The organism is Winogradskyella pulchriflava, assembly GCF_042434315.1.
Lineage (GTDB): Bacteria > Bacteroidota > Bacteroidia > Flavobacteriales > Flavobacteriaceae > Winogradskyella > Winogradskyella pulchriflava.
The window spans coordinates 57672-115342 of record NZ_JBHLTQ010000004.1 but is presented as its reverse complement, the minus strand read 5'-3'; the positions used below and the strand labels follow the sequence as shown (position 1 = coordinate 115342).

Below are 57671 nucleotides of genomic sequence, written 5' to 3'. Positions count from 1 at the left end.
ACTATAAAATAATCGCAAACTGTGTTTTCTATTTCTCTTAAATCTAAAATTGTAATTTCTTTTCCTTTAACCTCTTCAATACCCTCAATGATTATTGTAATGAGTTGGTCTACACTGGTTTTTTCTTTCGTCATTAAATTGAATTAAATTTATGCAAAGTTATTATTTTTTTAGTTCTTGTAAGCTCTAATTGTCATAAGAAAACTATAAAATAAAATTGCCATTTTAATGTATATAATCAAACTTAATGCCATTGACTCTACAAACACCTATCTTAAGGCGTTGGCATCTGCCAAATTACCTAAAGATTTTACGGTTGTTGTTGCAGAACAACAGACTGAGGGTCGTGGGCAAATGGGTACCTTATGGCAAACTGAAATAGGTAAAAACCTTACTGTAAGTGTGTTTAAGAAGCTTTCGGGCTTTAAGGTTGCCAATCAATTTTACATTAGTATGGTTGTTTCATTAGCCATTATTAATGCGCTTAAAACATTGCAAATTCCGCAATTACGCATTAAATGGCCTAACGACATTTTGTCAGCAGACAAGAAAATATGTGGGATTTTGATTGAAAATGTAATTAAAAACAACGAATTTCAAGGTTCAATTATAGGTTTTGGGCTGAATGTAAATCAGAAATATTTTGATGATTTGCCACAAGCCTCTTCTATGAGTACGTTAACAGGTGTGCTTTACAATAAGGATGAAGTATTATCTAAAATTTTAAAACAGCTTCAATTCTATTTCAAATTATTGGAATCTAAAAAATATGAGGTATTAAAGACAGAATATGAATCGCTACTTTTTAGAAAAGATAAGCCTTCAACATTTAGAACCTCTGATAATGCTGTGTTTTCTGGAATTATTCAAGGAGTTCACAAAAACGGTAAACTCAAAGTCTGGACAGAAGATGAAATTATAAAAAGCTTTGACCTAAAAGAAATAACCTTACTGTATTAAACAGCAGTTTTCATATTAGTAGTTAAGGTCTCAATAAACTTAGAGATTGGGCCTTTTATCATCATTGCCATCATAGCGTTAAACTCGCCTTCAAAGGTTAATTGAACATCAGTCTTGTTAGCTTCAACCTCTGTAATGTTGGCAACTAGCGAAAAATCTAGTTTTCCGCCAGCAGCACCTAGTACAATTTTACTGTTTGGTATTGCTTCTTTCTTTTTTAAGATAATTTCTGGCATGCCTTTTAAAGCAAAAAGAAATTTGTCATCCTCTAATACTTCAAATTTGCTTATGTTTTCTGGCATTAATGCTTCAAAATTCTTAACATCAGATAAGAAATTGAATGTTTCTTCTGCAGATTTATCTAAAGTAACCTCTGGTGATTGTAAATTCATTTTTTATTGTTTTTACGTTAATTTGTTTATTCGTTGAATTGATAAATTGTAAAAATTACAGAAACGATTTAACAAATAAACGATTCAACATTTTTATATCAATTAGCGTTCCATTTGCTTGGATTGGCATTCCATTGTGCTAAAATGTCTTGTTGCTCTTCAGTAATATAATGTGTGTCTAAGGCTTGCTCTAACAGGTTTTCGTAATTACCAAGTGTGTGCAATTCTATATTAGCGTCATTAAAATTCTTCGTGGCTACATCAAAACCATAGGTAAAAATGGCAACCATACCTTTTACATTAACTTCAGCTTCTTTTAGTGCTGCAACTGCATTAAGGCTACTTTTTCCTGTACTAATTAAGTCTTCTACGACAACTACAGTTTGCCCTTTTTCTATGTAACCTTCAATTTGGTTTTGGCGACCATGCTTTTTTGCTTCTGGTCTTACATACACAAACGGAAGGTTTAAGTAATCTGCCACCAAAGCGCCTACACCAATTGCACCTGTAGCAACACCAGCAATAACATCTGGCTTTCCATAGTGCTTTTCAATATGTTTGGCCATAGTTTCTCTAATGTAATTACGAATTAATGGGTAAGACAATACTACTCTGTTGTCACAGTATATTGGTGATTTCCAGCCAGATGCCCAAGTAAACGGATTTTCGGGCTCTAATTTTATTGCATTTATTTGCAACAAAACTTCGGCAGTTTTTTTAGCGGTTTCTTTATTAAAAATCATGATGCAAAAATAATGAATTTTGAAGGTTACGAAATTTAAAACGAAATTAATTTTCATTTCAAATACTTTCTCATAAAAAATAATATTTTTACAAAAGTAAAGTTGTAACAGACCCTATCTATGTATACCATTTATGTAGGCGATAAACCTATAATATTAACTACTGAAACAGAAAAAGAAACAGATTTTAAATCCTACCTTTTAAAGTCTGTTAATATTGGTAAGGTGATTAAGACCCTAAATTCTACAGATTTAAAAGCTGTACATTTAATAGATAAAAACCCAGAGAAACTATTACCGCGATTTCTTAAACTATTACCTAACGTTGTTGCTGGTGGAGGCAAGGCTTACAATGCTAAAGGCGAAGTGCTTTTTATTTACCGAAACGATAAATGGGATTTGCCAAAAGGAAAAGCCGAAGGCAAAGAAACCATAGAGCAGACTGCGATACGAGAGGTAGAAGAGGAGACCTGTGTAAAAGGTCTTAAAATTGTAAGGCCATTACCAACAACTTACCATATTTTTAAGCGTAACGGTAAGCACAAAATAAAAATAACTTACTGGTTTGAAATGAAAACTAATTTTGAGGGAAAACTGCTTCCTCAGGAAAATGAAGGTATTACCAAAGTAGAATGGCTAGATGATAAGGCCTCAAAAAAAGCCTTAGAGAATAGCTATGCTAATATTAGAGTTTTAGTGTAGTATTAAAATTGCATTTAAATGAGCAATTTTTTTTAATTGACTCTTTCGTAAGAAGTTATATAAATCTCTAATTCGTTATCACTATTGTATATTTCTTCAGTGACTGTTAGTGTTTCATTATCTATTATTTCAACAGTTCCATTAACTGCAAATTCTTCTGGGTAAAGTGGATTTCCAATATAACTGATAATATTGTTTTCATAAGTATATGTGGTAGATGTATTGTTGGTTACTATGCACTCACCATTTAACGCACCATGGTTAATTACATGAATATAGCCAGTTTCAAAAAATTCAATAGTATCCATTCTTTCACAAACGTCATCTTCTTCATTGTCTCCATTGGCATTGATATTAGTTAATTGCCATCTTCCTATAATATCATCTATTTTGGTATATGATGTTATAAATATTTCTAGACCAGCACCAGCTCCAAATTTTTCAGTGACAGTAAGATTGTTACCTATAATCTCTACTTTACCATCTACAGTAAATTCTTCTGGATTGCTTGGGTTTCCTATATAACTTAAGTTATTATTGTCTAAAGTGTAAGTAGTTTTAGTTTCATTAGTAATTGCGCAGTTACCAGCAAAAAAACCATGGTTGGCTACATAAACATCTTGTAAAGTAAATTTTAAGATATCCAATCTTTCACACTCATCATCTTCTTCGTTATCTCCATTAGCATTGATATTAGTTAATCGCCAATTACCTAGTAATTGTTCTTTTGTAACAACTTCTACTTCACTTTCATCGCCATTACCACTACAGTTTGTTAATAGTACTGCGACTAGTATAATTATTATTTTTTTCATTTTTTTAGTTGGTTTAGTTTAGCTAATATAGACTAAAGTAGTTATAATCTTACTTTATTGAGTTTTATTTTATTCTGTAAGAGTGACTTATGGTTTGAAATGAAAATTAATTTTTAAGGTAAACTGCTGTTAAAAGAAAATGAAGGCATTGCCAAAGTAGAATGGCTAGATGATAAAGCTTCAAAAAAAGTCTTGGAGAATAGCTATGCTAATATTAGAGTTTTGGTGTAGCGATTCTACTAATGTTAAAGCAATCCTTTGATAACTTTAAATAGAATTTCTTTTATTTCCGTATCCATAGTATTATTTACTACGAATTTTTGATTTACTTCAATCTCAATACCTAGATAAGCATTTGGAAATTGCTTTCGTAAAAAAGTTGTAAAACCGTCTGACTTTCCTAAATAGGGATAGTTAAAACGTACATTTAGGTTAGAATTTTGTTTTAAAATTTCAGTTTTTAATTGTTTACAAAATTCTTGTTCTTTTTTAATACCTGAATCGTACAAAAGACCAATATCACAATGGCGTTTTTTGCCATTTAACTCTGGTGTAAAGCTATGAATGGAGAAATGCACAACAAGGTTATTTGATGAAATTAACTTGGCTATTTCATGTTCTACACTAAACCTATAAGGTAAATAATGCGTATCTATAATTTGTCGCTTTTCTATTTTGGATAACGGTTTAGTGTATTCTGAAAATAACTGCTTGTGAAATATAGATCGGTTTAGCTCCACTAATAATCTTGAAGTTGTACTGTAAAATGAAGCATTTGCCAATGGTTGCAAATGATTGAACAGATTTAATGCGCCTAAATCATAACCACGATGCGTTTTTAAAATGTTTTTATCTGTAAAGAGCGCTTCGTAAGCTTCAGGAATATCCATTCCGCCATGCTCACAGGTTAAAACAAGTCTCAAGGTTGAAATAGTTTGTTGTTAATTAAACAGTTTTTAAGTTGACCATATACGTTGATTATATTGGTTTCGGATGTGTTGCTAACAATGGTTTTCATCAAGCGTGTTGCCAAAGTACCTTCTTCTAAAATAATTTCAATAGTTTGATAATGCGATTCATGAAGTTTTGATTTTACGGATTTGTATAAATGTTTTAAAACCTCATTAGCACTTGCAGTGCCTTTTAGCCCAAATAGTTTTAGGTAATCTAGGTTTTCTATTTTTGATGCTTCAGCATGCTTTATCGTGTTGATTAAGATTTTATAAAGATCTTGGTGAGACCAACTTTTTTGAATTTCGAGTGTGCAAAATTCATTATTAACCAATGCTTTTAAAATTTCGACAATGAATGCGCAAATTGCTATATCTGCTTTAGGACATTCTTGAATATCTATCAAACGAATTTCAATGGCATTTCTATCAAAACGTGCAATTGCACCTCTGGAGTTTAAAAAATGCTTGTCTAAAATCTTTTCTTTGTCATAAGGTTTTATAGCATTCTTTATAGGTTTAAAAATGGTAGAATGGTAAGCTGCTTTTGTAAATACGGCTTCAGGAATAACCAAACCTGTTAATTCAGGGATTTTTTTCTGATTGGTTCTGTAAAACTCTAACCGTGTATCTTTAAATCCGGTAATTTCACCTTCAAGAATTGGAGAGCTAGCACAAAGAGCTGGTATTAAAGGTAAAATAAGACGAATTGCCGCATGTAGTTTTTCAAATTCCTTATCGTCGTAAAACGGTAAGTTAATGTGCGTGCTTTGTACATTACTCCAACCATGTCCTTTACAATCGAAAATGGTGTTATAAAGTGTATAAACCTCGCTATAACTGTGTTTCCAAAGTTGAGTGTCTGTTGTTGGATTCATTAACGGATGTGCGGCAGAACCCAAAAGCTGTAAATTTAGTGGTTTGAGAAGCGCATCAATTTCTAAAATATTGTTATGGAATTTCTCTGCCAAATCATCGGTACTTGTCGTTGGACCATTGGTTTTTAATTCAATAACATGTGCCACCAGTTCGTTGCTCCAAGCAATATCTCCGTTTTCAATGTCTGCTGTTAATTCACCAGCTTTTAGCTTTAAAAGCTCATCTACTTTTGGTGCTATTTTAAAGGTATTGGTGTCAACTAGCATATATTCGAGCTCAATACCATAAACTTCGAATAAGTGATATTTTTTAGCCATGATTAATCCAATCGTTTTTTTAATGCTGAAAGAACTTCTGTGTAAATCGCATCTCCATAATGAGCATCTTCAACACCAAAATCTATATTAGGATTGTCGTTAATTTCAATCACCATTAACTTTCCATTGATTTCTTTAATATCAATACCATAAAGACCTAATCCCATCAATTTAGCTGATTTTAAAGCCATATCAATCACATTTTTTGGGACGTCTTCAATCGGTAAACAATCGGCATCTCCATCTTGTTCTTTTTTGTCCGTGGCTTTCCAGTTGTATATCTGCCAATGGCCTTTTGCCATATAATATCTACAGGCAAAAAATGGTTTGTTATCAATAATGCCAATGCGCCAATCGTAATCTGATGGACAAAATTCTTGTGCAATAATCAAATCCGATTCCTTGAGCATTTCAGCGACCAATGCATCAAATTCCTTTTTGGTTTTAGCTTTTTTTACACCAAATGAAAAGGTGGAATCTGGTGCTTTAAGCACACAAGGTAATCCTGTTTGTTCTAAAACAGAATTTCGGTTATTGGCATGAACAATGACTGTTTTTGGTGTGCTGATATTGGCGTTGTTTAGAGCTTCTGCCATATATACTTTGTTACAGCATTTTAAAATGGCATCTGGATAATCAATAATTGCAATACCCTCTTGCTGTGCTTTTCTGACAAAAGTGTAAGCTTCGTTATTTACTTCTGTGCTTTGTCTTAAAAATAGTGCATCAAACGAAGATAAACGAGAGAGGTCTTTGGGCTCAATAATTTCGGCATAGATGTCCATCTTTTCGGCTATCTCCACAAACTTTTTTAGGGCTTTAGGATTACTTGGTGGAGCAGGATCGTTTGGGTTGACCAATATTGCCAAATCAAAATCGTAATTTACTACTTTGACGGTGTCGTAACGTTTTTTTGCAAAATATTGATTGGCAAATTCATAAACATAAGGGAAATGCTCCAAAGGTATTTCGGATTCTGAAATTGCCTTAATGCCTTGTACATTCCACTTGTTGTTGTAATTGAATTTTACACGCAGAAATGGTACTTGAAAATGTTTGTAAAATTGAGCACTCAGTGCTTTGTACTTTTGAGCGACATTTTGACCAAAATAGATACTAAGCGTAAACTCTCGAGACTTTATGTTTTTTAGGCTTTTCTGAATTTCGTCATCAAACTCATCTGAAACGATTCTTACCAGTTTTAGTGTCTTTAAGTCAACAATGTTCTTGGTGGTTGGTATTGGTAGATGTCCTCTGGCTTCTGCCAAAAGCGAAACGTAATAGCCTTTGGATTGGTATGAGTAATCCCGACACAAATTAAAAATTCGTGCGTTTTTTAAAAGGGCATACTTTGGATTAGTAAGGTAATCTTGTGAGGAAATTACGTTGATAGTACCAGTTGAAAAATTCCAGTTTTCAGGCTGATTTACAACAATGTATTTGTTCATTTAGAGCGCATAACGCTATTAAAATTTTAAACAAAATTATATTATTTTTTGATTGGTTTTACATTGAGATAAAAATAAATATTTTTGAATTTTAGGTGATTCGTTTAACGGTTTTGGCTATGGTTTCGTTACGGAATGGTGCGCGAGTATCATTCCGCCGTAACCATAAATTTAGCAAAAAGGCTTGAAATTCCGATTAGGAATTTCAGCCGTAATGAACTATAGCCGTCGTTAGCCACAGTATTTTTTTACATATTGAATCTTTCAGATAGATATTTTAAACTTTCTCCCTCACCAAAGTGGTAAGACCTTGTCTTTCTGCGTGTCATAAAATCCTTGAGATTAATGTAGTTAAATTCCTCTTTTTCTTTATAATTCAAATATTCTGTTCTAACAGTTTTCCAGCTCAAATCCATAGTAGGGCCGTACTCAATTATTAATACTCCCTCATCATTTCTGAAGGTGCTAAACAAATTGTTTCTTACAGCCCTAATTATTCTGTTTCCAGCTCTTGTCAGTTCAAGGACCAAGTCTTCTGTTAAGTCTACATGATAGTTAAATTCGTTTAAAAGTCTGTAATAAACATGTTGTTCGAAGAATGATGTTTTGTAGAAGCGTTCAGTATCATACCAGTTATCTTCTTTGACTTTATGTTTATCGAATACAATAAAAAAATCATTCAAAACATTATTGAAGTTCCTTAAGGCATGTTCAATTTCTTCTATTTCTCCGCTCCAATGTCTTGTAAAAATAAACTCTTGAAGTTCTCTTAATTTTTCATAGACTTCTTTTCTAATTGATGGTTGTCCTGAACAGAGTAGGTTGGATGCCCAAGTTTTCCATTCACTTACTCGTCCTAATTCTACCCATTTATCAATAATATGTGCATATTCTAATTCAATTTTTTGTTTTTGCTTGTCGATTGATAAATTTTTTGATACCCATTCTTCGTGATTTTTCTTAAATTCAGTAAGCTTAACTACAGTGTAATTATTTGGTTGGTCATCGATGAGCTTGTGATGTATACTGCAAAGTAATATTAGATTATCATATTTGTCCCTATCCTCAATTGGCATTGATGAATTACCTCTTGGACCCTTTATTTTTTTTCCGACGATATGTGCCTCTTGTCCAACTACACTTGGATTGTCACTTTCAGATTCATCCATTACGAGTTCAACTTTGCAATCGGGAAAAGAACATCGGTTTCCTGATTTTCCCCAAAGTATTTTATGTGTCTTAAGACTTATGCTCATGGATTTTTCATATTGTGGCTAACGACTTGATATGAAATCGTTTTAATGTTTTATATCTAATGTTAAACGAAGTTACTTGAAAATTTTCGCAATATCAAGAGTTAATTGAGTCTATAAACAGGATACTGCAAATGTGCCTTTTCGTAGTTGTTACTCTTTTTGTGTATCCAATCTAATTGTGCATACCAGTTATTGGCAAAGTCCTCATCATAACTCACTTTAATATTATATTCTATTTGAAGTTTAGGGTTGGCTCTTAAAAACTGCTTGGCTTTGTCTTCCCAAACATAAGGTGAGAAACCTTCTTTTTGTTGTAAAATGGTATCAAAAAAGTTCCAGTTAAAGAATGAGTCTGGAGCAGTAGGCTCTAATGTTTCCAGTAAATAGCGTATAGCTTTTTGGTCTGTGCTTATCAGATAATCTCCTTTTCTAAACGTTACTTGTTCTTCAGATGATTTTACTTTGGTGTTGTAATGTTGGTAATGGCCTTCGTAAGCATTTTTTCGGGTTTCGTAAAGGTCTATTTTATAAGATTCTACAGTTAAAGTTGTATCATTTTCAATCTGGGTCAATGCAACATTGTTCAGCTCTAACAATTCTACAACATTATGCCATCCTTGTGGAATGATGTATGCTTTTGGTATGGTAACTTCGGTTGTTGGAACAAAGTAATTTTGGTAGGTAACATCTTTGGTAAATGGTTTTGATCTATCGTATTTTAAGCGTTGCGCACCTGTTAGTTCGCTTGGAATCATTTCACCTTCATAGCCCTTAAATTTTAAGGTTGAAGATCGCGTGGTGTCTATGGTCCAGTTTAAAGGATAGCTAGCTCCAGCTTTCCAAGTTTTTTCCTGATACCGTTTAGATTCTGCTATTTTTTCACCATCCTCTTCGGTAATTTCTATCATGCTTTTCATTAATTCATATGTGCCTTCTACACGTTGTTTATAAGGTTTTAACATGTGTGTTTCTACCATCATACCTAGCGTATTAAACAATGTGGTGTAACCTGTAGAGTAGCGTGGCGAGTCCATAAATTGCGAAAAACCAGCATCTGGAGTACGGTTAAACACGTTGACATAAGGTGTAATGTCCCAATTTTTTTCGGTTAGTTTTTGTTCAAGTTTAGGCATCATTTCTAAATGCAAATAAGCACCTAAGTTGCCTCCTAATTTATTGTGCTGCGTAAACAAATGCGTTAATGTATATTGGTAGTCGGCACCATTGCTTACATGGTTGTCTATAAATACATCGGGTTGTACTAAATGAAATATTTGAGCAAATGTTCTGGCATTTTTGGTGTCCGATTTTATAAAATCCCTATTTAAGTCATAATTACGAGCATTACCTCTAAAACCATAAGCTTTTGGTCCGTTTTGGTTGGTTCGTGTTCCGGTATTTCTGTTTAAGCTTCCGCCAACATTATAGATTGGAATGGTAACTAAAACCGTTTGTTTTGGTGCTTCAATCTTACCTTGTACAATATCTCTATAGAGCATCATTGTGGCATCGATACCATCGGATTCTCCTGGATGAATACCGTTGTTTATTAATAAAATTCTATTGTTAGTTCTTAGTTTTTTAAAATCATCACCAGAATCGTTCATGTTTAAGGTTACGATATGCAATGGTCTGCCAGAATCGGTTTCGCCAATTTCTTGGATTGAAATTTCAGAATAGCTTTCAGCTAACTCAGTGTAAAATTGAATAGTTTCATCATAAGTAGCTGTTTCTAAGCCTTTACTTTTTTCAAAAACTGTTGTAAAATCTATATGAGACTTAGAATCATTTTTTTGTTCTGTTTTATTAGAACATGAGGTAATAAATATGAGTAGAATTAAGAGTTTTTTCATGATGCATTAGATTGTACTTCAAACTTAATGATTTTAACTAAATAAAGAGCGTAGAGTTAATTTTCAAATCATAAAAAAGACTAATTTTGCATCACTTTCAAAATTCTATTAATGCAACAAACAACAGATACTATATTAATGATTCGTCCTGTGAATTTTAGGATGAACGAACAAACTGCTGTAAACAATTATTTTCAGGAAGATTTAGATATTAAAAATGCCGAAATTAATGCTAAAGCCCAAAAAGAGTTTGATGCTTTTGTAGAAAAGCTTAGAGCTGTTGGCATTAATGTTATTGTTGAGCAAGATGACCAGTTAATGGATACTCCAGACTCTATATTTCCGAATAACTGGGTGAGTTTTCATAGTAATGGTGATGTGGCTAAATACCCAATGTTTGCAGAAAACAGAAGAAAGGAACGAAGAGATGAGGTTTTTATTCGCTTGGAGGAAGAAGGTTTTAGAATAGAAAATATTGTAGATTATACCTCTGCGGAACATGAAGGTATTTTTTTAGAAGGTACAGGTAGCATCTTAATGGATCGCGTTAATAGAAAGGCATACTGTGCATTGTCTCCACGAGCTGATGAAGATTTGTTTATTGAGTTTTGTGAGGACTTTGAATACACTCCTGTTATTTTTACAGCTAATCAAACGGTTGAAGGCAAACGCTTGGCAATATACCATACTAACGTTATGATGTGTTTGGCTGAGAATTTTGCTGTGATTTGCCTGGATTCTATAGACGATAAAAAGGAGCGCAAAAATGTGGTTAAGCATTTAAAGCAAGATGGTAAGGAAATCATTTCAATTACCGAAGCACAGATGCACCAATTTGCTGGTAATATGTTGCAGCTAAGAGGTAAGAATAATCAGCGTTACTTGGTAATGAGCGAAGCTGCACATAAGAGTTTAACGCCAAACCAGATAAAAAGTATTGAAAAGCATTGTCCTATTCTATCGAGTTCTTTAGAGACCATAGAAACTTGTGGTGGAGGTAGTGCACGTTGTATGATGGCTGAGGTGTTTTTGCCTAAGGTTTAATTATGCTATCGGAGCTGCTTTTGGTAGCTCAATAAAGAATTTACTACCAACATTTTCGGTACTTTCTACCCAAATTCTACCATCGTTTAGTTCTACTAAATCCTTGGCGATTGTTAACCCAAGTCCAGTCCCTTTTTCGTTTTTGGTACCAACAGTTGTAAAGTTTTTATTGGCATTAAAAAGCTTGTCAATGTTCTCTCTAGAAATACCAACACCTGTATCTTCAACACAGATTAAAGCTTTACCGTTAATATCCTGGTTAGAAACCGTAATAACATCACCTGTTCTACTAAACTTAACAGCGTTAGTAATTAAATTCTGAATTACAATTTCTACCATACTTCTATCGGCATAAATAAAGTCGCGTTGAGATTCGTCAATTAGTACTATACGCTTGTCTTCAACTTTTTGCTCTACCAATGCCATTTTGGTGTGGAAAACATCTTGGATGTTAAACAGCTCAGGTTTTGGTTCTAAACTTTGCATTTGCGATTTAGACCAGTTTAATAAATTGAATAAAAGTGAAGACGCATTATTAGCATTTTCACTTAACTCAGGAATTAAATCATTAAACTCTTCTTTAGAAATACTGTCTTCTTTCAATAAATCTAAAAATGCTTTTATGGATGAAATGGAATCTTTTAAATCATGCGAAACAATGGAGAAGAGTTTGTCTTTTACTTGATTGACCTCTTCAAGATGATGGGTTTGCTCTAATATGGCTTCGTTTCTTACCTTCTCTTGGGCTAATTTTTCTTCCTGTTCGGCCAGTAATTTTTTGTACTTATTGCGTTTTAAAAAGCTAAACAATAAAAGTGTTATTAGGATTGCTAAAGCTGCAAGTAATCCGTATTTAACTAAAGGATTATCTAGCCATGATGTTGTTGTAGCTTTATTATCATTGTCTTCAAAATTATCTAACTGGTCTTCTATAGAATTTGAGTCGTCTAAGTCTAAAGGTTCAACGTCTGTTGGAAATACAGGTTGATTAACTTTAGAAAGCTCCTCTTTTAAATCGTAATATTTGTTTTGCCAAAAGAATGCATTTTGATAATAGCCACGCGTAGAGTCTAATGCAATATGAAGCTTATAGTTTTCTAAAAGCTCCGTTTTATTATCAATTTTTTGGGCAATAGCATAAGCTTCATTAAGTTGAAGCTCTGCCAATTTTACTTTTCGTTTTTGAAGATTTAAGTTCCCAATGGCATTCAAAGCTCTAAGGATACCTTCATCATTTCCTTGTTTGCGGTTATACCTCAAGCCTTCAACTAAATACTCTGAAGCTTTTGTGTATTCTTTAAATTCCAAATACTGACTACCTAGTTTTGGAAGTATTTCTCCACGTAAATCCTGATCGGTTGTAGGATTTAACATCTCTAGCACATCTTCGTAGTATTCAATAGCTTTACGATGTTCTTTTCTAGTAGCATAGAGATCAGCAATATTTTTTGTGGATGCTATAATGCCTTTTCGGTCATTAATTTGCTTTCTAACATCAAGAGCTTTTATGTTAAAGTCAATAGCCTTATCAATTTGATTGGTCTTAAAGTAAGCTTCAGCTAGATTGTTATAGGCAGAACTAAGTTCGTCTTTTAAATCTTGCTTTTCAAAAATTTCAATTGCAGATAAGGAATTTTTGAGTCCAACGGCATAATTACCGCGTTTTATTTCAACGAGCCCAATACTGTTGCTGACTTTAGCAATACCTAAAGTATCGCTAATAGTTAGATAATACTTTCGTGATTTATCGTAATTATCTATGGCATTGTAATAATCGTTACGTTCGGTATAGATTAAAGCTCTGTAAAATGTGCTTTCGGCTAAACCTTTGGTGTAATTTAATTTCTCAGCAAGCAGAGCCGTTTGGTTAATGTAGGGAAGTGCTTTTTTGTAATCTTTAATTGCGTAGAGTTCTTCTATGAGCATTAGCGATAAGTCTACCTTGGTAGAGTCTGCATTCTGATATGCTAACTTTACCGCAAGGTCGTCTATTCTTTCATTTTGAGAAAAAAGAAAGAAAGAACCAAGACAAGCAACTAATGTCAATAACTGCTTCATCCTCGTATCCTGATAAAACGAAGTGCAATGTTTTGGTGTATGAAACTTTTATAGAGGGACGTCAAAAGTAAGTCAACACTAAACAATAACAACGTGGTTAATGTTTGATAATTAAGCCTCATTAATGTTTGGGACATTGATTAATAGCCTACCAAAAATGCCATAATGTGCTCAAATACACTAATTATTAGGATTTAATACCAATAAATTAGATGAAGTGACAGATGAAATTCAATAAAAAAATGACATATCGATTAACGGCACAAATCATAGAAAAACTACCATTTTATCGACGAACGGCACGTTTTGTGTAGTATCTTGTTAGTCAGTTGTTTAGGTTGAAGTGCTGATAAGAATAAATATGATTTTTTGAAAAATTTAGCTGCTAAGTTCTTGACCAAATTTTATCAAATTTCCGTCCTCATCATTTTTAATGTTTAAAGAATCCAAAACTATGGTACCTCATAGCAGATGTTCTTGTCTTTTTATTTTTGATAGATGAATTTATGCTTCTTTAAAAAGAGGTAATTAAGATGAATCAAAACCTTAATAAAACAATAAAACTGCTATCTTTGCAAGCGTTTTATAAAGGCTAAAAAAAGCAATAATGACTCTTCAAGAAACTTTAGAATTACATGTAAAGGCAGCACTAAAAGCGTTGTTTCAAGCAGAATTAGAATCGGTAGAATTTCAAGCGACTCGCAAGGAGTTTGCAGGCGATATTACAGTTGTTGTTTTTCCTATGTTGCGTGTGGTAAAAGGTAATCCTGCTGTGATAGGCGAACAAGTTGGTCAGTATTTGTTAGACAATGTAGATTTGGTAAAAGGTTTCAATGTAGTAAAAGGGTTTTTGAATATTGAAATGGATGATTCTTACTACATTAATTTCTTCAACGCTATAAAAGCTAATGCAGACTATGGTTTTGTAAACAAAACGGATGATAAAGCTGTAATGGTTGAGTATTCCTCACCAAATACAAATAAGCCTTTGCATTTAGGACATGTTAGAAATGTGCTTTTAGGTTATAGTGTTTCTGAAATTTTAAAAGCATCAGGCAAGAAAGTTTACAAAACACAGATTATAAACGATAGAGGTATTCATATTTGTAAGAGTATGTTGGCTTGGCAACGTTTTGGAAATGGTGAAACACCTGAATCTACGGAATTAAAAGGTGACAAACTTGTCGGAAATTACTATGTAGAGTTTGATAAAGCTTACAAAAAAGAAATTTCAGAATTGGTAGTCAATGGACAATCTGAAGATGATGCAAAAAAGAATGCGCCAATTTTATTGGAAGCCCAAGAAATGCTAAGAAAATGGGAAGCAGGCGACAAAGAGGTTGTGGCACTTTGGGAAAAAATGAATGGTTGGGTATATGATGGTTTTGAAGAAACCTATAAAGCTATTGGTGTAGATTTTGACAAATACTATTACGAAAGTCAAACCTACCTTTTAGGAAAAGAATTTGTTGCTGAAGGATTAAAAACTGGTGTTTTTGAAAAAGATCCTGATGGTTCCGTTTGGTGTGATCTAACAGAAGACGGATTAGATAGAAAAATAGTGTTACGTAGTGATGGTACAGCGGTTTATATGACCCAAGATATTGGTACTGCCATACAACGTATTAAGGATTTTCCTGATGTTGGTGGTATGGTTTATACCGTAGGTAACGAGCAAGACTACCATTTTAAAGTATTGTTCTTAATCTTAAAGAAGCTTGGTTTTGATTGGGCTAAAAACTTATACCATTTAAGTTATGGTATGGTAGATTTACCAAGCGGAAAAATGAAGAGTAGAGAAGGAACTGTTGTCGATGCTGACGATTTAATCCAAGAAATGGCTGATACTGCAGAAGAGATTTCTAAAGAACTAGGTAAGCTTGAAGATTACTCAGAAGAAGAGAAAAAATCACTTTATAAGACGATTGGTTTAGGCGCTTTAAAGTATTACATCTTAAAGGTAGATCCTAAAAAAAGAATTCTGTTCGACCCAAAAGAGTCTATAGATTTTCAAGGAAATACAGGGCCGTTTATTCAATATACTTATGCCAGAATTCAGTCTATATTAAGAAAAGCAAATATTGACAATGCTGTTACAGTAAGCGCTTCGGAAGTGTCACTACACGAAAAGGAAAAGCAACTTATCAAGCAGTTAGAGCAATTCCCAGAGGTAATTCAAAATGCAGCAGAGCAACATAGTCCTGCGTTAATTGCTAATTATACGTACGATTTAGTAAAGGATTTTAATTCATTCTACCAAAACGTATCGATACTTGGTGCAGATACCAATGCAGAAAAATCATTTAGAGTGGAGCTGTCTAAAACTGTTGGGCAAACCATTAAAAATGCCTTTAGTGTGTTAGGCATAGGTGTGCCAGAACGTATGTAGGGTTTTATTAAGCAAAAAATAAGTATTACATTGTGTTAACTCAAATAACACAATGTGGATATCATTAGATATATATTATTCGCTCAGGTATTTATAGCTTTTTTTGTAGCTGGTGGGATTTTTTTTAAAAACCTAAACCTAAGGAATATCACTTTGGCCTTGTTGATAGCACTGGTTGGGTTTCATATTTTGTTATTCTTATATGGTTCTGGTGAAATAGGGATATTGTATCCTCAGTTTAGAAGTTGGTTTTATTATGAGGTTGCCATGCTTTTTGGACCTTTATTGTTTATTCATCTTCAGTCTTTAACTCAAGATAAAAAAACATTAAAAACTATAGACATACTGCATTTACTTCCAATCGTTATATTTTGGATTGGTTATGGTGATGTTTTATTTATGGACAGCCAAATCCGTAATCAATATATTATGGACAATTTTATAAATAGGACTATGGTGTGGAATTATTTATTGGCTTTTCAAATGTTGGTTTATGCCATTGGTAGCTCGGTTTTACTTTATTTAAAGCGTTCTGTTTTGTCCTCACAGCGCTTACAATATGCAATGTTTTTGGTTGTAGCTTATTTATCTTCTGCAATCCTTATTTCTTATTTAACGCATTACGCAAATGGCTGGAGAGATTTTACGCTATACTATCTTACCCTTACCTTATTAATTTTTGGTATAGGTTATTTATTATTCAAAAACCCAGATTTTTTAAAACAGATTCGCAAAAAATATTTTGGCTCACCACTTTCCGAAACAGATATGACGCGCATAAAAACTAAAATAGAAAATGCGTTTGAGAATGATCAAATATTTCTAAACAGTAATTTAAGTATCTTAGAATTGGGTAAGTATTTAAATGAAAAAACGCATCATCTGTCGCAGACGCTTTCAGTAAACATGTCTGAGAGTTTTAATGATTATGTCAACAGACATAGAATAGAGGTTGCAAAGCAATATTTGCATGATAGTAAGTACGATAACTATAAAATAGAGGCCATTGCTTTAGAATGTGGTTTTAATAATAAGGTTACATTTTACAAGGCTTTTACAAAATTTACCAATCAAACTCCTTCAGCTTTTCGCAAGCAAAAAAAGCAGTAAATAATTCTAATAGTTAACTAATTAACATTTTGGTTTATAGGTGTTTCGGTGCTTTTTTTGTATCTTAGTAAGGATGAATTTTTAAAATTACTGCTATGAAAACAACTTATTTTATTAAAATTTTAGCGAGTACATGTTTTTCACTATTAGTGGTCACTTTTTCTATTGATGCACAGGTAAGTCTTACTGAGTTTAGCGGAAAAGTAGTTGATGGCAAATCTAAGAAAGTTCTTGAGGCTGCAAGCCTTAATATTAATGAAACCAATATTGGTACAATTACAAATTCTGAGGGTAAATTTGCGCTTAAAGTACCGAGTAAACATTTGGACTCAAAAGTAGTGATTAGCCTATTAGGTTATAATACAAGGGTAGTCCCATTGTCCAAGTTGTCAAAAGAAGACAATATTATTATGCTTTATGAAGCAGTAACAGAACTATCAACGGTTAGTATTTCGGCATACAAAGATGCGGAAAGTTTGGTGAGGAAAGTGTTTAAAAACAAGAAGGATAACCACCAAGATGAGTCTGTATATATGACGGCATTTTACAGAGAGACCATAAAACGTCGTAGTAGAAATGTGTCGTTAACTGAGGCTGTTGTCAATATCTTAAAACAACCTAACAGCTCTTCTCAACAAGATGCTATTAAATTAAACAAAGCTAGAAAAAGCACAGATTACAAGCGTTTAGATACAGTGTCGGTTAAGCTTCAAGGAGGACCTTTCTCAACTATATATTTAGATATTATGAAATATCCAGAATATATCTTCACCGACGAAACCATAAGCAGTTACCGTTTTACCTTTAATGAGCCTTCAACTATAAACAATCGAAATGTTTACGTAGTAGATTTTAAGCCTAAGAATAATGGTTTAAACATTAACTATAATGGAAAACTTTATATTGATGTTCAATCGCTTGCCTTAGTAAGTGCTAATTATACTTTGGATGTAAGCAATAAATCTAAGAGTAAAAATCTTTTAGTAAAAAAGAAGCCAAGTGATGTTGTTGTTTATCCTTTAGAGGCAAATTATAAAGTAGATTACAAGGCTAAAGGCAATAAGTGGTATTACAGCTACTCTAACTTAAGCTTAAAATTTAAAGTGAATAAAAAACGAGAAATCTTTAATAAGGTTTACACATTGTCTAGTGAGATGGCCGTAACAGATTGGGAAATTAATACTACGGAAAGAAAGATAAAAGGTAAGGATAGATTAAGACCAACGGTTATTATTACGGACGCGATTTCAGGTTTCTCAGACCCAAATTTTTGGGGTGAGTATAATTTAATTGAGCCAGATAAATCTATAGAATCTGCAATTGAAAAAATAAAGAAGAGTATAGAAAAGCAAAAAGAAGAAGAAAGAAAACAAACCGCAAATGGTTAACCTTAAGTAATTCATTTGTGATGATAGAGGCTATTTGAAAAATTAATGATACGGTTATTTTCAGACAGCCTCTATTATTTTGTAAAACAATAGAGTTTTATTAATATTTCCCTTTAGCAGAAAGTGCCTGTTCTATATGTGCAAAGTGATGGTCGCTATGCCAGGCATAAGTACCAATGGTTTCTTCTAATGAAAATAATTTACCGTGTTCAGGATGCGTGAATTTGCGCTTTAATTCTTCTTCAGTGAGACTTCTCAGTAAAACACCAAGTTTTTTGTGTACACCTTTTAATATGGAAATAGAGGAGTCAATAGGTTCGGAATAATCTATAAGCTTGGCAAATCGGTCTTCCAAATAGGGCTTTATGGTTGGGTTGTCTTCCGTTAGAGTTAGTTTAAATCGTATAATGCTATTAATATGGCTGTCAGCACAATGGTGTACAACTTGTCTTATTGTCCAGCCATTAGGTCTATACTTATAATTTAGTTCATCGTCGTTGAGATTTTTTGTTATAGATACAATGCGTTCAGGTAGTGTCTCAATAGAACTAATCCATTTACTTAAGTGTTGTTGTGTAATTGTTTCTGGTTTTTCAAATTCACCAATAGGGAATTTTAACTTATATAATTCCTGTTCTATCATTACTTATGATTTTTTGAGAACTTAAAGTTAAGAATTTCAAGTTCAAATTTAGAAGCTAACTCTAAAACTTAAGTTTGGTGTAAACTGTAAAGATTGATTGTCAATTTCAACAATATCGTTATCAGAGTTTAAAGTGTAATAACGATTAATGATATTTGTTTGGTTAAAAATATTCCATACAGAAGCACCTACTTCTGCTTTTATGTTTTTGGTGAATTTAAAATTATAAACTGCAGAGATATCTGTTCTAAAATAGTCCGCTAATCTAGAGCTGTTAGGTGAACTGTATTCAATAACAGAATTAGCATTGTTTTGAGTTTCAGAAGGTTTGGTGTATGGTCTTCCAGAATGCCAATTGATACCTAGGCCAATTTTAAAATCATGTAAATTGTAGGTAATTGAAGCATTTGCAACATGTCTTAAATCTAAACTATTCGGAAAAGGATCTTCATTATTTATGGTGTCAAACTTATAATCGTTTTTACTCAATGTATAACCCATCCAAGTGCTAAAATTGTTGAAGCGTTTATTGATAAGGAAATCGAGGCCAGTAACCGTATAAGAACCAATATCATTAACAAATTGAAATTGATTTTGAAACCCTTGACTACGCGCTGTAATGTCATCAACATTTTTGTAGTAACCTTCTAAGGAAACAAGTAAATTATTTTGATTATAACTAATGCCAAGCGATATCTGCTGACTTCGTATTAGTGGAACATTATCAGTGTTAGATAATTGCCAACGACGTTTTTCAATGCCAAAAAAGTCTTGCTGTAAATCTATTACTTGTGATATAGATTGGCTTTTCAATTCACCTAAAATCTCTAGTCTAAAGTAATCTGAAATTTTCTGATTAAAAGCAAAACGAGGTTCAATAACAAGTTCCTTGGGTTTTTCAAAATAACTAATTCTTGCTCCTAATCTAATGTATGTGTTTCTCGATTTTGAGTAGCGTTCAGTTTCTCCAAAAAAAGCATGTGTTCTGTTAATCTCTTTTACAAAACTGGTAAAATTTGGATTGGTAACATCTTCAAAATTTGTGACACCTACTTCGTTAAATTGGTAACCACCTCTAAGTTCTGTGTTATTGTCTATGGTTTTAGAAATGTCTAACCTAAGTCCATAATCTTCAACTTTATTTTCTTGCGTTAGTAGTTGCTGATTAGTGATGTCGTTATTCTGCGCATCCAAATCATAATTAGAATATGAGATTTGAGCCGAAGCAAATAAGCCATCTCTAAATAGTTTTGAATACGTGGCATTGGCTCCATAACTAACTTGGTTTAATGAGCTTTTGGCTTCTTGAAAGTTGTTGTCCGAATCTGTAAATACTTGATTATAATCTAGATTGTTGTAAATGTTTAAAAAATTAATGCGAAGTTTTGAAGTTTTATCAATATCATATAAAAACTTAAGGTTAAAATCATAAAACAAAAAACGTTCATTTAATGCCAGTAATGTGTTGATGTCGTTTGAAGCATTGAGCTCAGAATCCTTAAAAATTCTATCAAAATAAGCATCGTAAGTTGTTGAAGCTAAAACATCAGTAAAGGAACGTCTTGCCGAAAACTGTAACTCTGTTTTTTTACTCAATGGAATTTTTGCATAACCATCCACACTCAAGAGATTGGCGCCTATTCCCGAGCTGTATTTATCACTTATTTTGTTTGAGTTTTTAATGGAAATAGTACTAGAAACTCCATTGCCATATAAAGCACTTGTACCGTTTTTTGAAACTCTAATTTCATCAGATAAATAAGGATTAAATGCAGAGATGAGACCAAAAAAATGACCTGATTGATACATTCTTATGCCTTCAAACATAATGAGGTTTTGGTCATTAGTGCCACCTCTTACATTGATGTTGGAAATAAGCTCATCCACACTAATTACTCCTGGTAATTTTTGTACTATTTGCAATACATCGGGTTCTATTAAACCTGGTAGTATATCAAAAGCTTTGGTATCGACTTCTATAGCTCCGTTATTGGTTTTGGAGATTCCTTTAGTAAGATAATTGTTTACGACAACTTCTTCTAAACGCTCTATGGTATGATCTTTTGGAGTAATTGCTATAAACCTAGTGCTAAGTACAGTAAAGTAAAGCGGAGTTGTAAGTTTTAGTTGGTTTAGTGCTTGTTCTAGCGATAGTTCTGGGTATAGTGGAGGTATGGTTATGCCTTCAATAATTTTTGGTTCGTATGAAAACTTTACATTGTAACGTTTTTCTAACTGTGTAAGAATTTGAGCAAGTGGTTGTGGTTCCTCTTCCTGACTATACGCTAGACTGCAAGAGGTAATAATTAAAAAATATAAAACTACACGTTGTAATAGTTTATTCACGCTTTAATACAATAGACGTTCCAGACTTACTATAGCTTAAATTTAAAGGTATTGTAACAGACTGCAATGCTAAATCTAGATTTTTGTGCGTAAAAGTTCCTGTGAATAATCTGGAAGTGTCAACTTTATCCACGGATAAGCTTATATCATACTGATTTTCTAGTTCAGTTATAACATATAGTAATGGCACACTTTTAAAACTACTTTCACCACGCAACCAAGACGGTTGCGTAGCGATTTCTTTTTCAGTAGCAAATGGTTTCCCATCAATTATTCTAAAGCTTTCTCCTGGTCTAAGTTTTTGTGTTTTTTCATTATGAGTAACAGCAACTAAACCTTCGTAGCAAGTTACTTCAAAGTAGTTGTTGCGTTGTTTTACATTAAATTGTGTACCCAAAACGGTTACCGTTCCGTTGTCTGTAATTACATCAAATTTTTCTCCTTTAGCTACTTTAAAAAAGGCTTCACCTTTTAAAAACACGTTCCTATTGTCGTCCCAATCCCTTTTGTTGAATGTTACAATAGAATTGGCGTTTAGGTTTACGGTTGAAGCATCAGGTAACGCAATGTGAGTTTTTTGCGCAATTTGTGTATTGATTTCAGTATCTAAACCTGTAGTGTAATAATAGACACTAAAACAAATAGCTAATACAGCCGCTACTTTTAGTAAAGGCTTAAACCATTGGTTTGGCTTTTGTCTGTGAGTTTCTAGTTTAGATTTTAAATCGTTATAACGGTTATCAATAGAAAATTCAGGAGCTTTAAAAGATTTTAGAGCACTATTTAGTTGGATTAAATCATTATAATCCTCAAGCTGCTCAAAAGCCTTTTGCTCTTCAGTACTTAGGTCGTTATCCAACCATTTTTTTATGAGTTCTTCTCTATTCATAATTACATTTCAAGTATATAACAGTTAAGTTGAAAAAACTCCTACCCTTATTTAAATTCAAAATTCAAAAACTGAAAACTGAAACTGCGATTAAATACTACAACTCATCAATGTCTTCTCTTAACTTTTTTAACGCTCCATAAATTCGTTTTTCAACAGCCTTTGTAGAAATGTCTAAAATTGTAGCAATTTCTTTAAATCGTTTTCCTTCAACCCTATTCATTAAAAAAGCAACACGCTGTGCTTCGGTTAAATTAGCTAAAGCATTTTGTAATTTTTCATGATATTCTTTCTCTTGTATTACAAACTCTGGTGATTCGTTAGTGGAATGTTTTTGAGGTGTTTTTGTATATTTTAAAACCACTTTTTGATGTGCAACCTCATTAAGCATCATATTGTTGGCAGTTGTAAACAAAAAACTTTTTGCTTTGTTTGGTGATATTTTACCGCAGTTTTGCCAAAGTTTTATAAAAGCATCTTGTACCTTATCTTGTGGATTTAAATGCTCTCCAAATTTGTAATATAGAAAGTCATGAAGATTCTTTGAATGTTTTTTGTACAAACGTTCAAACAAATGTTCTTCGCAGATATTATCTTGTAATGGTTGGTTCATAATTTTATGGCTCACAAATTATAAATAAATTTTTTAAACTTTAGGTAGGAGAATTTAAACATTAACTGTTTTATAATAAATTGATTAAAGCTCCCAATGTTATGAAAACCAAAACCAACAAATTTTTTCTTTTAGCCTTTTTTGCGCTTTTATGCTTTACGTCTTGTCTAAATGAAGAGACGGAAGTCAACACTCCTAATGAACAAGAAACCATTGAGCCTACTTCTCAATTGGCAACATTAATGAGCATGACAACCGCTCATTTTGGTGGTATGGATGATATACTTGATGATTCTAGTTGTTTTTCAATAGAACTGCCAGTAACTATCATAGTTGGAGATATTACAATTATCATTGAAACTGAAGCAGATTTAGGACAACTTGAAGATTTGTTTGAACAGTTTGAGGATGATGACGATTTCTTGGATTTTGTATTTCCTATAACTTTAATTTTTAGTGATTATACTGAGGTGGTTATAGAAAATGAAGATCAACTCGAAAACTTTATAAATGAATGTGACGATGATGACCTTGACGATGTTATTGAGTGCGTAAATTTTGTATATCCTATTTCGTTTTCTGTATTTAATTCAGAATTTAATCTTATTGACACGGTTGTTATAGAAAATGACGAAGCACTTTACCAATTTCTAGACGATTTAGAAGACGATGACAGCGCGTTAATAGTTAGTTTAAACTATCCTGTAACTTTAGAATATACTAATGGAGATACGGTTGAGGTTAACTCTAATCAAGAATTGGCACAGGCTATTGAGGCTGCAGGTGATGATTGTGATGATGATGAATATGACTGCAACGAAGAGGATATTGCAGAACTTTTAGTGGCATGTCCTTGGGATATTGATGATGAAAACAACGATTTTGAAATCTATCAAATCATATTTAATGAGGATGGAAGCTTGGCAATTACAGAAGGAGAAACTACTTCCGCAATTGGTGGCAATTGGACGTTGACTTCAACCGACAATGGATTAATTTTACATCTATTCGACCTAACAGCTTTTCAAGGTGATTTAGGTGGCGAATGGTTAATTGTAGATTGTGATGATGACGAAATAGAGATTGTTCGTGGTGATTATGCCATTGAATTAGAACAAGATTGCGAAGACGATTTAGAATGTTTTATTTCAGATATTAATGAACTTTTAGGTGAATCATGTGCTTGGCGACTTGAAACTAACCTTATAGATTCTGTTGTTCCTATTTACGTTTACTTTACACCAAACGGACAAGTATTGGTGGATAATGGTAATGGAACTGAAAACCAAATCGGAACTTATGAATTGATGCTCGTTGCAGGTAATGTTTTTATAGAGCTTTCATTGCAGCAAGGCTTTAACGATTTGTCTGGTCAGTGGCAAGTTGTAGAATGTGATGATGATGACCTATATTTAGTTAATGGTGATAATTATATTGATTTAGAAGAAGAATGTGATTTATATGAAGGTGATGAGGTGTTTAACTGCTTTGGTGATTTTGAAATCGTAGAATGTCATCAACCAAATAATGTTCCTATATATAATTTAAGTACAAATACTGTTGGTTTAATAGATTGTCAGTACCCTTTTGCGGCTTCTTTTCATACCACAATAGCAGATGCAGAAAACAATACAAATGCTATTGTAGAAACCGAAGCTTATGGAACATTAGAATCTCAAGTCTATTTAAGAATAGAAGCTGCGAGTGGCAACTATCAAATATATACAGTGTATTTAAACACTGAAGAATGTGATTACTTTGGCTGTTTTGAGGATCGCGTAGTTGAAGTTTGTGATGAAGGTGTCTTTGATGGCTCGGCAGATTTTGATCTTAATGCTATCTACGACTGTCCTGAAGATAATGTAGAATGGTCATTTCACACGTCAATAGCCGATGCAGAGACATCCGTAAATCCTTTAATATCTCCATTTACAAATTATACGAATCCACAAACCATTTATGTAAGAGTACAGCTTGCAGGCAATCCAAGCGCTTTTGAGGTTTTTGAGGTAGAATTGATTGTGTCAGACTGTACCAATACAAGCGGTTGTGGTGAAGCAGATGTGGATGCCTTTTTAACAAGCTGTATATGGAATGCTGTAAACTACAATGGAAGTGATAATTTAATGGAGTGGAACTTTAGTTTTAATGCTAGTAATCAAATAGTAATTATTTATACAGATACTGATACTATTGATGCTACTTGGACAACATCACAGTCTAATGATGGTGTTATCGTAACGTTTACTAATGTTGCTGGTCCAAACATACAAGCAATATCAGGCGAATGGTTAGTTGTAGAATGTGAGGAAGATCGTTTAGAGTTGCACAGAGGTGATGATATTTTGGTTTTAGAAAGAACCTGTAATTAATACAAAGAACCGCTAAATAAGTTAGTAATTTTAGTAAGTTTAAGTTGATGAGGAGAGTTGCCAACCGCTGGGCAGCTCTTTTCTATTTTAAAATCTTCAACTATTTAGGGTTATATTTATAGATATCACATTCGTTTATCTCTTGTAAATTCTTAAATTTGCAACTTCTAAAAGAGATAAAGATTATGTTCAATAATTTAAGTGATAAGTTAGATAAAGCGTTACACGTACTAAAAGGTCATGGTAGTATTACAGAAGTAAATGTTGCCGAAACTTTAAAGGAAGTAAGACGTGCGCTTTTAGATGCCGATGTTAACTTTAAAATTGCTAAAGAGTTTACTAATAGAGTTAAGGAAAAAGCCTTAGGTCAAAACGTATTAACGACACTTCAGCCTGGTCAGTTAATGGTTAAAATCGTTAAGGACGAATTAACCGAACTTATGGGAGGTGATGCAGAAGGTATTAACCTTTCTGGTACTCCAAGTGTTATTTTAATGTCTGGTTTACAAGGTTCTGGTAAAACCACGTTTTCTGGTAAACTTGCCAATTATTTAAAAAATAAAAAGACTAAGAAACCTTTATTGGTAGCGTGTGATGTGTATCGTCCTGCTGCAATAGACCAATTACATGTTGTAGGAGACCAGATTGGTGTTGAGGTTTATAGCGATAAAGGAAACAGTGATCCGGTTGCCATTTCTCAAGCTGGTATTGCACACGCAAAAGCTAATGGACATAATGTTGTAATTATTGATACTGCTGGTCGTTTAGCTGTTGATGAAGAGATGATGAATGAAATCTCTAACATTCATAAAGCAATTCAGCCGCAAGAAACATTATTTGTTGTCGATTCTATGACAGGTCAGGATGCGGTAAATACAGCAAAGGCCTTTAATGATATTTTAAATTTTGATGGTGTTATCCTTACCAAATTAGATGGTGATACACGAGGTGGTGCAGCCATTTCAATTAAGTCTGTAGTCAATAAGCCAATTAAATTTATTGGTACAGGTGAGAAGATGGAGGCGATAGATGTTTTCTATCCATCGCGTATGGCAGATCGTATTCTTGGAATGGGTGATGTGGTTTCACTTGTTGAACGTGCTCAAGAGCAGTTTGATGAAGAGGAAGCACGTAAACTTCAAAAGAAGATTGCCAAAAACCAATTTGGATTTGATGATTTCTTAAAGCAGATTCAGCAAATCAAGAAAATGGGTAACATGAAGGATTTAATAGGCATGATACCTGGAGCTGGCAAAATGATGAAAGATATAGATATAGATGACGACGCTTTTAAAGGTATTGAAGCTATAATTCATTCTATGACTCCAGCAGAACGTTCTAATCCTTCAATAATTAATGCAAGTCGCAAAAAACGAATTGGTAAAGGTTCTGGTACTTCGGTACAAGAAGTAAACCAATTGTTGAAGCAATTTACCCAAATGAGCAAAATGATGAAGATGATGCAAGGTGGAGGCGGAAAGCGTATGATGCAGGCGATGAAGAATATGCCACGTTAAGTAGGTAAATCGTAAACAGTAAATAATCACTTCTAGCGTAAACAAGAAGTCTTAAAATAATTAGTTTAAATCAGCTTTGCGCCTTTGCGTCTCAGCGAGAAACCAAGAGTTAGAATGACAATACTAGACGGAAGAAAAGTAAGCAACGACATAAAAAATGAAATCAAAGCTGAAGTCGATAAGATGAAAGCTGATGGTGAAAAAGTACCACATTTAGCTGCTGTTATAGTTGGTAATGATGGAGCGAGTTTAACTTATGTTGGAAGCAAAGTTAGAGCTTGTGAGCGCGTAGGATTTGAATCGACTATGGTGCGTATGTCTAATACTACAAGTGAGATAGAAATGTTAGATAAAATAGAGGAATTAAATAACAATGATGATATCGATGGTTTCATCATTCAATTGCCATTGCCACCACAAATTAATACGCAAAAAGTATTAATGGCTGTTAATTCCGATAAAGATGTAGATGGTTTTCATCCTACAAACTTTGGGAAAATGGCCTTAGATATGTCAACGTTTATTCCAGCTACTCCATTTGGTATTTTAGAACTTCTAGATCGTTACGGAGTGGAAACAAAAGGAAAACATACTGTTGTGATTGGTCGTTCTCATATTGTTGGTCGCCCGATGAGTATTTTAATGGGACGTAAAGGTTTTCCGGGAAACTCAACGGTAACGCTAACACACAGTCATACTAAAAACATCAACCAGATTACATCTCAAGCAGATATTATTATTTCAGCACTTGGAGTGCCAGGATTCTTAAAAGCTGAAATGGTAAAAGACGACGTGGTTATTATAGATGTTGGAATTACGCGTGTTTCAGACGATTCTGAAAAAGGCTATTACATTACTGGTGATGTTGATTTTGAAAATGTAAGCAAAAAAGCAAGCTATATTACACCTGTTCCAGGTGGAGTAGGACCAATGACAATTGCTATGCTTTTAAAGAATACACTTTTAGCTAGAGAGCAACACAGAAAGCATAATAGATAATCTATATTATGTTTGTAAAATCACTTTCTATCGCATTAAACGCTGTAACGATAGGAAGTTTACAACATGTTTTGCCAATACTTTTAACTGTTGTTTTGACTGTCGTTTTTATCCGTTATTCTAATAAGCATTTTAACGCATCTCAAAAACAGAAAGCAATTCATTATTTTGCTTGTTTCGTGTCTCTTACCGTAATCAGTTTTCATGTATACAGAATGGGTTTTGATAACTATAATTTTAAAACTGATTTACCACTTTATCTCTGTAGTTTAATGGCATTGCTTATTCCTTTGTTTACATACTTTCGTAAATATTGGATGTTTGAGATTTTAGTATTTTGGATTATTGGTGGAACGCTTCAAGCTATCATTACACCAGATATTACACAAGGTTTTCCTAGCTTCGATTATTTTAGGTATTGGGTAGCACACTTAGGTTTACTAACCATTATATTCTACTTCATTTTTGTTTTTAAAATGAAACCAAAATTAAAAAGTGTTTTTAAATCTTTTTTGGCACTTCAGGTTTATGTAGTGCTTATGGTTGCAGTAAATTATTTGCTAGATGCTAATTATTTTTATTTGAATGAAAAGCCTAAGTCAGCATCGTTGTTGGATTATTTTGGAGAATGGCCTTATTATATTTTGGTAGGTCAGTTGATTATCATTCCACTGTTTCTCATTATATATTTACCTTTCAATATGTCTGCAAAAAGGAGTGAAATTACTTAGCAAACAATTGACTCATATCTTTAAAAGCTTTAAACTCTAAAGCATTTCCTGATGGATCTTTAAAGAACATAGTGGCTTGCTCGCCAACTTCTCCTTGAAACCTAATGTAAGGTTCTATAATAAATTCGATGCCTTTAGATTTTAATAATTCGGAAAAATCTTGAAATACATCCCACTCTAATACCACACCAAAATGAGGTACAGGTACAGCTTTGCCATCAACAGCGTTTGTGTGTGTGTCTTCTGCTGATTCCGGTTTGTAATGAATTACCAATTGATGACCAAAAAAGTTATAATCCACCCAATGATCACTACTTCTGCCTTCTTCAAGATTTAAAGTGTTAGTGTAAAAATTTCTGCACTCTGAAAGATTATGAACCGGAATTGCTAAATGGAAAGGAGATAATTTTGACATTTTTATGCTAATATAAAATTCTTAATAAAAATAAGAATTAGTCAGCAACGCTGTTCCAAATATCCAAATAGATTTTCCAATCACCATCGATTTTCTTCCAGATAATGACGTATTTTCCTTTCCAAGGTACTTCTTTTAGGTCTTTAGTTAGTGTTTTGCCTTCGTAATAGCCATAATCATAAGCTATATCATTTTCAATACGTATTTCACTAGGTGTAGCTTTATGGAGCACTATTTTTACACCTTCAGGAATAGTCCAATAAGATTTTAAATTTGTTTTACCAGACATTATTTTTCTGTTATTTGGGAGTATTTTCCCATCTTCTGTGTACATATTCACCAATGCATTTATGTCNATGTCGCCATCCATATAAGCTTTTGAAAATGCTAATGATTTTTTCTTTATAATTTCAGTATCAGAAAGGGTTTCAGTTTCTCTTTTACAATCAATTTTCCATGTTGGGTAAACGACCTTTTCAGTTTTGTCTGTCCATTCACCAATCCATTTGTAACCAGATGCATCAATATCATAAAAGGTAAGTCTAAAATAGCCATCGGTTCCATTTGGAGCTTTTTGATCACGATACAGAACAATATTTCCATTTTCCGTTTTGCTACCTTCCCAAGTTGGTAATTTGGTCGAAGGAGCTCCAGAAGCGTAATAATGCACATACCATTTGCTGCTATCTGCAATAAATTGGCGAATACTGCCAGAGTGTTTGCCATCGGCTTTAATAGTTTCGTCTTGTACGGCCATACCGTTCATTATGTATTTCCATTCCCATGTCATATCCACAGGATCAGCCCAAGTTTGGTCTTGGTTTCTTGATACGGATTTGCAGTTGCATTTACCAACTAAGGGTTGATAATCTTTAATTTGCTCTGGTGCCTCTGGATTTGGTAAGCCATAAGGGTTTGTATCTGATACGGAATACTCATTTTGCGAAAAACTAAAAAATGAGAATAATAGAAGAAGAGATAAAAGAGATTTCATATTGGGTTGATTTTCTTAAAATTAAAAATCAATATCTCAATATGCCTATTAATTATGATTTAATTAACGTCTGTTTTTTCTTGAAGTGACTTGTTTAGGATTGAAAGTTTTAACAGAATCGCTAATGAGTTCGCTTAACGTTTTAAACTCTTCTTTGGTGAGTTCGCGATACTTTCCAAGAGGCATATCAAGCTTAATATTCATAATGCGAATACGTTTTAAGGTCTGAACTTCGTAGTTGAGATATTCGCACATTCTTCGAATTTGCCTGTTTAAACCTTGAGTTAAGATTATGCTGAACGTAAACTTGTCGATCTTTTTAACTTCACATTTTTTAGTACGTTTTCCTAATTCTTCAATATAAATTCCACCAGCCATACGCTCAATAAAGGTCTGTGAAATAGGTTTGTCCACTGTAACGACATATTCTTTTTCGTGATTGTTACTCGCTCTAAGAATTTTATTAACGATATCACCATCATCAGTTAGGAGAATTAAGCCTTCACTTGGTTTGTCTAATCTACCGATTGGGAAAATACGTTTAGGGTAATTAATGTAATCTATAATATTATCCTTTTCTACTCTTGTATCTGTAGTGCAAACAATACCTACAGGTTTATTGAATGCGAGATAAACGAAATCTTGTTTGCGCTCACCAATAATTTCTCCATCTACCTTAACCACATCGTCAGGTGCTACTTTTGTGCCCATTTCTGGTACTACATCGTTAATGGTTACACGACCAGCATCAATTAACCGATCGGCTTCGCGACGTGAGCAGTAACCAGCTTCGCTGAGGTATTTGTTAAGACGTGTTAGGTTTTCTGACATACTGCAAAAGTACGACAAAGATTACTGATTTATAAACTCAATAATCTTTGGTGTTAAAGATTCATCCTTTAATCCATGCCCAAAACCAGTTGTGCTAATTAATTCAGAATTTTTAAAACGATTGGCAAAGAGTTGTCCATCTTCATAAGGAATAATTCTATCATTAGTGTCATGTATAATTAAACCTTTGGCATCTATCGATTCAGAGAAATTTGCAGCAGAATAATAATCTATAGGTTTTCCATAACGTTCCACAACTAAATTGTTCATGCCGTTAGTAATCCGTCTGTTATAGCCCATCATAGTTTTATACCTCTCAAAAACACCTGTAAAGTGTGCTGGTGCTCCCAATAAAACCATCTTTTTTACAGATGGTAATTGGTAGCTATGCATACAAAAAATGCTAGCCATGCCACCAACAGAATGCCCAATGAGGACCTCTGGTTTAAACTTTTTTGCAACTACATTTATAAATTCTGAATACAGTAAGGCATTAAATTGTTTGCCGCCAGATCTTCCGTGCGCTGGTGCATCTAACGCAATGATATTATAGTTTTGTGCTTTTAAGTCTTTAAGGATATATTCCCAACGCGAAGCATTACTTTCCCAGCCATGGGCTAACAATACGGTTTTATTTTTTCCGACCCATCTATAGGTTGCGATATCTAAACTATCATATTGTAATTCTTCAAAATAAGATGAATTAATTACTTGCCTTTGCACTTCAGTATAGCGTCCTTTTCGTGGTGAAGCAAATAGCTTAATAGCTTTTTTTGCTGCAAATTTTGAAGAAACTAAACTCGTTGCATTTAGTGCGTTGCCTATAGATTTTATTACAAAGCTACTCATACTATTTATGTTCTCTGTTTACGCTATCTATTGAAAATGCTGGTAAGCAGATAGCGATGTATTCACAAGGTTCTGTAAATGGGTTAGAGTATTGCAATCTTGTATTTTTGTTAACTTTTATGGATTGTCCAGCTTCTAAAACAATGGTTTCGCCATCAATTATAAACTGCTTTTTTCCTTTTATGATAAAAGTGTATTCATCAAACTCAGGTGTTTGAAAAGGTTCGCTCCAACCAGGTGGTGCTACCATGTGAGCTATGCTTATATCAGAATTACCATCAGAAGCATTGCCAAAATGTTCTTTTATAATTTTGCCATCGTCTGTAGGGACAACAAATGGTGATGTTTGGATTGTATACTTTTTCATACTAATTACTGAATACTACCAACTGATTTACCAATGTATCATAAAGAATTTAATCTTTGCTTTTTCAGGAATTTGAATAGGATCTATTGTGGCATCCATATCAAATCGTAAACTGGCAGGCAATTCCTTTTTATCAATTGTAAACGTTGCATTAATTTCATTTACTGAAACTACAACAGAGTTTATGAGATTATCAACTTTTGAAACTTTATATGCTTCTTTTATATCTTTAAAAGTACTTAGTGTTGAAATGTTCTTTTTCGTTTTGTAACGGTCGTCTATAATACGAACACTCGAGATTAAAGAGGTAGAATCTAAAGCTTCTCTTGGTGAAAGGTCTAAAAGTTTTTTTCCTCCTTTTTCAAAAACTTCTATAGTGTTTACAGAGCCTGCAAATTCATCACCAGCAATATATCTTACTACAGAGTCATTAGCAAAAATAGAATCGAGTTCTTTTACTTTGGTAGAATCAGTTAATAACCCAATATTGGTTTTAGAGATTAAAAAAGGATTTATTTTTTTCTCTTTTGCGCAACTCGTTATCAATAGCGCACCTATTAAGGCTGTGTATAAAATGTTTTTCATGTTAGATTTAGGTTTTAAATTATTTAAGCATTTTGGTTAAAATACCTAAAACACTTCGTATTACAGTTGGGCTTGATAATACTTTAACAATTGGATTTTGTCTCGTGCTTTTTCTACTTGAACTAGCACGTTTTTTGCTTTCGGCACGTTTTAGTGCTTCTTGCTCTTCTTTAGCCTTTTGTTTGGCTTCTTCTGCTTCAGCCTGCTCTATTTTTTCATTGAGCATTTCATAGGCACTTTCTCTATCAATTTCTTCGTTATATTTTCTGGCAAGTTTAGATTGTGCAAGCAAATTTCCTAGTTCAGCTTCGGTTAAAATATCCATTCTACTCATTGGTGCGCGCATCATAGTTGCTGCTAGTGGAGTAGGTTTTCCTTTTTCGTCTAAAGCAGATACTAAGGCTTCACCAATACCTAATGAAGTTAAAACCTCAGCAGTGTCATAATATTTAGTGTCAGGATAATTTTGTGCTGTTAATTTTATCGCTTTTCTGTCTTTTGCCGTAAATGCACGTAAAGCGTGCTGAACTTTTAAACCTAACTGACCTAAAACCGCTTCGGGAACATCAGTAGGGTTTTGCGTTACAAAATATAGGCCAACACCTTTACTACGTATCAATTTTACAATACTCTCAATCTGATTTAATAAAGCATCAGAAGCCTCATTAAAAATTAAATGAGCTTCATCAATAAACATAATAAGTTCTGGTCGTCCACTATCTCCTTGCTCTGGAAAGGTTGAGTAGATTTCAGCCAATAAGCTTAACATAAAAGTTGAAAACAACTTTGGTTTGTCTTGAATATCTGTTAATCTAATAATGTTTATATAACCACGACCGTTTTCATCTACTCTCAACAAATCCTGAGTGTCAAAAGAGGTTTCGCCAAAAAAGATGTCTCCGCCTTGTTGTTCTAATTCAACCAATTTTCTGAGAATAGCTCCCGTTGAAGCTGTTGAAATTCTACCATAGGCTTCTTCAAATTCCTTTTTTCCTTCGCTCGTAGCATACTGAAGAATTTTCTTAAAGTCTTTTATATCTAATAGAGGCAGTTTGTTGTCGTCACAGTATTTAAAAATCACAGAAATAATTCCGGCTTGGGTTTCTGTAACATCTAATATTCTTGAAATTAATACAGGTCCAAATTCACTAATTGTAGCTCTTAAACGCACACCATCTTGCTCAGATAAAGTCATCACTTCTACAGGAAATGATTTAGGTTCAAAAGGCAATCCAATTTTCTCGTGACGCTCGTCAATTTTTGCATGACCAGGACTTGGTTTTGCCAATCCGCTTAAATCTCCTTTTATATCCATAAGCAAAACAGGCACACCTTTTTCTGAAAGATTTTCTGCCAAAACCTGTAAAGTTTTAGTCTTTCCCGTACCAGTTGCACCAGCAATTAAGCCATGACGATTCATGGTTTTTAACGGTACATTTACATAAGCATTTTTAATTGTTTCTCCATTAAGCATTGCAGAGCCTAGAGTGATATATTCGCCTTTAAAGGTATTGCCTTGAGCAATGTCTTCGAAGAAAGTGTCAGAATTCGCCATTAGTCATAAATTTTGCATAAAAATAATGTAATTTTAATCAAGTTTAAAACCAATTGGAATGAAGTCAAAATTTTTAATTTGTATAGCATTGATTTTAGTGAGTTTTCAATCTTGTGAAGACGAAAATTCTGAAATCACTTTTCATAAATCTCATATAGCAAGTAGAGCAAATGTGCCATTCAGTGATGCTGTTGAGACAGAGGACTTATTGTTTTTGACAGGTCAGATTGGTCAGGATTTTCAAAAAGGAGGATTAGTTGAAGGAGGTGTAAAAGCAGAAACTAAACAAGCTATTGAAAATATTGAAGCTGTTTTAAAACACCATAATTTGACTTTAGATAATGTTGTAAAATGCACCGTAATATTGAAGGATATTAATGATTTTCAGGAATTTAATTCGGTTTATACAACTTACTTTACAAAGAAACCAGCACGTACAACCTTTGCTGCATCAGGTTTGGCTGTTGGTGCAAGTATTGAAATTGATGTTATTGCCGCTAAATAGTTTTTTTCGCAAAGGCGCAAGGTCGCGAAGTTTTGATTTTATGAATAATCTTCACACTTCGCTTTGCGCCTTTGCGCCTTTACGAGAAAACTTCAGGCTTCATTCTTCAAACTTCCAACGAAACAACTATCTTTGCCAACTATGACAAGAAGAGAAAAACAAGCACTTATAGACAAAGGTCACTTATTACCATTAATGGAAGAATTTTATACCATTCAAGGTGAAGGATTTCATAAAGGTACAGCTGCATATTTCGTAAGAATTGGTGGTTGCGATGTAGGTTGTCATTGGTGCGATGTAAAGGAAAGTTGGTTGCCAGAGTTACATCCAGCAACTGAGACCTCAAAAATTGTTGAGAATGCTGTAAAGTATAGTGATATCATTGTGGTTACAGGTGGTGAACCCTTAACTTGGGATATGGGACCTTTAACAGAACAGTTGAAGGCTAAAGGTGTGCAAACACATATAGAAACTTCTGGTGCTTATAAACTTACTGGTCAATGGGATTGGATTTGTCTCTCTCCAAAAAAGATGAAATTACCTACTGATGAAATCTATGAAAAAGCACACGAATTAAAATGTATTGTCTACAATAAAGATGATTTTAAATTTGCCGAAGAGCAAGCTGCTAAGGTCAATAAGGATTGTATTTTATATCTACAACCAGAGTGGAGTAAACGCGATAAGATGATGCCACAGATAGTGGATTATGTCATGGCAAATCCTAAATGGAAAGTGTCATTACAGACGCATAAGTACTTAAACATACCGTAGGTTAGTTGTCAGTATCTAGTATGCAGTAATCAGTATTCAGTAGTTGTATATGCTATGTTTTAAGTAATTTGTTAATAGTTTTTCTACTACCAATTAATTTCCTAATTTCAATTTTTAACCAAAACCTCATTTTACCCTTCGGTTTTCTTTCATATTATACTAAATGGGTTTGTAAATATTTCAATTTATAATCATTTACTTATTTTATGTTTTCAATATGAAACATTAGTATCATATTTGCTTTATAATTAATAAATAATAGAAACAAAAAATATAAAGTTATGTGCGGAATAGTATGTGCGTTCGATATAAAGCAAGAGGCAGACGAATTAAGACCACAAGTATTAGAAATGGCGAAAACCATACGTCATCGTGGACCAGATTGGAGTGGAATTTACAGTGATGACAAAGTAATCATGGCGCATGAGCGTTTGGCAATTGTGGATCCAGCTTCTGGAAAGCAACCGTTATTGAGTCCTGATAAAAGGTTAATTCTTGCAGCAAACGGAGAAATATACAACCATAGAGCATTGCGCAAACAGTTTGAAGGTAAATACGATTTTCAAACACAAAGCGATTGTGAAGTTATTTTAGCTTTATATCAAGAAAAAGGTGTTGACTTTGTAGATGAGATGAATGGTATTTTTGGATTTGCAATTTACGATGTTGAAAAAGATGAGTATTTCATATCTAGAGATCACATGGGTATTGTTCCACTATATATTGGTTGGGATAAAAACGGAACATTCTATGTGGCTTCAGAGTTAAAAGCTTTAGAAGGAATTTGTACTAAGATAGAATTATTTCCTCCTGGACATTATATGTCTAGTAAAGATGGAAAATTTGTAAAATGGTACAAACGCGATTGGATGGAGTATGAGGCTGTTAAAGAAAACGAGACTAGTATTGCAGAAGTAAAACAAGCATTAGAAGATGCTGTACACAGACAATTAATGAGTGATGTACCTTATGGTGTTTTATTATCTGGTGGGTTAGATTCTTCGGTGACTTCTGCTATAGCTAAAAAATATTCGCAACGTCGTATTGAAGCTGATGATAAAGAGCAAGCATGGTGGCCACAATTGCATTCCTTTTCTGTAGGTTTGGAAGGTTCGCCAGATTTAGCAGCAGCGCAAAAAGTTGCCGATCATATTGGTACTATTCACCATGAGATTAAGTTTACCATTCAAGAAGGTTTGGATGCTATTAAGGATGTAATATATAACATCGAAACATACGATATTACAACCATACGTTCTTCTACACCTATGTATTTAATGGCTAGGGTAATTAAGTCTATGGGCATTAAAATGGTATTGTCTGGTGAAGGTGCAGACGAGATTTTTGGTGGCTATTTATATTTCCATAAAGCACCAAATGCACAGGAATTTCATGAAGAAACTGTTCGTAAACTAGATAAGTTGCACATGTACGATTGCCTTAGAGCGAACAAAAGCTTAATGGCTTGGGGAATTGAAGGTCGTGTACCATTTTTAGATAAAGAATTTATGGATGTGGCAATGCGCATCAACCCAAAGGATAAAATGATTAATGGTGAGCGTATGGAAAAATGGGTCATTAGAAAAGCCTTTGAAGATATGTTGCCAGAAAGTGTAGCTTGGAGACAAAAAGAACAATTTAGTGATGGTGTTGGCTACAGCTGGATAGACACATTAAAAGAAATTGTGGAAAAGGAGGTAACAGATGAACAATTGGCAAACGCTAAATTTAGATTCCCAATTCAAACTCCTCAAAACAAAGAAGAGTATTATTACAGATCTATTTTTGAAGAGCATTTCCCGAGTGATGCAGCAGCTTTAAGTGTGCCGCAAGAAGCAAGTGTTGCCTGTAGTACAGCAACCGCTTTAGAATGGGATGAAGCATTTAAAAACATGAACGAGCCATCAGGTAGAGCTATTGCTAATGTGCATGATAAAGCGTACTAAATATATTATATAGCAAGCTGTTTCTTCATTGGAACAGCTTGTTTTTTTTAGGATGTTCGGTTCCTATTTTAATAGCCCTTTTTCAATAGCCACTTTTACGAGTCCTGCGACGTTTTTAACATCTAGTTTTTGAAATAAATTACTACGATGCGCTTCTACAGCTTTTGGTGTAATGAATAATTTTTCTGCAATCTCTTTTGTAGTTTTTTGGTTGGTAATTGCAATTAACACTTCTTTTTCTCTTCGGGTTAATTTTGGAATAAATGAAGAAGAAGTTGCTCCAAAATTTTCATTTAATAATTGAGTTTTTAAAGTTTCAGGAATGTATCTTTCTCCATTGTAAACATTTATAATGGCCTTAATTAATTCTTCTTTTGTTGTATTTTTTAGTAAATATCCCTTAGCACCATTACGCATCATATTCTTTACAAAACTGGTGTCACTATAATTAGATAGGCCAATGACAGAAATATCAGGATACTTTTTGTTAATGGTTTTACAGATATCAATACCATTAGCATCAGGAAGATTAATATCTAGTAATAATACGTCTGGCGTTTCTTTTTTTAGATAGTCCATAAGCGCAGTGCTACTACTAAAAGTTTTCGTTATTATAATGTCTGGTTGCCCTTTTAAAAGTGATTCTAGACCTTCTAGTATCATTATATGGTCGTCTAATATTGCAATTTTAATCATTTGGTAATTTTTCTAAATCTATACTAATCGTAACTGATGTACCATCTGTCCCAGAGTTGATGTCTAAGCTGGCATTTAAGTACGCAGTGCGATGTGCTATATTTTTGAGCCCAATACCACCATGGTTTGTAGTAGTGCTAAAGCCTATGCCGTTATCTTCTATGGTTATATCTATCGTTTTTTTATGATGGTTAATTTGAACTATAGCCTCAGTAGCCTGTGCATGTTTAATAATATTGTTGATTAATTCCTGAACAATTCTGTAAATTACAATTTCAATATTTTTTTTGAAGTTAAATTGATCTCCATAGTATTGAAATTTAATATCAATATCATGCGCATTATTTATTTTTAAACAGTATTGCTGTATGGCTTCTTTTAAGTTGAAGGAATTCAAAGAAGGAGGAATTAAATTATGTGATATCTGACGAATTTGTTCAACAGTTTGATCTAAAAGATTGATTGATGCCTTGTATTCTTTTAAATCAGCATTACTAAATTTAGAATAATCCAAAGCAGTCATTTTATATTTTAGAACAGAAAGATCACCATTTATGCCATCATGAAGTTCTTGTGCTAAACGCGAGCGCTCTTTTTCTTCTCCCTCAATAAGGGCTTCTAATCGTGTTAGATTTTGTTGTGCTTCTAATGTTGCAATCTGCTTGTTCTTAATATTTTGTCGTTGCCTATAAACTATAAAAAAACTTAAAAGAATTAATAAAAGAACAAAAATTGCAATGCCACCAAAAATATTCTGATCCCTACTTTTTTGTAGTGCCAATTGTTGTGCTAAAATTTCATTGTCTTTCTTTTCAACTTGATATTTTTTTTCAAGATCATAGACCATATAAGTCCGTTGCATTGTATTGATTTGAGAATTTAAATTTTGAAATTCATTTTGAGCTGCAATACTTTTTTTTGATTCATTTTGAGCGCTCCAGATATCCGCAGATAATTTGTAAAATGTACTCTTTGAATTTAAGCTACTAATTTCTGGTGTGAGATTATCAAGTTTTGCAATTATTGGGTTGGCTTTCTTCCAATTATTCTCATGTCCATATTGTTTCAGGCTCATTAACAATACATCATATTGGGTTTGGTTAGATAAGCCTTCAAAATCAATAGCATTTATGATATCTTTAGATTGCGTTTTGCGCTGTGTTTTCCAATAAATTCCTGCTAAAGCCAATCTAGCTTTAGTGAAGAATTCGACAGAATTTTTACCTTTAAGTAATTTTAAAGCCTTTTCAGCTTCTGTTTCAGCTTCAGTAAATTTTTTTAAACCTATTAATATATTGCTTTTAGCGATATGATTTTTACTCGCTAGAATCCTGAATTTATCTTCATTTCCCAAAGTCTGCTCTATGGCCTTATCTATATAAAGTAATGCCTTGCTGTAATCTGATACTTTGTAAAATACAGCTGATAATTGTAAATAGGCATTACCAAGTTCATAGTTGTTATCATCATCTATAAGATCAATACGTTTGTAGATGTAGTGAATTGTAGAATCGATTTGTCCAGAACTTAAAAACGAAGTCTCTTTAATATTGTAAAAATATTTAAGACTTCGTTTTTCAAGAGTGTCAGAAATAAAGGGTTGTAATTGGTTTAGTACTAAGAAACTAGAATCGAGTTTACCTTCCTTTCTAAGTAAACTAGCATATGCAGACTGTTGTTCTGTCCACCTACTATACATTCTAAGTTTTTTAAATATAGGGATGATTTTTTTTAAATACCTTTTGGCATTCGGAATATCTTCCTTGAACTTATATATTTCGGTTTTAGCACTATAACCATAGCTAACAAATAAAATATCATCATGCAATCTGCCGTAATGTTCAATACTATCGGCAATGAGTAAAGCTTTATTAAAATCTAGCTGGTTTAATGCATTTTGTAAGTTTTCACTTAAACTATGTTGTTTTTTAGATTTAAAATTGCCTTGTTCATGTTGTGAATATCCAATAATAGATTGAAATATTAAAGCCAATACAAAGTAATATGGAAGGAGGTTTTTCCGCATAGTCTTAGCTTTCAAAGCACAATTAGAATTCCCTTAAAATTAAGACTTATTTCTTAATTATTTTTTTTGATATACTGCCTTCGGTGGTGGTAATCTGTAAAAGATAGGTTCCGGCTTCTAAATCTACCATAGAGATATAACTTGAAACTTCTGAAAATTCAGAAATAACTTTTCCAGTCAAATCAATTAAAGTTATTTTATCAATACTTGTATCTCCTAAAGAGAAATACAATTTATCTGACACTGGATTTGGATAAATTGACATGTTTTCAAAAGTAAAATCAGTACTGCCTAACGTACTTTCAAATTCAGGTCTGGCATATAAGCTCCATTTGCCATTACTGTTTAAAACTCTGATATGCAAAAAATGGTCTCCTTCTACCAAATCATTTGGAATTTCAATACTCAATGTTTCGTTTATGGTTGGTCCTTGGGTAATGTCTATTGAAGTTGCATTGCCAACACCTGGATCAACATCAATAAAAAATTCTGCAGCAATAATGTCATTAGTACTAAATTCTTCAACTATATAAATGAGTTTTCTAGCATAAAGACTCCAAGTGTCATTATTGTTCTTTACCCTAAAATGAAGCCAATGAAACCCTTGTGATATGGTATTTGATGAAATATTAAAAGTCTCGTTTAGACTATTTTCGTTAGCAACAGATATTCCATTAGCATTCTCTACACCAGGATCGGTATCAATAAAATATTCAATACCATTTATGGTTTTTGTATTTAGTTGGTTTACGGACCTAATAAGAAATGTTTTTCGCGCATACATACTCCATTGGTCCAAATTATCTTTTACACGAACATGTAGTTGGTGTGTGCCTTCTGTTAACGCTATAGTGCTAACATTGAAGTTGCTTAGTAATGAGGTTTCGTTTGAAATTGTTATAGGAGTGGCATTTCCCACACCAGGATCATTATCAATAAAATACTCAGCAGCTGTGACAGTCTCTTGTGCTGAAAGTGTATTGAGTAAAAGTAAAAAAAGGCTTAAGAATGTAGTTTTCATAATAATTCTTTTAGTTTCCTTCTGCGGTTAATTCTACTTGCATTGTAGCTCCAGCCTGAATGATGGGATTAGCAATATTAATAGATGTTGGATATGGTAAATCAAAAGGATAGCCTCTCATTATAAAATTAAAAGATGCACCAAAAATCCCTAGGTCTGTGCCGTCTTCTCCAGCATTTTGTGCTGGCGAACCTACTGATATAGCATAATCTTTGTCATAAGAAAATAGAGGGTCTTCAGGAGTGCCAAGGTCTTCTAATTGCGGATTTACATTATCCAAATTGTTGATGCCATTGAGTGTGTCAATAGTTTGTCCGCCATAACTAAAAGTTAAACAATTTTGAAAATATACGGTACTGTTTTCTAATATGACTGATGTTGGTGAATTGGCATCATCAGCAAATAAGAATAAACAGTTTTTAACTACAGGTAAATTGCTATTTCTAAATATGTTACTGGTATCCTTAATTAATACGACGTTATTAGAAAATATATTGGTATCATTCATACCATTAATCAAATTAACTGATGATGAAACATTAGTCCAGTTAAAAATATTATTGGTAATTATATTGCCTGATTGGATTGGTCCAAAGCGAATTTCACTATTGTCTATAATATTGCCATTTACAAGTGTGTTAACTGAATTTATGAGGTCTAACCTTATGGTTATATAGCAATTAGAGATTTGTAGGTCTGAAATAGTGTTAGCAGCACTAACGCTAATGGTTGCGGTTTCAATACCTGAAATTGTGGAATCAGAACCAGAAGTTCCTGCAACAGAATCGATATCTAGTGAAATATTTGATAATTTGGCATGTTCGCCTCCGTTTAATTCAGGATTATGTCCCAATCCACGAATATGTAGTGTTTTTCGAATGCTTATATTTCCGTAATTGGTTTCTGAAGGATGTATATAAATATAATCACCCTCAGCTGCCGCATCAATCGCATCTTGCACATTATTAAATAAAGCTGTGGTACCTATTCGGTTATCGACCGTATGGACTTCTTGTGCAATAGATATTATTGGTAATAAAAATAGAACGAGATAAAGTAATTTAGTTTTCATGACATTATGTGTATTGGTTATGAACCAAAATTATAACCAATATGTCATTTGTTTAATAGTGAAATACATAGAATACAAAACTTAGGGTTTTACCTATGTTTGAAGTTTTAGGCACTTAAAAAATGAAATTTCAGACATAAATTAACTTCAAAATTTCAATTCTAAGCTACTTTGATAAATCTCAGTTCACAGAGAAGTGCAAAATTCATCAAAATCAAATTTAAGCTACTTTTTAGCCGTTTTAAGACGTTTTTGCATAATTAACAATTGTTGATAATTATCGGTTTCAATCGACAAAAAGCTTTTAAAAGGCATCATTATTTCGTATATTTGTTTGTATTCAAAAGGATGCTCTAAGGCATCTTTTTTTTGCGTAATATATAATTAGAAAATACATTATAAATCATATTCATAATGAGCGAAAAGAAAGAAGAATTTAACAAGCATAATTATTCGGCAGATAGTATTCAGGCTTTAGAAGGTATGGAGCATGTGCGTATGCGTCCTTCCATGTATATTGGAGATGTTGGTACACGTGGTTTGCACCATTTAGTATATGAGGTTGTAGATAACTCTATCGATGAGGCCTTAGCAGGACATTGTAACAATATCACTGTAATTATTAATGAAGACAATTCCATTACTACAGAAGATGATGGTCGTGGTATTCCAGTAGATATACACAAAAAAGAAGGTGTTTCTGCGCTTGAAGTTGTAATGACAAAAATTGGTGCTGGTGGTAAGTTCGATAAAGATTCTTATAAAGTTTCTGGTGGATTGCACGGTGTTGGTGTAAGTTGTGTTAACGCGCTGTCGGAGCACTTAAAAGCAACAGTTTTTAGAGACGGTAAAATTTATGAGCAAGAGTATGAGCGTGGAAAAACCATGTATCCTGTAAAAACAGTTGGAGATACCGACAAAAGAGGTACAACAGTTACTTTTAAACCAGACCCAACCATATTTACACAAACCTTAGAATATAGTTACGATACGCTTGCAAGTCGTTTACGTGAATTGGCTTACCTTAACAAAGGAATTACAATTCACTTAGTTGATAAGCGTACCAAAAAGGATGATGGTGAATTTGAGGGTGAAACATTTCATTCTGAAGAAGGTCTTAAAGAGTTTATCAAGTTTTTAGACGGAAATAGAGAGCCTTTAATGCAAGATGTTATTGCTTTTGAAGGTGAAAAGAATGGTGTGCCAGTTGAGGTAGCTATGGTTTACAATACTTCGTATGCAGAAAATTTACACTCTTATGTAAATAACATTAACACACACGAAGGAGGAACGCATTTATCTGGATTTAGACGTGGTTTAACTCATACACTTAAAAAGTATGCAGATGAATCTGGTATGCTAGATAAATTGAAATTTGATATTGCTGGTGATGATTTCCGTGAAGGTTTAACAGCAATCGTTTCTGTAAAAGTACAAGAGCCACAATTTGAAGGGCAAACAAAAACTAAGTTAGGTAACAGGGAAGTTTCTGCATCTGTAAGTCAGGCAGTATCTGAAATGCTAACGGATTATTTAGAAGAGCATCCAGACGATGCTAAAACTATTGTGCAAAAAGTAATTTTAGCAGCACAAGCACGTCATGCAGCACAGAAAGCTCGTGAAATGGTGCAACGTAAAACTGTAATGAGTATTGGAGGTTTACCTGGTAAACTATCGGATTGCTCAGAGCAAGATCCTGCAAAATGCGAAGTATTCCTTGTAGAGGGTGATTCTGCAGGTGGAACTGCAAAACAAGGTCGTGATAGAGCGTTTCAAGCTATTTTACCATTGAGAGGTAAGATTCTTAATGTGGAAAAAGCAATGACGCACAAGGTTTTTGAAAACGAAGAAATCAAGAACATCTTTACAGCACTTGGTGTTACCATTGGTACAGAAGAAGATAGTAAAGCTTTAAACTTATCAAAACTAAGATATCATAAAGTAGTGATTATGTGTGATGCCGATATTGATGGTAGCCACATTGCAACACTAATATTAACATTCTTCTTTAGATATATGAAAGAGCTGGTAGAGAATGGACATATCTATATTGCTACACCTCCTTTATATTTAGTGAAGAAAGGTGCTAAAAAGCAATATGCTTGGTCTGATAAAGAGCGTGATGAAATTATGGCAGAATTTGGTGAGAATGCAAAAATTCAACGTTATAAGGGTCTTGGTGAAATGAATGCAGAGCAACTATGGGACACAACAATGAATCCTGAGTTTAGAACGCTACGTTTGGTGCAAATTGACAATGGAGTAGAAGCAGATCGTGTATTCTCTATGTTAATGGGAGATGAAGTACCGCCTCGTAGAGAGTTTATTGAGAAAAATGCTATTTATGCTAATATTGATGCGTAATGATTGCGTAGAATTATAATAATCAAAAGCCGCACAATTAGTGCGGCTTTTTTTTTGTTAATAGTGTTCTTTCCGCTATTACGGTAAAGAAATATGTTTATAAGATTTATTTCTAGAAATCAAATCCTATAGAGAATTGCCATACTCTATTTTTAGGACTACCTTCATCATAAATATCACCCAATCCTAAATGGTATCTTACTCCTAAACTGATACCAGAATCGGTTTTAAAACCACCACCAAAGTTCACTCCCCAATCAAAATTGTTGGGCTCAAATTCTTGAGAGGTATCAAAGAGGTTAAAGTCGCTGTCAAACTCTTCTTCATGAGAAATTGCTAAGCCAACTTGTGGACCTACTTCTAAGAAAAAATTATCATCAGGATACATTTTAAACATTAACGGTAAGATAATGTAGTCTAACTTTTGGGTAAAAGTACCTCCGTTATCTTCAATTTCGTAGCCTTGTTGAGAATACATCAATTCAACTTGTAGCGCAATACTCTCTGTAAAAAAGGATTCACCATAAAAACCAATATGGAAACCATGACGTTGACCAGTTTCACTATCTTCATCAAAACTTACAGCAGCTAAGTTGTATCCACCTTTTATACCAAAATTAGATGTATTAGTATTTATGTCGTCTTGTGCATTAATACTTAAAAGTGCACAAAAAATCATTGAGATTGTTAAAATTTTAGTTTTCATTGTTTTATATGTTTGGGTTTATTTTAATTATTTTCTTTTATGGATTTGGAGATCTATAATACGCAGGCTGTTGAATTCTAGTGTAGCGTTAGGATATGTATGTAAAAAACGTGAGTGATTACTGCAGTTTCAATATTATGTATTTTGTTTTCTGAAATTTTTAGCTGCTACACATTTGTAAAATATGTTATTTTTAAAAGCAGCCATTTATACAACAGCTGCTTTTCCCCTAACATAAAATACTAATCGCTTTTTTTGGTTTAAATTTGAGTTAAAACCAAAGTCATGGCAGCATTAGTAGTACTTTGCAAAGAAATAGAGCTTTCAGAATAACTTGTTACTTCCCATGTGTGATTTAGTAATTCAAAAGTTGCATTTCCCGAAAAGTTAAGCGATAGGAACACTTCTAGTTCTGATGTAACTTCGTAGGTCCCTTCTACATCATCAATAATTGTGTTAACTGTGTTTTCAGCAGTACAGGTTAAGTCATTGGCAAAATCTATAGTATATTCAGCATATAAATTTGCAGTATTTACACCAGCGACAACAAAAGTTTCAATCGTAAACAAGCCATCTACCAATATACCTTCAAGAGCATCAGCATTTTCTTCAGCATCATCTTCGATTTCGTCTATTGCTAAACACTCATCAATTTGGGCTTGTAAATCTTCATCACTTTCAATTTCTATAGTGGTATCACCATTTATAGTAGCAGTAATTGGGTAATTTACAGCAAAAAATGCGTTGTCGTCAAAACTGTTTATATAGCTATACAATTGCTGTTCAGATTCTATAACTACACTTCCAGTTTGCTCTATATCAACATCATAGGTTAAGATTGTGATAGGAAAGTCAATATCTAAGCAACTAATAGCATCTTCTGCTTCTTCTTGGGCAGTTTCGCAGGCATCAATAAGAGCATCAAATTCAGATTGATTTGTAACAACTACTTCTGTGTAGTTGCTTAATCTTACCGTCAATGGAAATTGAAATTCTACGCTGTCTTCGTCATTAGTAAGAAGACCAAGAATGTCTAACACTAACTGATAATCGGTTTCATTTATAAGTGTGAGTTGAGTGCCGTTTACAGTAGCTGTTACAGGTAAAAGTACAGAAGAACATGGCATGCCGTCCATGAAGTCATCATGGCTGCCATCATACATTGCAGTGCGTTCTAGGTTTTTTGCAGTTGTAGAATTTGCAGAATTTGTATTAGGGTTTTCTCCATTTTCGTTATCTATTTCATCTTGGCAAGCTGTTAAACTTAATACAGATAGCAATAATAAGGCGGTCAAGAATTTTAAATTTTTCATAATTTTAATTTTTGGGTTTAATTTTTCTTAATCTAAATAGAATTATTTTTCACTTTCTATATTTAAGACGTTTATACATAATTTTACCCTATGATTTTTTAATCTTTTTTTGATATTTATTTTTAAGTGTCTTAAAATCAATAAGGTAAAACTATATATATTATTCATATTTTTGTGATATTATAATTGATTAGTAGTTAATGGCAAGCCCAAAATCAAAACTTTGTAAAGAAGAACATTTCAATTCATTCTATCTTGAGCATATACAGGCAGTTAATAATTTTGCTTTTTATAAATGCGGAGATAAAGCAGCTTCACTAGACTTTGTACAAGAGGCGTTTTCAAAAGTTTGGGTGAATTGTGCTGAAATAGATTTTGCCAAAGCAAAGACATATCTTTTTACAACAGTAAATAATCTATTCTTAAATACAGTGAGACACCAAAAGGTGGTGTTATCTTATGCAAAAGCTTCTCCTTATTTAGATAGAACAAATTTAAACCCTGAGTATTTACTAGAAGAAGAAGAGTTTAAAAATAAGTTACAAGCTGTAATTTCGGATTTAACCGAAGAACAGCGCGAAGTTTTTTTATTAAATAGAATAGAGGATAAAAAATATAGAGAGATTGCAGAAATGCTAGATATTTCTCAGAAAACAGTAGAGAAGCGTATGTCTGCAGCACTTAAAATATTGAGAGAAAAGTTAAAAGGAGTAAAAATTTAAAAAATCTATAGGGTAAAATTATTAACAAGTGTCTTAAGGTTGAATAAGATAAAAAATGAATAAAGATAAGGACATATTAAGATGGTTTAATGGTGATATTTCAACAGAAGAAATTAAAGCACTTTATCCCAAAGAAGATTTTTCGGTTTTAGAAAAGTCAGCTTTTTATGCTAAACAATTTGAAACTCCACAAGTTGAGGCAGAGAAGGCTTTAGCGGAATTTAAAACCAGATCATTTAATAAAAACGAAACCAAAGTTATTGCGCTTAATTACAAAATGCTGCTTAGGATTGCGGCTGTAGTTGTGTTAATGTTAACGTCTTCTTATTTCTTGTTTTTTAATGCTACGGCATCTTATACAACGGATATTGCTGAGACCACAACGTTTAATTTGCCAGATGATTCCGAAGTTATCTTAAATGCCAAATCTCAACTATCTTACAATAAAAAAGATTGGGAAAGTGAGCGTTCCCTTACATTAGATGGTGAAGCCTTTTTCAAGGTTACCAAAGGTGAAAAATTTACGGTAAATACCGATGCTGGATCCATACAGGTGTTAGGAACACAATTTAATGTTAAGGAAAGAGCCAACTATTTTGAAGTAAAATGTTACGAAGGCTCGGTAAGCGTAACTTATAATGGCAATGCTTCAGTATTAAAACCTGGAAAAAGTGTGAGAATTGTTAATGGTAAAATTAGTGTCGTTAAAGATTTTAAAGCACAAAAGCCATCATGGATAAATAAAGAATCTAGTTTTGACAATGTGCCTTTATGGCAAGTTATTGAAGAGCTTAAACTGCAATATAACATCAAGATTAAGGTTGCTGAAGAAGTTAATACAGCAGAATTATTTTCAGGAAGTTTCACACATAGCGATAAAAATGTAGCTTTACAAGCAGTAACAATTCCTTTAAAACTCAGTTACAGAATAAATGGTAACGAAGTTGAGTTTTATAACTATGAAGCTAATTAAACCCCTTATTTTATTCATTTTTTTTTGTTTTTCTTCATTAGTAGAATCACAAGAGAAAATCTCTCTTTTGGATATAATTCCAGAAATTGAAACTAAATTTGATGTCAAATTTTCTTATTCAGCAGATGAGGTAAAACCTGTTTTGGTTGAGCAATTAAAAGCATCCGAAACGCTTTCTATAATTATTAATAGACTTAATACTTCAACATTATTAAACTTCAAATTTATATCCGAACGTTATATAACGATTTCGTCCATAGACAAAACAATTTCAGTTTGTGGAGCTGTATTTACTGAAACAGATGAACCACTTTTTGGCGCATCTGTTGTGGTTTTTAATACCACTAATGGAATGATATCTAGTGAAGAAGGGAGATTTTCACTGAATAATGTTCCTGTTAATTCTAAAGTTGTCATTTCTTTTTTAGGATTTGAAACCAAAGTGATTGATGCTGTTGATTTATGGATGCATAAAGGATGTAGGTCAATACAGCTAAATGAAAAATCCGAGTTGCTAAATCAAGTCTTGATTTCTAAATTTTTAACGACAGGTTTACAAAAAAGTACTGACGGAAGTACGGTATTAAATACTGAAGCATTTGGTATTTTACCAGGATTAATAGAACCCGATATTTTGCAGACTATACAGGTTTTGCCTGGTGTAGAGAGTGTTAATGAAAGTATTGCAGATATCAATGTTAGAGGTGGAACAAATGATCAAAATCTTATGCTTTGGGATGATATTAAAATGTATCATTCCGGTCATTTTTTTGGTTTAATATCGGCCTATAATCCTTACTTAACCGAAAAAGTTACAGTCTTTAAAAACGGGACATCCAGTGAGTATAGTGATGGTGTATCTAGTACAGTAGATATGAAAACTAAAAACGAGATTAGCGATAGTTTTTCAGGAGGATTTGGCGCTAATCTCTTACATGCTGATGCTTTTTTAGAAGTTCCTATTGGTAAAAAATTGGCTTTTCATTTTTCAGGAAGACGGTCATTTACAGATGTATTTGCTTCACCTACTTACGATAATTATTTTGAACGAAGTTTTCAGGATAGTGAGATATTAATTGCTAACAATACCATCAATACCAATAGTCAATCTTCGGATTTTTCATTCTATGATTACTCGGCCAAATTGCTTTTCAATTTAAATGATAAGCATCAGTTTAGAACCAATGTTATTGGCATAAATAATAATCTAGATTACTCCGAATCTAACGCAAACGATTCAAACGAAACTAAATCTAGTAATCTAAAACAAGAAAACCTCGGTTTTGGTGGTAGTTGGAAAGCATCTTGGAGCAATAGATTTTCAACGCAAATGAGTGGTTACTATTCGCAATACAATGTAGATGCTACTGATTTAAGAGTGGAAACCAATCAAAGCGTTACACAAGCTAACGAAGTTATAGAAACAGGTTTTAAGCTAAAATCTAATTTTAGGCTAAACAAAAACCTAAATGTGTTGAGCGGTTATCAATTTACAGAAGTTGGTATTCTTAATGAAACAACAGTGAGTAATCCAGATTATGAGCGCACAAAAAAAGATGTGCTATTAAATCATGCCGTTTTCGCAGAAGCTGAATATAACAATGGTAAAACCTATGTTAGAGCTGGTGTAAGAGGAAATTACTTTCAAAAGTTTAGTAAGCTAATTATTGAGCCACGAATAAATTTAAGGCAAGAACTTACAAATAGTTTTTCAATAAAGCTTAAAGGTGAGTTTAAGAATCAGTCGGCCACTCAGATTATAGATTTTCAAGATGATTTTTTAGGAGTAGAAAACCGTCGCTGGATATTAGCCAATGAGCAAAATATCCCAATTTCAGAAAGCAAACAAGGTTCCTTTGGCTTTGAGTACAATAAAAACGACTTTCTTATTGATGTTGAAGGGTTTTATAAAAGGGTTGATGGTATTACAGTTTCTAACCAAGGGTTTTATAACAATTTTCAGTTTTTGAATGCCATAGGAAGTTACGATGTTAAAGGAGTTGAGTTGTTAATCAGTAAAACTGCACAAAAGTTTAGTACTTGGTTAAGTTATACCTATAGCATAAATGATTATGAATTTGAAGCTTTAAATCCTTCAACGTTTCCAAATAATGTAGATATTAGACATTCTGTTTCTGTAGCTTTTAATTATGATGTAATTAAAAATTTGAAACTATCTATTGGTGGTTTGTGGCGTTCAGGACAACCTTACACTAAGCCACTGGAAGGCAATGAAACTGTACAGAGCGGTAACACTACTTTTGTTAATTACGACGCTCCTAATAATGAAAACCTAGATGACTTTATGCGTTTTGATGCTTCGCTGAGCTATAACTTTAATCTTTCAACATCTATAAAAAGCATTCTACGTATAGGTGTGATTAATTTTACAAATCATGAAAATGTTATTAATCGCTATTATACAGTAGATCCTAATGATTCGGATAAAGCCTTACAAATAAGTAATAAGTCACTTGGGTTTACGCCTAATGTAAGTCTTAGGGTTAGCTTTTAGTTTAGGTTTCAGAAATTTTCAGATATTACTATTTTATTTCGTGCAATAATTCTTGATTTGGGTGTTTTACAAAAAAAACATAAAAGAAAGCAACTTACATAGTATATTTATGCAAGTAAAATCCTAGTATAAAATTTAATAAACATTAAAGCACTTTTAACCAAATACAAACTAGTCATCCGTTTTATTGCAATATTTTTGCTGGTATATGGTACGTTAACTCTAGGATATTACCTATATCTTAATATGTCTGATGGTTCCAAATACTATCCGGATTACATGACCAATTTAGTAGCTAAACAAACCAATGCCTTACTCAATGGTATTGGTTATGATACTGTTGTACTGCCGCATCCCAATGAAGCATCAATGAAAGTTATTATTGAAGGGAAATTTGTAGCAAGAGTTATCGAAGGCTGTAATGCTATTAGTATTATTATTCTGTTTTTATCCTTTATAGTGGCATTTTCAGGCAAATTAAAAACTACATTAATTTATTGTTTTGCTGGTAGCATTATTATATATGCGTTTAACCTAATTAGAATTGTAATACTTTCTGTAGGTTTATACCATTATCCATGGAGAAGGGAAGTTATGCATGAAGTTATTTTTCCACTACTTATTTACGGAACGGTATTTTTACTGTGGATGGTTTGGGTAAATCGTTTCTCTAAAACTGAAAAAGCTAATGCCTAAACTTACCAGATACATATTCGTAGTTGTTTTGTTTTTAGTTTTAGTAGCTATTAGAGCGTTTGAAGACCTGCTTTTTTACGACCCTTATCTCACCTTTTTTGAAAATGATTACCTCTATATTGATAGCCCAAGAAGAGAAGTTGCAAAGTTAGTGTTCTTCACGAGTTTAAGGTTTTTACTCAACACCTTAGCATCCTTAGGAATTCTGTTTTTAATTTTTAATGATAAGACCGTTATTAAATTTTCGTGCTTAGTCTATGTGTTTGCTTACCTGGTATTACTGATTCCTTTTCTGTATTTTGTGATTAATCCAAAACAAGAAGATTACTATTTATTCTTTAATATCAGACGTTTTTTAATACAACCAATCCTTTTAATTTTGCTGTTGCCAGCCTTCTATTACCACAAGTTGAAACGTTAATAATGTTTTAAACTAAATGGAGCTATTCATTAATTTTGTAGCTTTGCGTCGTGAAATTTCTACTTACACATAAAATAGTTTCGGTAACACTATCATTTTTGGTACTGTTCTCTACATTATCATTAACTATAGAAAAGCATTTCTGTGGTGACGTGTTAATTGATGTTGCCATTTTTACAGAAACTGAAAAGTGTAGTGATGATTTAATTGAAAATATTGAATCCAACCTCATTAAAAAGACATGTTGTAAAGATGAGATTGATATTGTTGAAGGTCTTAGCGAAATAGCAATAAATTCATTTGAAGACTTAGATGATATTCAAAAACAAGTTCTTTTAGCCTATAGTTTATCTTATATTAATCTTTTTGAAAATTTACCAGAATTGGTAATTCCTCATAAAGACTATTCGTCGCCTATACTCATTAAAGACATTCATGTCTTGGTTGAAACTTACCTTATTTGATTTAGTATAACTTTTATTGAAAAAGAGCGCTCACATTTATGCGCTATTAGTTATACCTACAAATCAAACAAATGAAAAAATATTTAATACTAAATTTTATGCTCTTGTCGCTTGTATTATCTGCGCAAGAACAATTAAAAGGCATTGTCTTAGAGGGTAGCAGTGCTCAAGAAAGTCCTTTGCCAGGCGCAAATGTGTATTGGTTAGGTTCTTCAATAGGAACTATAACAAATGATGATGGCACATTTGCATTGCCTTATAAATTCTCATTTAATAAGCTTGTTATAAGTTATGTTGGTTTTAAAACAGACACTATAACTGTAAACGAAAATAAGTTTATAAAGCATGTACTACAAGCTACAGATGAATTAGATACGGTAACGATTACATCTAGAAAACAAGCTACGGCAAAATCGTATTTAAAAGCTACAAATACACTTTTTGTTAGTAGTGACGAGTTGCTTAAAGCAGCTTGCTGTAACCTCTCAGAAAGTTTTGAAACCAATCCATCTATCGATGTTAATTTTGCTGATGCAGTGTCTGGAACACGACAAATAAAAATGTTGGGTCTAAAATCACCTTACATATTAATTACCACAGAAAATGTCCCAGCAATAAGAGGAGCATCACAAGCTTATGGTTTGAGTTTTATTCCTGGTACTTGGGTAGAGAGTATTCAAATTACCAAAGGATCTGGTAGTGTGGTTAATGGTTTTGAAAGTATTGCTGGCCAGATTAATGCTGAACTTGTAAAGCCTTCAACAGACAATAGATTGTTTGTAAACTTATATGGTGCATCTAGTGAGCGTATGGAGTTAAATACACATATTAACACTAAAGTATCTGATAAGTGGAGTACAGGTTTGTACTTGCATGGTAACACGCACCAACAAAAGCACGATGTTAATGACGATGGTTTTTTAGATATGCCATTATACAATCAGATTAATATCATGAACCGTTGGCAGTACACCAATCCAGAAAAGGGAGTTGTAAGCTTTATAAATTTCAAATACCTGAATGACGAGAAACAAGCAGGACAATTAGATTTTGATCCAGACACGGATAAAGGCACAACTAATTTTTGGGGAAGTGAAATAAATACGGAACGTTTTGAAGTCACAACAAAACTTGGCTATGTAAATCCTGAAATCCCATATCAAAGTTTAGGTTTTCAAACTGCTTTTAGTCATCATAATCAAGATTCGTATTTTGGACTGAATCAATATGATATAAAACACAATAGTTTCTATTCAAACGTGGTGTATAATACTATTATTTCAGATTCGCGTCACAAAGTAAAAACAGGATTAAGCTTTACCTACGACCATTATGACGAATTGGTAAATACAACGGATTATGAGCGTACGGAAAACTCAGTTGGTGCCTTTTTTGAGTATGCTTTCGATAACTTAGATAAGCTAACAATGACAGCTGGTGTACGCGTAGATCAGCACAATAGACTTGGCTTTTTTGTAACTCCACGTTTTCATGCACGTTACACTCCTTGGGAGAAATCTGCATTTAGAATCTCTGCAGGTAGAGGTAAGCGAAGCGCTAATATTTTTGCCGAAAACCAAAATATGTTCTCTAGCTCTAGACAGATAAATATTCTAAATTCTAATGGGAAAATTTACGGTTTAGATCCAGAAATTGCTTGGAACTATGGTGTAAGCTACTTACAAGGCTTTAATTTATTTGGAAGACAAGCGGACGTTACCTTGGATTTTTATAGAACTGATTTCAAAAATCAAGTCGTAGTAGATTGGGAAAATCCTTTTGAGATTAATTTTTATAACCTTAAAGGAGATAGTTATGCCAATAGTTTTCAGTTTGAATTTAACTATAATGTTTTTGAACATTTTGATATACGTACAGCATATAAGTTTTATGATGTTAAAACCACTTATAATTCGGGTAAATTAGAAAAGCCATTAACACCAAAACATCGCATATTTGCAAATGCATCTTATGAAACTAGTTTAAAAGATAATGGTTCTCGATGGAAGTTTGATGCTACTTACAATTGGTTAGATGCACAACGTTTTCCTAGTACTGAGATGAGTGATCCAGAATATCAGATAGATGACTATTCGCCAACAGTAGCGACATTAAACTTACAAGTGACTAAAGTGTTTTCTCCTAAATTTGAAGTATATTTAGGTGGAGAAAATGTCACTAATGTACGTCAAAGTAATCCCATTGTAAGTGCAGATGATCCGTTTGGCTCAAACTTTGATAGTAATTTTGTGTATGGCCCAATTTTTGGAAGTATGTATTACGCAGGATTGCGTTATAAAATAAAATAAAAATGAAGCCCATCCAACCTTCCCAGAGGGAAGGCAAAAAAAACATAATGTCACACTGAGCGCAGTCGAAGTGTCTTAATTAAAACAAATAACATGAAAAAAATAATCTTAATTTTTACAGTATTGCTGACTACAGCAACATTCGCCCAAGACAAAAACAAAAAAGCAAGTATCGAAGTAGATGGTGTTTGTGGTATGTGTAAAGAACGCATAGAGAAAGCTGCTATTAGAACTAAAGGAGTAAAGTCTGCAGTTTGGAGTGTAGAAACACACGAGCTAAAACTCATTTTTGATGAGCGTAAAACAGATTTAAAAACCATTTCTAAAAGTATTGCAGCTGTTGGGCACGATACCAAAGAGATAAAAGCTACAGACGAAGCTTACGATTCTGTACATCCATGTTGTAAGTACAGAGATGAAGAAGTCCAAAAAGATCACAAAAAAGAAAAAGGTGACGGAAAATAAAAGAAAAGCCTGAATTTAGATTCAGGCTTTTTTTATGTCTATTTTTTGTCATTCTGAACTTGATTCTGAATCTCATAGAATTTTACTTGGGTTTGTTAAAGTTTTCGACGACCTTCAAAATACTATCACAACTTTTAATACCACGATCAGTTGCAGTTTTTTTAATCATCAATGCTCCGTTAACACTTTGTAGTATGTTTTTAAATAGCTTTTCGTTACTGTACCCAAATTGTCCTTGTCGCATAGCATCAAAATCGGCATTCTCTATCATGTATTTGCCTAAATATTCTTTATGGATAATGTCTAAGCGCTCGTAATCTTTGAGCATTATTTGGTAGTTGGAGTAGTGGGTTTCAATGGCTGCTTTTAAATCAAAATCATCAATGAGTTTAAAGTCTCCAGAATTTATCATGGTTTGGTAAGTCACATCCTTTGGAAAAAAATCTGTTGAGGTAAATACACTGTAGATTTTATTCATTTTAGAACGCTTTTCAGGATTGTCAGTATTTATTAATGGCAAGACTTCTCTTAAGACATCGATTTTTGTACCTATAGATTGCGAAATAGATTCAAGGTTGTTTTTATCAATCTCAATATCACTTTTTATATTTTCTAAATACTGCTTTTTTAATGCTTCGTCTTTTTTGTTATCCGCACACTTATTCATGCTGAAAGCAATAGTTATCCCTACAATAACGATGAGTATTTCTCCTAAAGCATAACGAATTTCTTTTTTCATAATTGGTTAGTTTTTATAAAGCTATGAAATTAAAAGTAATAAAATACAAGAGTCAATAATTAGAGTCATAAACCAAATAAAAATTTATGCGATTTTAGTTAAATATTTGCCAATAAAAATATCACGAATCTGCTTTATAACTACCTTTAATATGTTCTTTTAAAACAGTAAAGTTATGGGACAGACAAAGTCAAAAAGTGCGTCTAAATCGGCTAAACCAATGCCGAAAAAGACTCCACAGGCTTCTCCAAAAAAGAAGTAATTTGTGGTAGGTTTATTTCGTATAAACCTCTTAATTAGGTAAAAAGATAAAAATGCCACCTCCAAAAGAGGTGGTTTTATATTTTAAAAAATAGATAAACAAAAAGCCCTTGATTTTCATCAAAGGCTTTTAATAATTGTATTGTACTCACTATTTTATTGTGCAACAGTGAGTTCACTGCCAGCGGTCGCTGACCGCCTACATCATGCCTGGCATTCCGCCTCCACCCATTGGTGGCATAGCAGGAGCATCTTCTTTAATATCTACTAAAGCACACTCAGTCGTTAAGATCATACCAGCTACTGAAGCGGCATTTTCTAACGCAATACGCGTTACTTTCTTAGGGTCAATAATACCAGCTTTTAGCATATCTACATACTGATCTGATTTAGCATCGTAACCGAAGTCTTTTTTGCCTTCTAATACTTTATTGATAACTACAGAACCTTCACCACCAGCATTTTCTACAATAGTTCTTAAAGGTGATTCAATAGCTTTGTTTACAATTTGTACTCCAGTAGTTTCGTCTAAGTTATCGGTAGTTATTTTTTCTAAAGTCTTTTTAGCTCTCACTAAAGCAACTCCACCACCAGCAACAATACCTTCTTCTACAGCAGCACGTGTTGCGTGTAAAGCATCGTCAACTCGATCTTTCTTTTCTTTCATTTCTACTTCAGAAGCAGCACCAACATATAGTACAGCAACTCCACCAGCTAACTTAGCTAAACGCTCTTGTAACTTTTCTTTATCGTAATCGCTCGTTGTAGTTTCAATCTGAGCTTTGATTTGGTTGACTCTAGCTTTAATATCTGAAGCTTTACCACTACCGTTTACAATTGTTGTATTGTCTTTATCGATAGTTACAGTTTCTGCAGTACCAAGCATCGTTAAATCAGCATTTTCTAAAGAGAAACCTCTTTCTTCAGAAATAACAACACCACCTGTAAGGATAGCGATGTCTTCTAACATTGCTTTACGTCTGTCACCAAAACCAGGTGCCTTTACAGCAGCAATTTTAAGTCCACCACGTAATTTGTTTACTACTAATGTTGCTAAAGCTTGTCCTTCAACATCTTCTGCAATGATTAATAATGGACGACCAGATTGTGCTACTGGTTCTAATATTGGAAGAATTTCCTGTAAGTTAGAAATTTTCTTATCGAATAATAAGATGTATGGATTTTCTAAATCCGCAATCATTTTATCTGCATCTGTTACAAAGTATGGAGATAAATAACCTCTGTCAAACTGCATACCTTCTACCACATCAACATAGGTATCCATACCTTTTGCTTCCTCAACAGTAATAACTCCTTCTTTACCAACTTTACCAAAAGCAGTAGCGATTAAATCTCCAATAGTGTCGTCGTTGTTTGCAGAAATAGCTGCAACTTGCTTAATCTTATCAGAATCACTACCTACTTTTTTAGATTGCTTATCTAGGTCATTTACAATGGCTTCAACAGCTTTGTCGATACCACGTTTTAAATCCATTGGATTTGCACCAGCTGCCACATTTTTAAGCCCTTCTTTTACAATTGCCTGAGCTAAAACAGTAGCCGTAGTTGTACCATCACCAGCTAAATCGTTAGTTTTTGAAGCGACTTCTTTTACCATTTGTGCTCCCATGTTTTCTAACTCGTTCTCTAGCTCAATTTCTTTTGCTACAGAA

The 57671-nt window shown here is 33.2% G+C and carries 51 protein-coding genes (2 of these 51 cut by a window edge); 22 read left to right on the top strand and 29 right to left on the bottom strand.

All coding sequences use genetic code 11. The features are described from left to right. Positions 1–134: the start of a ribosome silencing factor gene (gene rsfS / locus ACFFGA_RS08880; protein ID WP_386062692.1), read on the bottom strand. The gene continues 238 nt to the left of window position 1, outside the view; only the first 134 of its 372 coding nucleotides appear in the window; it begins with the start codon at positions 132–134; its stop codon lies off the left edge, out of view. A 94-nt stretch (positions 135–228) separates the two neighbouring features. Here rsfS and ACFFGA_RS08875 point away from each other — a divergent pair, with 94 nt between their 5' ends. Further along, a complete protein-coding gene (locus ACFFGA_RS08875) occupies positions 229–960 on the top strand; it encodes a biotin--[acetyl-CoA-carboxylase] ligase (protein ID WP_386062689.1) in 732 nt (243 codons plus the stop codon). Here the strand turns inward: ACFFGA_RS08875 and ACFFGA_RS08870 are convergent. After that, positions 957–1352 (bottom strand): SRPBCC family protein, encoded by a 396-nt coding sequence (locus ACFFGA_RS08870; protein WP_386062686.1) that lies wholly within the window; start codon positions 1350–1352, stop codon positions 957–959. The genes ACFFGA_RS08875 and ACFFGA_RS08870 overlap by 4 nt on opposite strands. Before the next feature lie 98 nt (positions 1353–1450). Next, positions 1451–2095, bottom strand: a complete 645-nt coding sequence (gene pyrE / locus ACFFGA_RS08865) for an orotate phosphoribosyltransferase (protein ID WP_386062683.1) — start codon at positions 2093–2095, stop codon at positions 1451–1453. A gap of 120 nt (positions 2096–2215) precedes the next feature. Here pyrE and ACFFGA_RS08860 point away from each other — a divergent pair, with 120 nt between their 5' ends. Next, positions 2216–2797 (top strand): NUDIX hydrolase, encoded by a 582-nt coding sequence (locus ACFFGA_RS08860; protein ID WP_386062680.1) that lies wholly within the window; start codon positions 2216–2218, stop codon positions 2795–2797. A gap of 32 nt (positions 2798–2829) precedes the next feature. On the opposite strand, the gene ACFFGA_RS08855 is transcribed toward ACFFGA_RS08860, so the two are convergent. The 6 genes from ACFFGA_RS08855 to ACFFGA_RS08830 form a co-directional block, all read right to left on the bottom strand. Then, positions 2830–3612: a lipocalin-like domain-containing protein gene (locus tag ACFFGA_RS08855; RefSeq protein WP_386062678.1), complete on the bottom strand. Its 783-nt coding sequence runs from the start codon at positions 3610–3612 to the stop codon at positions 2830–2832. A gap of 245 nt (positions 3613–3857) precedes the next feature. Next, complete coding sequence (locus ACFFGA_RS08850; protein ID WP_386062675.1) at positions 3858–4535, bottom strand: N-formylglutamate amidohydrolase; 678 nt, start codon at positions 4533–4535, stop codon at positions 3858–3860. Further along, on the bottom strand, positions 4532–5758 hold the full coding sequence (locus ACFFGA_RS08845) for a glutamate-cysteine ligase family protein (protein WP_386062673.1): 1227 nt from the start codon (positions 5756–5758) through the stop codon (positions 4532–4534). The genes ACFFGA_RS08850 and ACFFGA_RS08845 overlap by 4 nt, the downstream gene beginning before the upstream one ends. A 2-nt stretch (positions 5759–5760) precedes the next feature. Then, positions 5761–7206 (bottom strand): RimK family ATP-grasp domain-containing protein, encoded by a 1446-nt coding sequence (locus tag ACFFGA_RS08840; protein ID WP_386062670.1) that lies wholly within the window; start codon positions 7204–7206, stop codon positions 5761–5763. A 248-nt stretch (positions 7207–7454) separates the two neighbouring features. Next, entirely contained in the window at positions 7455–8462 is a 1008-nt protein-coding gene (locus ACFFGA_RS08835; RefSeq protein ID WP_386062668.1) for a hypothetical protein, read from the bottom strand. 101 nt (positions 8463–8563) lie between these two features. Beyond that, positions 8564–10315, bottom strand: a complete 1752-nt coding sequence (locus ACFFGA_RS08830) for a M14 family metallopeptidase (protein WP_386062665.1) — start codon at positions 10313–10315, stop codon at positions 8564–8566. Between the two features lie 111 nt (positions 10316–10426). On the opposite strand from ACFFGA_RS08830, the gene ctlX reads away from it, so the two are divergent. Continuing rightward, complete coding sequence (gene ctlX, locus ACFFGA_RS08825) at positions 10427–11359, top strand: citrulline utilization hydrolase CtlX (RefSeq protein ID WP_386062662.1); 933 nt, start codon at positions 10427–10429, stop codon at positions 11357–11359. Here ctlX and ACFFGA_RS08820 read toward each other — a convergent pair whose 3' ends face one another. Next, positions 11360–13417, bottom strand: coding sequence for a tetratricopeptide repeat-containing sensor histidine kinase (locus ACFFGA_RS08820; protein WP_386062659.1), 2058 nt, complete (start codon positions 13415–13417; stop codon positions 11360–11362). Between the two features lie 607 nt (positions 13418–14024). On the opposite strand from ACFFGA_RS08820, the gene argS reads away from it, so the two are divergent. The 3 genes from argS (at position 14025) to ACFFGA_RS08805 (ending at position 18304) form a co-directional block, all read left to right on the top strand. Then, positions 14025–15806: an arginine--tRNA ligase gene (gene argS, locus ACFFGA_RS08815; protein WP_386062656.1), complete on the top strand. Its 1782-nt coding sequence runs from the start codon at positions 14025–14027 to the stop codon at positions 15804–15806. Between the two features lie 54 nt (positions 15807–15860). Further along, positions 15861–16916, top strand: a complete 1056-nt coding sequence (locus ACFFGA_RS08810; RefSeq protein WP_386062653.1) for a helix-turn-helix domain-containing protein — start codon at positions 15861–15863, stop codon at positions 16914–16916. A 95-nt stretch (positions 16917–17011) separates the two neighbouring features. Then, complete coding sequence (locus ACFFGA_RS08805) at positions 17012–18304, top strand: carboxypeptidase-like regulatory domain-containing protein (RefSeq protein ID WP_386062650.1); 1293 nt, start codon at positions 17012–17014, stop codon at positions 18302–18304. Between the two features lie 100 nt (positions 18305–18404). On the opposite strand, the gene ACFFGA_RS08800 is transcribed toward ACFFGA_RS08805, so the two are convergent. From ACFFGA_RS08800 to ACFFGA_RS08785, 4 genes are all read right to left on the bottom strand, one after another. Continuing rightward, positions 18405–18947 carry a YfiT family bacillithiol transferase gene (locus ACFFGA_RS08800; protein ID WP_386062647.1) on the bottom strand — a complete coding sequence of 181 codons (543 nt, stop codon included), beginning with the start codon at positions 18945–18947 and terminating at the stop codon, positions 18405–18407. 48 nt (positions 18948–18995) lie between these two features. Beyond that, positions 18996–21293, bottom strand: coding sequence for a TonB-dependent receptor domain-containing protein (locus ACFFGA_RS08795; protein WP_386062645.1), 2298 nt, complete (start codon positions 21291–21293; stop codon positions 18996–18998). Continuing rightward, positions 21286–22182, bottom strand: a complete 897-nt coding sequence (locus tag ACFFGA_RS08790; protein WP_386062643.1) for a FecR family protein — start codon at positions 22180–22182, stop codon at positions 21286–21288. The genes ACFFGA_RS08795 and ACFFGA_RS08790 overlap by 8 nt, the downstream gene beginning before the upstream one ends. 97 nt (positions 22183–22279) lie before the next feature. After that, positions 22280–22795 carry an RNA polymerase sigma factor gene (locus tag ACFFGA_RS08785; protein WP_386062640.1) on the bottom strand — a complete coding sequence of 172 codons (516 nt, stop codon included), beginning with the start codon at positions 22793–22795 and terminating at the stop codon, positions 22280–22282. Between the two features lie 101 nt (positions 22796–22896). Here ACFFGA_RS08785 and ACFFGA_RS08780 point away from each other — a divergent pair, with 101 nt between their 5' ends. From ACFFGA_RS08780 to ACFFGA_RS08765, 4 genes are all read left to right on the top strand, one after another. Beyond that, a complete protein-coding gene (locus tag ACFFGA_RS08780; RefSeq protein WP_386062638.1) occupies positions 22897–25167 on the top strand; it encodes an FIDD domain-containing protein in 2271 nt (756 codons plus the stop codon). A gap of 185 nt (positions 25168–25352) precedes the next feature. Next, positions 25353–26684 carry a signal recognition particle protein gene (gene ffh, locus ACFFGA_RS08775; RefSeq protein WP_386062635.1) on the top strand — a complete coding sequence of 444 codons (1332 nt, stop codon included), beginning with the start codon at positions 25353–25355 and terminating at the stop codon, positions 26682–26684. Positions 26685–26798: 114 nt separating this feature from the next. Then, positions 26799–27683 carry a bifunctional 5,10-methylenetetrahydrofolate dehydrogenase/5,10-methenyltetrahydrofolate cyclohydrolase gene (locus ACFFGA_RS08770; protein WP_386062633.1) on the top strand — a complete coding sequence of 295 codons (885 nt, stop codon included), beginning with the start codon at positions 26799–26801 and terminating at the stop codon, positions 27681–27683. An 8-nt stretch (positions 27684–27691) separates the two neighbouring features. Then, positions 27692–28414, top strand: coding sequence for a YwaF family protein (locus ACFFGA_RS08765; RefSeq protein WP_386062630.1), 723 nt, complete (start codon positions 27692–27694; stop codon positions 28412–28414). On the opposite strand, the gene ACFFGA_RS08760 is transcribed toward ACFFGA_RS08765, so the two are convergent. The 7 genes from ACFFGA_RS08760 to ACFFGA_RS08730 form a co-directional block, all read right to left on the bottom strand. Then, entirely contained in the window at positions 28407–28829 is a 423-nt protein-coding gene (locus ACFFGA_RS08760) for a VOC family protein (protein WP_386062628.1), read from the bottom strand. The two genes, ACFFGA_RS08765 and ACFFGA_RS08760, sit on opposite strands and share 8 nt — an antisense overlap. Before the next feature lie 37 nt (positions 28830–28866). Beyond that, positions 28867–29586 (bottom strand): YybH family protein, encoded by a 720-nt coding sequence (locus ACFFGA_RS08755; protein WP_446697947.1) that lies wholly within the window; start codon positions 29584–29586, stop codon positions 28867–28869. Between the two features lie 300 nt (positions 29587–29886). Further along, positions 29887–30654 (bottom strand): 23S rRNA pseudouridine(2604) synthase RluF, encoded by a 768-nt coding sequence (rluF, locus tag ACFFGA_RS08750; protein WP_386062623.1) that lies wholly within the window; start codon positions 30652–30654, stop codon positions 29887–29889. Positions 30655–30675: 21 nt separating this feature from the next. Next, entirely contained in the window at positions 30676–31503 is an 828-nt protein-coding gene (locus ACFFGA_RS08745) for an alpha/beta hydrolase (RefSeq protein WP_386062620.1), read from the bottom strand. A gap of 1 nt (position 31504) precedes the next feature. Next, positions 31505–31870: a cupin domain-containing protein gene (locus tag ACFFGA_RS08740; RefSeq protein ID WP_386062618.1), complete on the bottom strand. Its 366-nt coding sequence runs from the start codon at positions 31868–31870 to the stop codon at positions 31505–31507. 27 nt (positions 31871–31897) lie between these two features. Further along, positions 31898–32455, bottom strand: a complete 558-nt coding sequence (locus ACFFGA_RS08735) for a hypothetical protein (RefSeq protein WP_386062616.1) — start codon at positions 32453–32455, stop codon at positions 31898–31900. Between the two features lie 19 nt (positions 32456–32474). Beyond that, positions 32475–34010, bottom strand: a complete 1536-nt coding sequence (locus tag ACFFGA_RS08730) for a helicase HerA-like domain-containing protein (RefSeq protein ID WP_386062613.1) — start codon at positions 34008–34010, stop codon at positions 32475–32477. Positions 34011–34068: 58 nt separating this feature from the next. On the opposite strand from ACFFGA_RS08730, the gene ACFFGA_RS08725 reads away from it, so the two are divergent. The 3 genes from ACFFGA_RS08725 to asnB all read left to right on the top strand — a co-directional run bounded on the left by ACFFGA_RS08725 (position 34069) and on the right by asnB (position 37235). Next, positions 34069–34515 (top strand): RidA family protein, encoded by a 447-nt coding sequence (locus tag ACFFGA_RS08725; protein ID WP_386062610.1) that lies wholly within the window; start codon positions 34069–34071, stop codon positions 34513–34515. A gap of 141 nt (positions 34516–34656) precedes the next feature. Then, positions 34657–35289, top strand: a complete 633-nt coding sequence (locus ACFFGA_RS08720) for a 7-carboxy-7-deazaguanine synthase QueE (RefSeq protein ID WP_386062607.1) — start codon at positions 34657–34659, stop codon at positions 35287–35289. 281 nt (positions 35290–35570) lie between these two features. Next, positions 35571–37235: an asparagine synthase B gene (gene asnB / locus ACFFGA_RS08715; protein WP_386062604.1), complete on the top strand. Its 1665-nt coding sequence runs from the start codon at positions 35571–35573 to the stop codon at positions 37233–37235. Between the two features lie 63 nt (positions 37236–37298). Here asnB and ACFFGA_RS08710 read toward each other — a convergent pair whose 3' ends face one another. The 4 genes from ACFFGA_RS08710 to ACFFGA_RS08695 are packed head-to-tail and all read right to left on the bottom strand — an operon-like array spanning position 37299 to position 42050. Then, positions 37299–37931 (bottom strand): response regulator, encoded by a 633-nt coding sequence (locus ACFFGA_RS08710; RefSeq protein ID WP_386062601.1) that lies wholly within the window; start codon positions 37929–37931, stop codon positions 37299–37301. Further along, entirely contained in the window at positions 37924–39957 is a 2034-nt protein-coding gene (locus tag ACFFGA_RS08705; protein ID WP_386062598.1) for a sensor histidine kinase, read from the bottom strand. The genes ACFFGA_RS08710 and ACFFGA_RS08705 overlap by 8 nt, the downstream gene beginning before the upstream one ends. A gap of 46 nt (positions 39958–40003) precedes the next feature. Next, entirely contained in the window at positions 40004–40978 is a 975-nt protein-coding gene (locus tag ACFFGA_RS08700; RefSeq protein ID WP_386062594.1) for a T9SS type A sorting domain-containing protein, read from the bottom strand. Positions 40979–40988: 10 nt separating this feature from the next. Further along, on the bottom strand, positions 40989–42050 hold the full coding sequence (locus ACFFGA_RS08695) for a right-handed parallel beta-helix repeat-containing protein (RefSeq protein ID WP_386062591.1): 1062 nt from the start codon (positions 42048–42050) through the stop codon (positions 40989–40991). A 414-nt stretch (positions 42051–42464) separates the two neighbouring features. On the opposite strand from ACFFGA_RS08695, the gene gyrB reads away from it, so the two are divergent. Next, positions 42465–44414: a DNA topoisomerase (ATP-hydrolyzing) subunit B gene (gene gyrB / locus ACFFGA_RS08690; RefSeq protein ID WP_386062588.1), complete on the top strand. Its 1950-nt coding sequence runs from the start codon at positions 42465–42467 to the stop codon at positions 44412–44414. A gap of 112 nt (positions 44415–44526) precedes the next feature. On the opposite strand, the gene ACFFGA_RS08685 is transcribed toward gyrB, so the two are convergent. Further along, complete coding sequence (locus ACFFGA_RS08685) at positions 44527–45120, bottom strand: porin family protein (protein ID WP_386062585.1); 594 nt, start codon at positions 45118–45120, stop codon at positions 44527–44529. A gap of 260 nt (positions 45121–45380) precedes the next feature. Further along, positions 45381–46433, bottom strand: coding sequence for a hypothetical protein (locus tag ACFFGA_RS08680; RefSeq protein WP_386062582.1), 1053 nt, complete (start codon positions 46431–46433; stop codon positions 45381–45383). Between the two features lie 200 nt (positions 46434–46633). Between ACFFGA_RS08680 and ACFFGA_RS08675 the strand changes: the two genes are divergently transcribed. From ACFFGA_RS08675 to ACFFGA_RS08640, 8 genes are all read left to right on the top strand, one after another. Beyond that, positions 46634–47155, top strand: coding sequence for an RNA polymerase sigma factor (locus ACFFGA_RS08675; RefSeq protein ID WP_386062579.1), 522 nt, complete (start codon positions 46634–46636; stop codon positions 47153–47155). Positions 47156–47210: 55 nt separating this feature from the next. Continuing rightward, positions 47211–48128 (top strand): FecR family protein, encoded by a 918-nt coding sequence (locus tag ACFFGA_RS08670; protein ID WP_386062576.1) that lies wholly within the window; start codon positions 47211–47213, stop codon positions 48126–48128. Between the two features lie 67 nt (positions 48129–48195). Continuing rightward, positions 48196–50643 carry a TonB-dependent receptor gene (locus tag ACFFGA_RS08665; protein WP_386062573.1) on the top strand — a complete coding sequence of 816 codons (2448 nt, stop codon included), beginning with the start codon at positions 48196–48198 and terminating at the stop codon, positions 50641–50643. Positions 50644–50787: 144 nt separating this feature from the next. Next, positions 50788–51339 carry an exosortase family protein XrtF gene (xrtF, locus tag ACFFGA_RS08660; protein WP_446697946.1) on the top strand — a complete coding sequence of 184 codons (552 nt, stop codon included), beginning with the start codon at positions 50788–50790 and terminating at the stop codon, positions 51337–51339. Beyond that, positions 51332–51760, top strand: a complete 429-nt coding sequence (locus tag ACFFGA_RS08655) for an exosortase F system-associated membrane protein (RefSeq protein WP_386062570.1) — start codon at positions 51332–51334, stop codon at positions 51758–51760. The genes xrtF and ACFFGA_RS08655 overlap by 8 nt, the downstream gene beginning before the upstream one ends. A 50-nt stretch (positions 51761–51810) precedes the next feature. After that, positions 51811–52224, top strand: a complete 414-nt coding sequence (locus ACFFGA_RS08650; RefSeq protein WP_386062567.1) for an HYC_CC_PP family protein — start codon at positions 51811–51813, stop codon at positions 52222–52224. Between the two features lie 71 nt (positions 52225–52295). Beyond that, positions 52296–54533 carry a TonB-dependent receptor gene (locus ACFFGA_RS08645; RefSeq protein WP_386062564.1) on the top strand — a complete coding sequence of 746 codons (2238 nt, stop codon included), beginning with the start codon at positions 52296–52298 and terminating at the stop codon, positions 54531–54533. 93 nt (positions 54534–54626) lie between these two features. Continuing rightward, complete coding sequence (locus ACFFGA_RS08640; RefSeq protein ID WP_386062561.1) at positions 54627–54998, top strand: heavy-metal-associated domain-containing protein; 372 nt, start codon at positions 54627–54629, stop codon at positions 54996–54998. An 82-nt stretch (positions 54999–55080) separates the two neighbouring features. Here the strand turns inward: ACFFGA_RS08640 and ACFFGA_RS08635 are convergent, their stop codons facing one another. Then, entirely contained in the window at positions 55081–55737 is a 657-nt protein-coding gene (locus ACFFGA_RS08635; protein WP_386062558.1) for a DUF6090 family protein, read from the bottom strand. 460 nt (positions 55738–56197) lie between these two features. Beyond that, positions 56198–57671 carry the 3' portion of a chaperonin GroEL gene (gene groL / locus ACFFGA_RS08630; protein ID WP_386062555.1) on the bottom strand. Its footprint extends 158 nt past the window's final position, so only the last 1474 of its 1632 coding nucleotides appear in the window; the start codon falls outside the window, past its right edge — the gene reads right to left on this strand; the stop codon is at positions 56198–56200.

Excerpts from the sequence above, each read along its gene's own strand:
- ACFFGA_RS08875 (WP_386062689.1), top strand. The coding sequence starts at position 229 with ATGTATATAATCAAACTTAATGCCATTGACTCTACAAACACCTATCTT.
- ACFFGA_RS08870 (WP_386062686.1), bottom strand. The coding sequence starts at position 1,352 with ATGAATTTACAATCACCAGAGGTTACTTTAGATAAATCTGCAGAAGAA.
- pyrE (WP_386062683.1), bottom strand. The coding sequence starts at position 2,095 with ATGATTTTTAATAAAGAAACCGCTAAAAAAACTGCCGAAGTTTTGTTG.
- ACFFGA_RS08860 (WP_386062680.1), top strand. The coding sequence starts at position 2,216 with ATGTATACCATTTATGTAGGCGATAAACCTATAATATTAACTACTGAA.
- ACFFGA_RS08855 (WP_386062678.1), bottom strand. The coding sequence starts at position 3,612 with ATGAAAAAAATAATAATTATACTAGTCGCAGTACTATTAACAAACTGT.
- ACFFGA_RS08845 (WP_386062673.1), bottom strand. The coding sequence starts at position 5,758 with ATGGCTAAAAAATATCACTTATTCGAAGTTTATGGTATTGAGCTCGAA.
- ACFFGA_RS08840 (WP_386062670.1), bottom strand. The coding sequence starts at position 7,206 with ATGAACAAATACATTGTTGTAAATCAGCCTGAAAACTGGAATTTTTCA.
- ACFFGA_RS08835 (WP_386062668.1), bottom strand. The coding sequence starts at position 8,462 with ATGAGCATAAGTCTTAAGACACATAAAATACTTTGGGGAAAATCAGGA.
- ACFFGA_RS08830 (WP_386062665.1), bottom strand. The coding sequence starts at position 10,315 with ATGAAAAAACTCTTAATTCTACTCATATTTATTACCTCATGTTCTAAT.
- ctlX (WP_386062662.1), top strand. The coding sequence starts at position 10,427 with ATGCAACAAACAACAGATACTATATTAATGATTCGTCCTGTGAATTTT.
- ACFFGA_RS08820 (WP_386062659.1), bottom strand. The coding sequence starts at position 13,417 with ATGAAGCAGTTATTGACATTAGTTGCTTGTCTTGGTTCTTTCTTTCTT.
- argS (WP_386062656.1), top strand. The coding sequence starts at position 14,025 with ATGACTCTTCAAGAAACTTTAGAATTACATGTAAAGGCAGCACTAAAA.
- ACFFGA_RS08805 (WP_386062650.1), top strand. The coding sequence starts at position 17,012 with ATGAAAACAACTTATTTTATTAAAATTTTAGCGAGTACATGTTTTTCA.
- ACFFGA_RS08800 (WP_386062647.1), bottom strand. The coding sequence starts at position 18,947 with ATGATAGAACAGGAATTATATAAGTTAAAATTCCCTATTGGTGAATTT.
- ACFFGA_RS08790 (WP_386062643.1), bottom strand. The coding sequence starts at position 22,182 with ATGAATAGAGAAGAACTCATAAAAAAATGGTTGGATAACGACCTAAGT.
- ACFFGA_RS08785 (WP_386062640.1), bottom strand. The coding sequence starts at position 22,795 with ATGAACCAACCATTACAAGATAATATCTGCGAAGAACATTTGTTTGAA.
- ACFFGA_RS08780 (WP_386062638.1), top strand. The coding sequence starts at position 22,897 with ATGAAAACCAAAACCAACAAATTTTTTCTTTTAGCCTTTTTTGCGCTT.
- ffh (WP_386062635.1), top strand. The coding sequence starts at position 25,353 with ATGTTCAATAATTTAAGTGATAAGTTAGATAAAGCGTTACACGTACTA.
- ACFFGA_RS08770 (WP_386062633.1), top strand. The coding sequence starts at position 26,799 with ATGACAATACTAGACGGAAGAAAAGTAAGCAACGACATAAAAAATGAA.
- ACFFGA_RS08765 (WP_386062630.1), top strand. The coding sequence starts at position 27,692 with ATGTTTGTAAAATCACTTTCTATCGCATTAAACGCTGTAACGATAGGA.
- ACFFGA_RS08760 (WP_386062628.1), bottom strand. The coding sequence starts at position 28,829 with ATGTCAAAATTATCTCCTTTCCATTTAGCAATTCCGGTTCATAATCTT.
- rluF (WP_386062623.1), bottom strand. The coding sequence starts at position 30,654 with ATGTCAGAAAACCTAACACGTCTTAACAAATACCTCAGCGAAGCTGGT.
- ACFFGA_RS08745 (WP_386062620.1), bottom strand. The coding sequence starts at position 31,503 with ATGAGTAGCTTTGTAATAAAATCTATAGGCAACGCACTAAATGCAACG.
- ACFFGA_RS08740 (WP_386062618.1), bottom strand. The coding sequence starts at position 31,870 with ATGAAAAAGTATACAATCCAAACATCACCATTTGTTGTCCCTACAGAC.
- ACFFGA_RS08735 (WP_386062616.1), bottom strand. The coding sequence starts at position 32,455 with ATGAAAAACATTTTATACACAGCCTTAATAGGTGCGCTATTGATAACG.
- ACFFGA_RS08730 (WP_386062613.1), bottom strand. The coding sequence starts at position 34,010 with ATGGCGAATTCTGACACTTTCTTCGAAGACATTGCTCAAGGCAATACC.
- ACFFGA_RS08725 (WP_386062610.1), top strand. The coding sequence starts at position 34,069 with ATGAAGTCAAAATTTTTAATTTGTATAGCATTGATTTTAGTGAGTTTT.
- ACFFGA_RS08720 (WP_386062607.1), top strand. The coding sequence starts at position 34,657 with ATGACAAGAAGAGAAAAACAAGCACTTATAGACAAAGGTCACTTATTA.
- asnB (WP_386062604.1), top strand. The coding sequence starts at position 35,571 with ATGTGCGGAATAGTATGTGCGTTCGATATAAAGCAAGAGGCAGACGAA.
- ACFFGA_RS08710 (WP_386062601.1), bottom strand. The coding sequence starts at position 37,931 with ATGATTAAAATTGCAATATTAGACGACCATATAATGATACTAGAAGGT.
- ACFFGA_RS08705 (WP_386062598.1), bottom strand. The coding sequence starts at position 39,957 with ATGCGGAAAAACCTCCTTCCATATTACTTTGTATTGGCTTTAATATTT.
- ACFFGA_RS08700 (WP_386062594.1), bottom strand. The coding sequence starts at position 40,978 with ATGAAAACTACATTCTTAAGCCTTTTTTTACTTTTACTCAATACACTT.
- ACFFGA_RS08695 (WP_386062591.1), bottom strand. The coding sequence starts at position 42,050 with ATGAAAACTAAATTACTTTATCTCGTTCTATTTTTATTACCAATAATA.
- gyrB (WP_386062588.1), top strand. The coding sequence starts at position 42,465 with ATGAGCGAAAAGAAAGAAGAATTTAACAAGCATAATTATTCGGCAGAT.
- ACFFGA_RS08685 (WP_386062585.1), bottom strand. The coding sequence starts at position 45,120 with ATGAAAACTAAAATTTTAACAATCTCAATGATTTTTTGTGCACTTTTA.
- ACFFGA_RS08680 (WP_386062582.1), bottom strand. The coding sequence starts at position 46,433 with ATGAAAAATTTAAAATTCTTGACCGCCTTATTATTGCTATCTGTATTA.
- ACFFGA_RS08675 (WP_386062579.1), top strand. The coding sequence starts at position 46,634 with ATGGCAAGCCCAAAATCAAAACTTTGTAAAGAAGAACATTTCAATTCA.
- ACFFGA_RS08670 (WP_386062576.1), top strand. The coding sequence starts at position 47,211 with ATGAATAAAGATAAGGACATATTAAGATGGTTTAATGGTGATATTTCA.
- ACFFGA_RS08655 (WP_386062570.1), top strand. The coding sequence starts at position 51,332 with ATGCCTAAACTTACCAGATACATATTCGTAGTTGTTTTGTTTTTAGTT.
- ACFFGA_RS08645 (WP_386062564.1), top strand. The coding sequence starts at position 52,296 with ATGAAAAAATATTTAATACTAAATTTTATGCTCTTGTCGCTTGTATTA.
- ACFFGA_RS08640 (WP_386062561.1), top strand. The coding sequence starts at position 54,627 with ATGAAAAAAATAATCTTAATTTTTACAGTATTGCTGACTACAGCAACA.
- ACFFGA_RS08635 (WP_386062558.1), bottom strand. The coding sequence starts at position 55,737 with ATGAAAAAAGAAATTCGTTATGCTTTAGGAGAAATACTCATCGTTATT.